The sequence below is a fragment of the Pseudomonas sp. FP1740 genome (assembly GCF_030687165.1).
In the GTDB taxonomy this organism is placed as follows: domain Bacteria; phylum Pseudomonadota; class Gammaproteobacteria; order Pseudomonadales; family Pseudomonadaceae; genus Aquipseudomonas.
In genome coordinates this window covers 5,291,653-5,348,893 of the sequence record NZ_CP117461.1, presented here as the reverse complement: position 1 = coordinate 5,348,893, position 57,241 = coordinate 5,291,653, and the positions used below count along the sequence as shown (strand labels likewise).

Genomic DNA, 57,241 nt, shown 5'->3' with positions numbered 1-57,241 from the left:
CGGCGTCTCGGCGATCATGCTGTTGTACGCGGCGGGCCTGTCGATCTGGGCCGCCGGCGCCTTTGGCTGCCTGACGGCGATGGCCGGGGCGGACGTGGCCATCGGACTTTACGAACGTTGGGCCGCCAAGCGGATTGGCGTTTGTGAAGTGCCACCGCGCGATCCGTCTCAGGATCATTGAGCCCTCAATCTTAAGGAGCGTTATCCACAGTGCATACCGCACTGACCCGCAAGGATGCGGGTTTACCACGGCCAGTACCGTTCACTCAAACCCGCCGCGGCGGGTTTTTTATTGCCCGGTGAGGAACCATGAAGATCACAGCCCTGATCACGCAGCTGCGTGCGCAATGCCCGACCCTGGCCAATCGTGTGGCCGCGGGCATCGACCTCGCCACCCTGCAAGCCAACAACCCGCTCGCCACGCCTTGCGCCTACGTCGTTCCCATCGCCGATGTGGCGAGCAAAAGCGTGGCGCAAAACCTGATGCTGCAACCGATCCGCGACCGCTTCGAAGTCACCCTGGTGCTCGACACCACGGACGCCGTTGCAGCGCTGGATCAACTGCACGACCTGCGCGCCGAACTGTGGCGCGCGCTGGTGGGGTTCAAGCCCGGCAGCGACTACAGCGCCACTGCCTACGACGGCGGCGAACTGGTTTCCATCAACAGCAGCCGCGTGCTCTATCGCCTGCGCTTTTTCACCGAATTCCAGCTCGGCCGCAATTTGCCGGGGCAACCGGCGCAGAGCTGGCACGAGCGTGAACTGGACGGCTTGTCGTCCTTTACCGGGGTCACCGTGCGGGTCGATGCGATCGACCCGGCCGACCCCAATCTGCAACGCCCAGGCCCCGACGGGCGCCTGGAACTGACTTTCTCTGGAGACGTAACCCCATGAGCAAACGCATCACCGTGCTGCCGGCCCCGGGCCGTGTCGTGCCGGACCCGGAAGCGGGCGATCTGTTGCCCCTCGAGGGCCGTGAAGTGTCGGACAACGCCTGGTGGCGTCGACGTCTGGCCGATGGCGATATCACTACCAAAGCCGTGAAAGCGGCGAAACCACAGGGAGCCAAATAATGGCGATCGGATTCAGCAACATCCCCGCGGACATTCGTGTTCCGCTGTTCTATGCCGAAATGGACAACTCGGCCGCCAATAGCGCGTCGTCGGCCATGCGCCGCCTGATCGTCGCTCAGGTCAACGACAACATCGCGCCGGCCGATGTCGGCAAACTGGTGTTGGTGTCCAGCGTGGCGCTGGCCAAAAGTATTGGCGGCCAGGGCTCGATGCTCGCCTCGATGTATGAAACCTGGCGCAAGACTGACCCGATCGGCGAGATCTGGTGCCTGCCGCTGCACAACACTGAAGGCAGCATTGCCAAAGGCGTGCTGACCCTGACCGGTGCGGCGACCCAAAGCGGCATGCTCAACCTGTACGTCGGCGGCGTTCGTGTTCAGGCGGCCATCGTCAACGGTGTCACCGCGGCGCAAGCGGCCACCGCCCTGGCCCTGAAAATCAACGCCAGCGCCGATCTGCCAGTCACTGCGGCGGCGGTCGAAGGCGTGGTCACCCTGAGCGCCAAATGGACTGGCGACAGCGGCAACGACATCAGCCTGCAATTCAATCGACTGGGCAAGAGCAACGGCGAAGAAACCCCGGCTGGCCTGACCTCGGCGATCACCGCCATGACCGGCGGCGCCGGTGTACCGGATCAGGTGGCCGCCGTGGCGGCGCTGGGCGATGAACCGTTCGAGTTCATCTGCATGCCGTGGTCGGATCTGTCTACGCTCAACACCTGGCAAGCGGTGATGGATGACAGCACCGGTCGTTGGTCCTGGGCCAAGCAATTGTTCGGTCACGTCTACAGCGCCAAACGCGGCACCGTCGGCACTCTGGTGGCGGCGGGGCAAGCGCGTAACGACCAGCACATGACCATCCAGGCGCTGGAACCGGGCGTACCGCAACCGTTCTGGGTGCAAGCTGCTGCATTGGCCGCGCGCACTTCGGTGTTCATCTCGGCCGACGCCAGCCGTCCGACCCAAAGCGGCAGCCTGCCAGGTCTCGACCCGGCTCCGGCGAGCGAGCGGTTCACCCTGACCGAGCGTCAGTCGCTGCTCAACTACGGCATCGCCACCGCGTATTACGAAGGCGGCTACGTGCGCATTCAGCGTTCGATCACCACCTATCAGAAGAACGCCTACGGCCAGGCAGACAACTCCTACCTGGACAGTGAAACCATGCACCAGTCGGCGTTCATCGTGCGTCGTCTGCAAAGCGTGATCACCAGCAAATACGGTCGCCACAAACTGGCCTCCGACGGCACCCGTTTCGGCGCCGGCCAGCCAATCGTTACCCCGAGCACCATTCGCGGTGAGCTGATCGCCCAGTACGCCAAGCTCGAACTGGAAGGCCATGTGGAAAACGCCGAGCTGTTCGCCGAACACCTGATCGTCGAGCGCGACACCCAGGACCCGAGCCGGGTCAACGTGTTGTTCCCGCCGGACTACATCAACGGCCTGCGCGTGTTCGCGCTGCTCAACCAGTTCCGTCTGCAGTACGACGACGCAGCCTGATCGCTGCCTTTGACTGTATGAATTCGGCCCACCGCGCGTGGGCTTTTTATTTGAAGGGAGAAACACCATGGGTCAACTGATTGCGGGCACCTGCTACGTCAAAGTGGATGGCGCTCAATTGACCATCAACGGCGGCTGCGAAGCACCATTGATGGCCGTAAAACGGGAAACCGTCGTGCCGGGCTTCTACAAGGAAACCGACATCGCACCGTCGTTCAAAGTGACGGCGCTGCACACCGCAGACTTCCCGCTCAAGCAACTGATCGCAGGCTCCGACATGACCGTCACCTGCGAATTCAGCAACGGCAAAGTCTACGTACTGGCTGGCGCCTATCTGGTGGAAGAGCCGGTATCCAAAGGCGATGACGCCACCATCGAACTGAAATTCGAAGGCATCAAGGGGACCTGGCAATGAGCAACGCCGTGAAGCTTCAAGTTGCGATCGAAGCCCACGGCGAGCCCTTGACCGAGCTCAACCTGCGCCGTCCGACGGTGCAGGAAGTGCGGGCGATCAAGGCGTTGCCGTACAAGATCGACAAGAGCGAAGAGGTCAGCCTCGACATGGACGTCGCGGCCAAATACATCGCCGTGTGCGCCGGCATCCCGCCGTCATCGGTCAACCAGCTGGATCTGGCTGACCTCAATACGCTGAGTTGGGCGGTCGCGAGTTTTTTCATGAGTGCGGCGTCGGAGCCATCACCGACCTGATCGCAGTCGCCTATGACCTGGCCTGGTTCTGGAAGGTTGACCCCGAACAGATGATGGCCAGGCCACTGGATGTGCTCCGCGAATCACTGGAGCACGCGCAACGGATCAATGCGATGCAGCAGGTGCAGTGATGGCAGACACAGAAACGAAAGAGAAAACCTCGGTGCTGCTCACGGGCATCGATGAACTGTCGCCCAAGCTCGGTGCCCTTCGGGCAAAAGTCGAGGGCTTCAAGAAAAATCTGGAGCAGACTGGCCTCGGCAAACTGGACATCAGCGGGTTGTTCAAGGGCGGTAGCGTGATCACGCCGTTCATGGATGCGATCAAGGCGTCCGACGCGTTCAAGGGCAAATTGACCGAGGTCAGCGAATCGGCCGAAGGCGTTGATTTACCGAAGGCGCCGGCAAGCGCTACGCAAAACATGAATGTGTTCAGTCGCTCGATGGAGCAGGTATCGATCGCGGCCAACACGGCCTTGCAGCCTGCTGTCGCGACCGTAACGGCAGGTCTTCAACCGTTGTTGGCTGGATTTGGCAGCCTGCTTGATGACAACCCGAAATTGGTCGAAGGGCTGGCGGCAGGTGCCATCGCATTTTCGGCAATGCAAACGGCCGTGACTGGCGCGACGCAAGTGTTCGATCTGATGAGCATGGTGCTCAAGACCAATCCAATCATGCTGATGGCCATGGGTATCGCCCTGGCGGCTGGTTTGATCATTGCCAACTGGGAACCGATTTCGACGTTTTTCGCCGGGCTCTGGCAAAAGGTTGTCGGTTATTGGGCGCCGATCAGCGGCATTTTCTCGGCAATTTTTGATCAAGTAAAAGCAGTCGTGAGTGCGGGATTCGATTTCCTTAAAGCGTGGTTTGCCTGGACGCCCTACGGAATGATCCTGAACAACTGGGGGGCCGTTGTCGGTTTGTTTGCGGCGATCTGGGATCTGCTCGTGGCACTGACTGTGCCGGTGAAGGAGAAACTGCGCAGCCTGTTCGACTGGGTGCCGCTGGACGCCATTGCCGCGGCTTGGGATCAGGTGCCTGCCATGTTCTCGGGCTACTGGGAGTCGATCAAGCTTGGAGCGCAGGCGTTCTTTTCCTACCTCAGCGGGCTGTTCACTTGGTCGCCCTTGGATGCACTGAGCGAAACATGGGCATCTGTGGTTCAGTTTTTCAGTGAAAAAGCGGAAAAGCTCCGGGCCATTCTGGCGCCCATCCAGGAGATGCTTGGCGGTAGCTTTGGTGGTTTTATCGCCCAAATTACCGGCAAGGTCGAAAGCTTCACCGAGGTGCAAAAGAAAACCAATGCTGAAGGCAAGGGGGAGTTTGCGCCGGCGGCGTTCATCAATGCCGCTTCCGAGCAGCCCTCAAACGCGCTGGCGACTCCCGGCAGTTTGCCGCTCAAGTCGTCGATGTTGCAGCCCGGTTCTCTGACTCAAAACTCCAACGCCTTGATCCAACAAAGCGCCGCCAACAATCGCACGCAACTCGAAGGCGGCCTGACGGTTCGCTTCGAAAACGCGCCGGCCGGGCTGCGCACCGATCAACCGCAAACCAATCAACCGGGGCTGGCGCTCAACTCGCGCATCGGCTACCGCTCACTTTCCCTGGGAGGCCTCCAATGAGTTGGCGTGACCGTTTGTTGCCGGCGTCCTTTCGCGGTGTCGGTTTCTGGGTCGATCAGGCGAAAACCCCGGTCGGTAAAAAGGGCCAGTTGCACGAATATCCGCAGCGGGACCTGCCGTTTTTCGAGAGCCTTGGCCAACAGGCGAAGATCCATGATCTGACGGCGTTCATCGTCGGCCCCGATTGCCTGGAGCAGCGCGACAAGCTGCTCAAGGCGCTGGAGCAGGGCAGTGGTGAACTGGTCCATCCATGGCTGGGGCGGCTACAGGTCAAGGTCGGCGAATGCGACATGACCCACACCCTCCAGGACGGCGGGTTGGTGACCTTTGCGCTGAAGTTTTACCCCGATGAACCACTGCCGTTTCCGACGGCCACGATCAGCACGCAGAAGGTGCTACTGGCCAAGGCCGACACCTTGCTGGGCTCGGCGGTGGCGCGTTTCGAACAGGCCATGACCCTGATCAAGGCCGCGCGAATCGGCATCGCCAATCTGCGCAACAGCCTGACCGGGGTGTATGACGTGATCAAGGAACAGCTCAAACCGTTGATCGAGCAATATCGGCAGATCACCGAGCTGGTCAAAGCGGTCAAGGAATTGCCCAAGGAAGTGGCGGCGGAATTCAAGGGCTTGCTCGGCGATATCAAATCGCTCAAGGACTTCGGGAAGGAGGGTTATCGTGGCGTGATTGCCGACGTGTCCCAACAGCTCGAAGCCATCCGCAAGGCCGATGCGCCAAAGCTCACCACCGGCAAGGACACCACGGCCGCAGCGCAAGCCATGGCCGATCTGGTGCAGGACACGCTGCTGGTCAAAGTGGCGCAATGGGTTGCCTCGATGCCGGTCGCGTCGACACCGGTGAAACTGTCGTCGACGCCATCGCTGGAGCAGCAGGCGAACCTGCCGGTCACCCGGCAGGAAGTGCCGGTCACCGACGATTTGAAAGCGCTGCAAAAGGCGCTGGTAGACGCGACCAACCCGATGCTGGACAAGGCCGGTCCCGCGCATTACCAGGCTATCGACGATGTGAAGCAGGCGTTGCTTGCGCATCTCAAGGCAGTGGCTTCGTCGGGTGTACGACAGGTCAGCAAGTCTTTTCAGGAAAGCCTTCCGGCGCTGGTCGTAGCGTACAAGCAATTTGCCGACGCAACGCGGGTCACCGAAGTGATTCAGCGCAACGGGATTGCCCATCCAGGGTACGCGCCGAACGATGTGAAAGTCTCCGGGAAGTGAACCATGAACGAGATGGATAACCGCGTCACATTGACGGTCGGCGGCCTGGAATACGGTGGCTGGAAAAGCGTGGAAATCACGGCGGATCTGGAGCGTCAGTTCCGCACCTTCAAGCTCAACATCACCTGGCAATGGCCGGGGCAGACCGTGGACAAGCGCATCCAGCCCGGTGACGCCTGTGAAGTGCGCATCGGCCAGGATCTGGTGCTGACCGGGTATGTGTTCAAGGCGCCGATCAGTTATGACGGGCGACAGATCAGCCTGAACATCGAAGGCAGTTCTTGTACTCAGGACCTGGTGGATTGCGCCGCGACCAACCGCCCGAACCAATGGCATGAGCAATCGCTGTTGAGCATCGTCGAAGCGCTGGCGATCACCTACAAGGTCTTTGTGGTCAGTGAAATTCCCGAGACCGCCCGGCTCAGCAGTCACACCATCGTGCCGGGGGAAACGGTGTTTCAATCCATCGACCGCTTGCTGACGTTATTCCGGGTGTTTTCTACCGATGATGCCCAGGGCCGGTTGGTGTTGGCCCGGCCTGGCAGTGGTGGCCGAGCCAGCGATGCGCTGGAGTTGGGCAAGAATATTCTGTCGGCCAACGCGCCGATGGATTACAGCCAGGTGTTTTCCGAATACCGGGTCATCGGTCAGCAAAAGGGCACGGACAAGAAGAGCGGGGCGGCGGTCAGTGAGGTTGAATCGGTGTCTGCCGACCTGAGCTACAAGCGTCGGCGGGTCACGGTGATTAACGAAGGCATGCAGATCAATCCCGATCTCGCCTTGCAACGGGCCAACTGGGAAAGCGCCACCCGCGTCGGCAAGGCCAAAACCACCACCTATCAGGTGCAGGGTTGGCGGCAATCCAACGGCGATCTGTGGCGTCATAACACGCTGGTGCGGGTCAAGGATCCGGTGCTGGGATTCGATGACGACATGCTGATTTCCAAGGTGACCTACTCGCTGTCGGCGCAAGGTTCGATCACCACCCTGCAAGTCGCACCGCCGCATACCTTCGATGCCAATCCCGAGCCCCCGAAGAAAACCTGATAGCCCCTTATAAGGTAGCCCCTTAAAAGGTCGCAGCCTTCGGCCTCGCCCCTCCAAGGAATTCAACATGAGCTTACTGACACGCCTCCTGGCGCGCGGCACTGTCGTGCTCGCCAACTCGGCCACCAAGCTTCAATCGCTGCAAATGCGCCTCACCGCCGGCGAAGTGAACGACGACATGGAGCACTTCGAACCCTACGGATTCACCAGCAACCCACTGGCTGGCGCCGAAGGAGTCGCTACATTTCTGGGCGGTGATCGCTCCCATGCCATCGTGTTGGTAGTCGCCGACCGCCGCTATCGCCTCCAGTCCCTGGCCGCGGGAGAAGTAGCGATCTACACCGACGAAGGCGACAAGATCCACTTCAAGCGCGGGCGGATCATCGACATCGAAACCGCCACCCTGAATATCCGCGCCAGCAGTGCAGTCAACTTCGACACACCCGTGATCAACCAGAGCGGAAAAATCGTTTCTACCGGCGATCAAGTTGCCGGCGGAATCAGCCAGATCAAACACGTGCACGTCGGCGTGCAAGCGGGCAACGGCCAGACCGGCGCACCGGCGGGAGGGCAGTGATGTTGATCAGCCAGAACCTCCACGCCGCACTGACCCGTGCAGTGCTGATCAGCCTGTTCACCTGGCGCCGCGCCGCCGATGACGATGCCCTCGACGACGAAGAGCGTTTCGGCTGGTGGGGCGACAGCTTTCCTACGGTGGCCGACGACCGCATCGGTTCGCGGTTGTGGCTGTTGCGCCGGGTCAAGCTGACCCGCCAGACCCAGATGGACGCCGAGTTCTATGCCCACGAAGCCCTGCAATGGCTGATCGACGACGGCCATTGCAGCGCCATCGACATCATCAGCGAACGCCTCGACGCCCAGCGCCTGAACCTGCGCACGGTCCTGACCCTGGCCGACGGCGAACGCCTGGACATCAACCCCGATAACAGTTGGCAGGTGATCTATGCCGTTTGAAACCCCTTCGCTGCCGGTGCTGATCAAGCGCACCCAAAGCGACCTGGCCAGCGATTCGCTGCGCCAGTCCGATGCGCAAGTGCTGGCCCGCACCCTCGGTGGCGCCGCCTATGGGCTGTATGGCTATCTGGACTGGATCGCCGAGCAGATCCTCCCGGACAAGGCCGATGAATCGACCCTGGAACGGATCGCCGCACTGCGTCTGAACCAGCCGCGCAAGTCCGCACAAGCGGCCAGCGGCAGCGTCAGCTTTACCGCCAGCGCCGGTGCCGTGCTGGACGTCGACACCCTGCTGCAATCGAGCGACGGTCGCACCTACAAAGTGACCGCCGCGCGCACCACCAGCAACGGCGTCAATAGCACCACCATCACCGCGCTCGAAGCCGGCAGCCTGGGCAACGCCGAGGCCGGCATGACGTTGATTCCGGTGCAGCCAATCCAGGGCATTGCCGGTAACAGCTTCACAGTCATGGCGCCGGGATTGATCGGCGGTATCGCGCGGGAAAGCCTGGAATCCCTGCGCTCTCGAGTCATCAGGTCCTACCGCATCATTCCCCATGGCGGCTCGGCGCAAGACTACGAAACCTGGGCGCTGGAATGCCCCGGCGTGACTCGCGCGTGGTGTCGCGGCAGCCTTTTGGGGCCGGGAACCGTCAGCCTGTACATCATGCGTGACGACGATCCGCAACCAATCCCGGACGCGGCACAACTGGCCGAAGTTCAGGCTTACATCGAACCGCTGCGACCGGTCATGGCTGAGCTGTATGTGTTGCCACCGATACAAGTGCCGGTTACGTACAGACTGACGCTCACCCCCGACACCACCGCTGTGCGGGCTGCTGTCGAAGCGCAACTGCGTGATTTGCACAACCGAGAAGCCGGTTTGGGCGACACCTTGCTGATCAGCCACATCCGCGAAGCCATCAGTAGTGCCACCGGTGAAAGCGATCACACACTGACCTCGCCCACAGCCAATGTCGACGCTGACGTTAATCAGTTGCTGACCTTTGGAGGTTGCGTATGGGGGGCATAAGAACTGCCGCGCAATACCACGCGCAACTGCGCAGCCTGTTGCCCAGCGGCCCGGCCTGGGATCCCGAACGGGTCCCGGAACTCGAAGAAGTGCTCGAAGGCGTCGCCCAGGAACTGGCTCGCCTCGACGCCCGCGCCGCCGACCTGCTCAATGAAATGGACCCGGCCGGTGTCAGCGAACTGGTGCCCGATTGGGAACGGGTGATGAACCTGCCCGACCCCTGCCTGGGTGCCACCCCGTTATTCGACGACCGTCGCCTGGCCGTGCGCCGCCGTCTGCTCGCCGTCGGCAGTCAGGCCGTCGGTTACTACGTCGAAATCGCCAAGAGCCAGGGTTACCCAAACGCCACCGTAACCGAGCACCGGGCTCCGCGTATGGGCTGTTCACGGTTTGGCCAAGCGCATTTCGGCACCTGGCAGGTGCAGTTCATGTGGACCCTCAACACTGGCGGACGCCTTTCACTGGGGCGCCGCTTTGGCGCCAGTTATTGGGGCGAACGCTTTGGCATGAATCCAGGCTCTGCCTTGGAATGCCTTATCCACCGCAGTGCACCGGCTCATACGCAAGTGCATATCAACTATGACTAAGGAGTAGAGAAATGGATTATCCAAAGAGCGTGGCCAGCGTCGGACTGGTCAACGGTAAGTTTGTCGATGAAAACCCGCTGACCGGCATGCCAGGGTCGTTGATCCCGGCCGCATGGGGCAATGCTGTTACGGAAGAGTTGTTGGGTGTCATCAAGGGGGCAGGGGTCGCTCCTGACGAAGTCGATTTTGGACAACTGCTGTTGGCTGTACGCAAGATCAATCAGGCAGGGTTGGTTGATTACGCATTGGATACTGGCACGGCCAACGCTTACAGTGCCAACTACAAGCCAGTGCTCCTCGAACTGGTCGATGGGCTGGTGCTGCGTTTTAAAGCGGTTCATGCCAACACCGGTGCTAGTACCTTCGCCCCGAACGGGATGGCGGCCAAGCCTATCGTAGGTGTTGACCATAACGCTGTTCAGGACGGAGAAATTACCGCGGGTGGCGATGTCTGGGTACAGTGGAACAGCTCGATTGCCGAGGGGGCGTGGGTGATGATCGCTAGCACGGGGATGATCAAGCAGACCGGCAGTGACATCGGTGACATCAAAACCGTAGCGACAGCAGAGCCACCCAAAGGCTGGCTCAAGTGCAACGGTGACATTGTCTCTCGTACACAATATGCAGCGCTGTTTGCGGCGATTGGTACGCGCTTCGGTGCTGGTAATGGCAATACAACCTTTGCCCTGCCGGATCTGCGCGGCGAATTCGTCCGTGGCTGGGATGATAGTCGTGGAATCGATTCCGCGCGGGAATTGGGTAGCGCGCAAGTTGGGCAAAACGCCTCGCATACTCACACGGCAACGACAGCAGCTGCGGGTACCCATACCCATGGCGCCTCGACAGGGGGGGCAGGTACCCACACCCATTCCGGTATTACAAATAACGCCGGGGATCACCAGCATGGCATTCTAGCCTCCGGTAACAACACATCTTACGGCCGCCAGGGCACGGGCAGCGGGCCGGGCGATTACGTCGCGCTGACCGCTGCAGCGGGCAACCATGCCCACGGTCTGGCGATCAACGCGGTGGGGGATCACGTCCATGCTGTTGCAGTAGCTGCCGTTGGCGATCATGCCCACACCGTTACCGTGGCAGCGGTCGGTGGTAATGAATCGCGTCCTCGAAACGTCGCATTGTTATATGTGATCAAGTACTGATCACAGCATCGATTTTGCGAGTTTCATCCATTAACCACAGGAGCGAGTGATGCGCTTCACCGATCAACAGTTGCGCAACATCTTCCCCAACGCCCGCTCCCAAGCGGGCGTTTTCATTGCTGCCCTCAACACCGCCATGTCCCACCGCAACATCAACACCCCGAAGCGCATCGCCGCCTTCCTCGCGCAAGTCGGCCATGAATCGGGGCAGTTGCAGTACGTACGCGAACTGGGCAGCACGCAATACCTGAGCAAATACGACACCGGCACCCTGGCCACCCGGTTGGGCAATACCCCGGAACCCGACGGCGACGGTCAAAAGTACCGTGGCCGAGGCCTGATCCAGGTCACCGGGCATAACAACTACCGTCAATGCAGTCTCGGCCTGTTTGGCGATGAACGTCTGCTGGCTCTGCCTGAATTGCTGGAGCAGCCTCAGTGGGCAGCCGAATCAGCGGCATGGTTTTGGGAACAAAACGGCCTGAATGAATTGGCCGATCGCGACCAGTTCAACAGCATCACCCGCCGTATCAACGGCGGGCTGAACGGGTTGCAGGATCGCCTGGAACTCTGGGCGCGGGCGAGGGCGGTGCTATGCCAGTCTTCGGTCTGAACGGCTGGCGATTGATCGGTCTGCTGGTGCTGGCCGGCTGTTCGGCGGCGCTGGCCTGGCAGTTTCAGGATTGGCGCTACGGCCGGCAACTGGCGGAACAGGCCAGGCTGCACGTCGAGACCCTTAATCAACTGACTTTGGCGACCGCCACCGAGCAACAGGCCGAACAAAACAGGCGTCTAGCCCTGGAGCAGCGACTGTCGGCCAGTGAACAAACCCATTATCGAGCGCTTAGCGATGCCGAACGTGATCAAGGTCGCCTGCGCGATCGTCTTGCCTCTGCTGATGTGCGCCTGTCAGTCCTCCTCGATGCCCATGACGCTGCCTCAACCTGTGCTGTGCCAGCCGCCTCCGGCGCCGGCGGCGTGGATCATGGCGCCCCGCGAGCCCGACTTGACCCGGCGCATGCTCAACGAATTATCGCCATCACCGACGCCGGTGACAGCGGATTGATTGCCTTGCAGGCCTGTCAGGCCTATGTCAGGGCTCTGGCTCACTAACATTTTGATCGATCCCGAACCTTGCAAGTGCGATTCGCTCGTGTACGGTAGGCCTCATTCCGCTCGATCAGGAGAGAGCCGTGAAAGAGATCACTCATCTGGCCGATCTACTCGGCAGACGCTTGCAGCTTCTCAATGCCCACGTCACTGCTGCCGAGTCCTGCACCGGCGGTGGGATCAGCGAGGCGATCACCCGCATTCCGGGGAGCTCGGCGTGGTTCGAGGCCGGTTATGTCACCTACTCAAACCGTCAGAAAACCCAGCAATTGAATGTCCCGGCCGAGTTGTTTTCAACCGTCGGGGCGGTCAGTCGCGAGGTGGTCGAGGCCATGGTCCGAGGCGCCCAGGAAAAAAGCCGGGCGCGTTTTGCCGTGGCGGTCAGCGGTGTGGCGGGGCCGGATGGCGGCTCGCCGAACAAGCCCGTGGGGACGGTGTGGCTGGCCTGGGGCGTCGGTGAGCAGGTATTCAGCGAGGTCCAGCACTTTGCCGGTAACCGCGACGAGGTCCGCCGACAAACGGTGAAGGCCGCGCTAGAGGGGCTGCTGCGGCATACCGCTGGAGAAATCTCAAATCAGGGGTAGGCGATCCTGAAACGCTGTGGAATAATACTGGCTACTTATACAGGTGTTGGCCGTCAGGCCTTATTGATTACGTGAGGACTTTAATGGACGACAACAAGAAGAAAGCCTTGGCTGCGGCCCTGGGTCAGATCGAACGTCAATTCGGCAAGGGTGCCGTAATGCGTATGGGCGATCAGGACCGTCAGGCGATCCCGGCCATTTCCACTGGCTCTCTGGGTCTGGACATCGCGCTCGGCATTGGCGGCCTGCCAAAAGGCCGTATCGTTGAAATCTACGGTCCTGAATCCTCCGGTAAAACCACCCTGACATTGTCGGTGATCGCCCAGGCTCAAAAAGCCGGCGCGACCTGCGCATTCGTCGACGCCGAACACGCTCTCGACCCTGAGTACGCCGGCAAACTGGGCGTCAATGTCGACGACCTGCTGGTTTCCCAGCCGGACACCGGCGAGCAGGCCCTGGAAATCACCGACATGCTGGTGCGTTCCAACGCTGTTGACGTGATCATCGTCGACTCCGTGGCCGCTCTGGTACCAAAGGCTGAAATCGAAGGCGAAATGGGCGACATGCACGTGGGCCTGCAAGCCCGTCTGATGTCCCAGGCGCTGCGTAAAATCACCGGTAACATCAAGAACGCCAACTGCCTGGTGATCTTCATCAACCAGATCCGCATGAAAATCGGCGTGATGTTCGGCAGCCCGGAAACCACCACCGGTGGTAACGCGCTGAAGTTCTACGCCTCGGTTCGTCTGGACATCCGTCGTACTGGCGCGGTGAAAGAAGGTGATGAAGTCGTCGGTAGTGAAACCCGCGTCAAAGTCGTGAAGAACAAGGTGGCTTCGCCGTTCCGTCAGGCCGAGTTCCAGATTCTTTACGGCAAGGGCATCTACCTCAACGGTGAGATGATCGACCTGGGTGTGCTGCACGGTTTCGTCGAGAAGTCCGGTGCCTGGTATGCCTACAACGGCACCAAGATCGGTCAGGGCAAGGCCAACTCGGCCAAGTTCCTGGCAGACAATCCGGAAATCGCCGCGACTCTCGAGAAGCAGCTGCGCGACAAGCTGCTGACCCCAGCACCGGACGTCAAGGCTTCGGCTGTCAGAGAGACCGAAGACGACCTGGCTGACGCTGATATCTGATCGATCCGATGACCGCCGTACTCGATACACTCGTCGCGGTGCGGCGAACCGCAATGGACCTGCTCGCGCGACGCGAGCACGGTCGAGTCGAGCTGACGCGTAAACTGCGTCAGCGCGGCGCCCCCCCTGAAATGATCGACACAGCACTCGACCGCTTGACGGAAGAGGGCTTGTTGTCCGAATCCCGTTACCTCGAAAGCTTCGTTTCCTACCGTGCCCGTTCCGGTTATGGCCCTTTGCGCATTCGCGAAGAGTTGAGCCAGCGTGGCCTGCAACGTACCGACATTGAGCTCGCCTTGCGCGAGAGTGGGATCGACTGGCAGGAGCAACTGGAAGACACCTGGCGGCGCAAATTTTCCGGGCATTTACCGATAGACGCCCGAGAACGTGCCAAACAGGGCAGGTTCCTGAGTTATCGGGGATATTCCATGGAAATGATCAGCCGCTTGTTCAGCGGCCGAGGGATGGACGATTGACTGAAACGGCTCGCTATTTCGATAGCGGGCCGTTTTTTTGCATCACGTTACCTTGGACGGTTCCCGTGTGCGCTGCTGCGCCTGGGGGCTGGACTGGGCCCAGTTTTCCGGCAGGTTGATGTAATCCACCAATTCTCGCAGACGGCCATGATCACGAGCGTTGAAGGTAAAGGACAAGCGCACCAGATGGCTGAACTGTGCTTCGTCGTGCTCCTCGCCACTGTAGGCATGCTGATGGAAATGATCGCTCAGGCACAGGTCGGCGAATGCCTCCTGCATGTGTTCAAGCGCCCGGTCGCTGAGCTTGTGGTTCATGCGAATCACGAACTGATGTTTGAGCCAGCGGCTTGAGTGGAAGTTGCTGTAGAACTGGTTGATCTGCTCCACGGCCTCTTCGGCGCTATAGACCAGGCTCAACAGCTTCATGTCGGTCGGCAGGATGTAGCGATTTTCCTCCAGTTGATGGTGAATGAAGTCCAGCGCGCCTTGCCAGAACGTGCCGCCTGGTGCATCCAGTAGCACCACGGGCACCAGCGGGCTTTTGCCGGTCTGGATCAGGGTCAGCACCTCCAGTGCTTCATCCAGCGTACCGAAACCGCCTGGGCACAGGACCAGCGCATCGGCTTCCTTGACGAAGAACAGCTTGCGGGTAAAGAAAAAGTGGAAGGGCAGCAGGTTGGCGGTGCCATTGACCGTGGGGTTGGCATGTTGCTCGAAGGGCAGGGTGATATTGAATCCCAGGCTGTGTTCCAGGCCGGCACCTTCATGGGCCGCCGCCATGATGCCGCCACCGGCACCGGTGATGACCATCAGGTCCGAGCGCGCCAAGGCGGCGCCCAGTTCTCGGGCCAGACCATATAGCGGGTGTTCTATCGGCGTGCGGGCCGAGCCGAAAACGGTAACTTTACGCCGTCCCTTGAACTGCTCCAGCACACGGAAAGCGTGCTCGAGTTCACGCAGGGTTTGCAGGGTGATCTTGGCATTCCAGCGGTTGTGATCTTCCTGGGCCATGCGCAGCACGGTCAGGATCATGTCGCGGTAAATCGGGATGTTGGGGCTGTTGGGTGAAACCAGGTTGAGTTGTTCTTCGACCTTGCTGGTGAGGTCGTGGCCGCTTTCTTGAAAATGACGGCTCAGTAGGTCATTCGGTTGGTAAGGCATTCAACTTCTCCTTCTGCACAGAACCCTCGGCCCGACAACACAATCGTCGGCGCCGCGACACCCCTTGTGTCGCTGTCTGCCCAAGCCCATGCCCGGGCGCTCTACTTGACTCGGTTGCAATCGAGCCATCCATACGGGCTCTGCTTATCCCTTGAATGAAAGAAACGTTCGCACAATAAGACACCGTAATGGGCAGCCCCTTTTCTGCCCTCAAAAAAACAACATGAACACTTTGAATTTAGACCCTCGCAACGATTTGCGCTGGCTTGATCATTGCGCCGCAAAGTCTTTCGTGGCAACCGCTTATTGACGATTTGCAAGGTGCTTTCACCGCTCGTCTGAACGCAAGCCGCATGTCCCGCGCTCTGATTTACTAAGTTACAGGCGTGACACGACAATTTTGCGTTAACGACAGGACGCAACATTCAAGCAATTCAGGGATTTATCGCGTGATCAACGGCGATCAATGCATGCAGGGAGGCGGGAAACCATGCCCAGAGTGACTCTGGAGATCGATGCGCAACTGTATCGATTGCTGAAAGCATCGGCCGAGACCCATCATTTGAGTCTCGAAGAAGAGTGCTGCCGACGTCTGGAGGGTGGGGAGCGACGTTCGCGTTATTTGCAGGCGCTGTTGGCAGAGCTGCGCGCCGAGGATGAACAGCGGCGCGCCAATGCCAGGTAATTACTTCTTCTTCGCGGGAGTCTCTTTCGGGCAGTCCGAGTCCTGGAAGCTGGCGGAGCCGACCGGACGGTTGGTCTTCACCTCGGTGAAGTCGTAACGCATGATCGCGCCCTTGGCCATCAGCTTGCGGAACCCTGGGTTTCTGCACACGGAGGCGCCAAGCTGGAAGTACACCGCTTTGGGATCGGCGCGCATTTTTTCGGCGTGGCTGCTTTGCACGCTCAAGTGGTTGATCAGCACTTTTCCTTCGGCGGTGTAGCCCTGATCAAGAATGTCTTCGTTGATCGCCCTTGGAGTGCCAACGCTGCTTTGTACGGCGACGTTTCGCAGCTCTCTGTTGAGATTCTGCTCACTCAAGGATGCAGCCTGAGCGCTAAAGGACGACGCCAGCAAAATGGCAGCGGTGGGAACGATAAGGCGCAGCATGAAACTCTCCTGGTTCAGTGACTGGTGGTTCGACCAGGCACATGACTGTGCGTTCAGTGGCGGCGAATTATAGGGGAGGAGGTCTGAGCGGTACAGGCTTGCACCGGCTGCTCTGATAAACTGCCGCGACTTTTTGCTCTTGCGAGTGTTTTTCGTGTCGATTTTCCATCCACTACGGTGCTGCCTGCGATGAACCCTGTCACCCCGCGCTTTGCCGCAAACGCCGTCGCCCGCTTGCGCGATCAGCGAGAGGAGGAGGGCATCAAGCCGATTCAGGCCCGTGGCTGGCGTGCACCGCGTTGCCGTGCCTGCCGCGTGATCGAGAGCCATTGTCTGTGCGCCTGGCGCCCGCAGGTCGAAACCCGCAGCGGCGTGTGCCTGATCATGACCAACAAAGAAGTGTTCAAGCCAAGCAACACCGGTTGGCTGATCGCTGATGTGGTGCGCGACAATCATGCATTCATCTGGTCTCGCACTGAAGTCGATGAACAACTGCTGGTGCTGTTGGCCGATCCGCAATGGCAACCGTACCTGGTGTTTCCGGGCGAATACGTCGAACCCGAGCGAGTTACCCACAGTGTCGCAGTCGATAGCACCAAGCGCCCGCTGTTCATTCTGCTGGACGCCACCTGGACCGAAGCCCGAAAGATCTTTCGCAAGAGCCCGTATTTTGATCGCTTGCCGATCTTGAGCCTGCTGCCCGAAAAACTGTCACGTTATCGACTGCGCCGTTCCACCCGTAGCGAACATTTATGCACCGCTGAAGTGGCTGCACTGTGTCTCGATCTGGCCGGTGATACCGAGGCCGCGTCAGCGCTGGACGCTTATTTTGACGTGTTCAGTCAGCATTATCTGGACGCGAAAAACCAGCTGGACATGAACCTCGCCACACCGGCCCACGCCGAGCTGATGCCGTTTGTTCATAACGACGTCCCCGCCATGTTCTGATTGTCGCCCATACTGCAAAGAACTGTACCGGTTATGTATCTTGACCACCCCGGTTTCGCTGGGCATGCTTGGCGCCGATTGGGGCGCGGCCATCGTTTGATACGCCGTATTTTTACGTGAATAGCCATGTGATTGGCGTTGAACGTGCCCTGTTGGTGCATCTGCGTGGCTGCACCTGGAGTTGTTTGAAAAACAGGATCATTTGAAAAATGGCCACATACGAAATCCTGATTGCCGATGACCACCCTCTTTTTCGTAGTGCCTTGCATCAAGCGTTGACCCTGGGCCTGGGCCCGGATGTCCGGCTGGTGGAAGTGGCGAGCATTGCCGAGCTGGAAAACCGTCTGACCGAAAAGGCCGATTGGGACCTGGTGTTGTTGGACCTGAACATGCCAGGGGCCTACGGTTTTTCCGGGCTGGTGCTGTTGCGTGGTCAGTACCCGCAGATTCCGGTGGTGATGGTGTCGGCGCAGGAAGAAGCGTCGATCATGGTGAAGTCCCGTGAATTCGGCGCCAGCGGTTTCATTCCCAAGTCCAGTGACTTGAGCGTCATTCAAAAAGCCGTACGCGCAGTGCTCGATGGTGATGTTTTCTGGCCGCCCCAGGCCTTCGAAGCCGTCAGCGTTTCCGACGAAGCCAAGGCGGCCAGTGAAGGCCTGGCCAGCCTGACGCCCCAGCAGTTCCGGGTGTTGACCATGGTCTGTGAAGGTTTGCTGAACAAACAGATCGCTTATGAATTGAGCGTTTCCGAAGCGACGATCAAGGCCCACGTCACGGCGATTTTCCGTAAGCTGAATGTACGCACCCGCACTCAGGCGGCGCTGCTCTTGCAACAACTTGAGTCAATTTCGAGCCACTAAGGCGTTACATGTTCACGCTTTTTTGACCTTGCTTGATCTAGCTTTCCCACTTCTTTTTGGTCAGTTGCTTACTCTATGTCACCTTTCAAAGGCCAGACCGGCCTAAAACGCATTCTTAACGCCTCCGGCTATTCCCTGGACGGTCTGCGCGCGGCCTTCACCGGCGAGGCGGCCTTCCGGCAACTGGTGTTGCTCAATGCCGTCCTGATTCCGCTGTCGTTCTTCCTGAATGTCAGCCGTGTCGAGCAGGCGCTGCTGATTGCAGTCTGCCTGTTGGCGTTGATCGTCGAATTGCTCAACTCGGCGGTGGAAGCGGCCATCGACCGCATTTCCCTGGAGTTGCACCCTCTGTCCAAGAACGCCAAGGACATGGGCAGTGCCGCTCAACTCGTGGCATTGAGCATGATCGCGCTGGTATGGGCGGTGATCCTGCTTTAAGCGATGGCAGGCAGAACGATCTCGTCGCTGCGCTGAACCCCGGCGGTGAAGGCGCGGCACAGTTCGAGGAACTCGCGCATCGCCGATGTCTGATATTTCTGTTTGTGCCAGATGAAATAGAACTGCCGCGCCAGGTCCAGATCCGGTGTTTCTACCGGCACCAGGCTGCCACGACGGAACGCATCGCGCAGCGCCAGGCGCGAAATGCAGCCAATCCCCAACCCTGACTCCACCGCGCGCTTGATCGCTTCGGTGTGTTCCAGTTCCAGGCGAATGTTCAGCGCGCTGCGGTGGTGACGCATGGCCTGGTCAAAGGTCAGCCGCGTGCCAGAGCCTTGTTCTCGGAGAATCCACGCCTCATGACTCAGCTCCTCCATGGTGGCAATACCGCGTTGAGCCAGCGGATGCTGGGGCGCGCAGAACACCACCAGTTCATCTTCGACCCAGCTCTGCACTTCGATGTCCGGATGGCTGCAGTCGCCTTCGATTAGACCCAGATCAATTTCATAGTGAGCCACCTGTTGCACGATGTTGGCGGTGTTCTGCACATGCAGCTTCACCTGGCTTTCCGGATGGCGCTGCATGAAGCTGCCGATCAGCAGGGTGGCCAGGTAATTGCCGATGGTCAGGGTCGCGCCGACCGCCAGGGAGCCGAAACCGGACTTGCCGTTAAGCAAGTCTTCGATTTCCTTGGCCTGATCAAGCAGGGCCACCGCTTGCGGCAACAGCTGCTTGCCGAGGGCGTTGAGGCTTAGCCGTTTGCCAGCGCGATCGAACAGCTGACAGCTGCACTGGCGCTCCAGCTCGGTGATCGAGGTGCTCGCCGCCGATTGCGAGAGGTTGAGCAGGCCCGCGGCACGGGATACGCTTTCCTGCTGGGCGACGGCGACGAATACTTGAAGTTGACGGAGAGTAAATCGCATATCGATATAACCGATAACCCTTATCTTAATAATCCATTTAACAGATATTGTCGCTGCCATTAGAATGCGATGCAATTGTGCACATCATTGGCGCAGGCAAAATCTCCAGGAGTCCCACGTACATGAGCAACATGAACCACGAGCGTGTCCTCAGTGTTCATCACTGGAACGACACTCTGTTCAGCTTCAAGTGCACCCGCGATCCGGGCCTGCGCTTCGAGAACGGTCAGTTCGTGATGATCGGCCTGCAACAGCCCAACGGCCGGCCGCTCATGCGCGCTTACTCGATTGCCAGCCCGAACTGGGAAGAGCATCTCGAGTTTTTCAGCATCAAAGTGCCTGATGGCCCGCTGACTTCCCAGTTGCAGCATTTGAAGGAAGGCGACGAGATCATCATCAGCAAGAAGCCTACCGGCACCCTGGTGCTGGATGACTTGAAGCCTGGCAAGCATTTGTACCTGCTCAGCACCGGTACCGGTCTGGCGCCGTTCATGAGCGTCATCCAGGACCCGGAAACCTACGAGCGTTTCGAAAAGGTGATCCTGTGCCACGGCGTGCGTTACGTCAACGAAGTCGCTTACCGCGAATTCATCACCGAGCACCTGCCGCAGAACGAGTTCTTCGGTGAGGCCCTGCGTGACAAGTTGATCTACTACCCGACCGTGACCCGCGAGCCGTTCGAAAACGAAGGCCGCCTGACCGACTTGATGCGCAGTGGCAAGCTGTTCAGCGACATCGGCCTGCCGCCGATCAACCCGCAGGACGACCGCGCCATGCTGTGCGGCAGCCCGAGCATGCTCGACGAGACCAGCGAAGTGTTGAACAGCTTCGGCCTGACCGTTTCGCCGCGGATGCGCGAGCCGGGTGATTACCTGATCGAGCGGGCGTTCGTCGAGAAGTAAGAACACCGCATCACTGAAAAGCCCCCATTGCCTGTGCAGGCAATGGGGGCTTTTTTATGCGGGACGCAATCGCCTAGGCGTTGGACACGGGGATGACTTCGAGAACGCGGATAAGCCCGGCTTCCGGGTAATGCCAGCGCACATCCAGATCCCAGAACTGCGCGCCGTATTCGCGCTCAGGCGTAGGAATCTGGTACGCCGGGCGTGGGTCTTGTGCCAGGCATTGCTCGATCAGCTCGACCAGGGGCTCGCCAAGCCGCTGAGCGTGGCCGTGGGCCTGTTGCAGGGCCGAGTCCGTCCACTGCACGGGAATCAGCAGCGGCGGGGCGCTGGCGATGCTGTTGGACGCCGTGTCGATGATGTCGGCGTAGGGCACGTAGGGTTTGATGTCGAGAACCGGGGTGCCGTCCAGCAAGTCGATGCCGGAGATCCACAGCCGATTGGCTTCGACCTTGTCCAGCTTGACCACCGACTGGCCGATGCCGTTGGGGCGATGCGTCGCGCGGGTGGCGAACACGCCCATGGATTTGTTACCGCCCAGACGCGGCGGGCGAACTTTGAGGCGTGGCTTTTCTTCCAGCGCTTGATGGAACAGGAACAACAGCCACACATGACTGACCTGCTCCAGCCCCTGCACCGCATCACCCTGATCGAACGGCGCCACCAGCTCCAGTACGCCCCGAGCGGCTGGGGCCAGTTGCGGTTGACGCGGAATGGCGAACTTCTCCTTGAAGCAGGAGCGCACGAAGCCGATGGGGGAAACGCTGTAGGTCATGGTCTGGGGTCAAAGCGATTTGAGGGTCAGCATGATAACCCACCCAAAGATCGTTCCCACGCTCTGCGTGGGAATGCCTCAATGGACGCTCTGCGTCCGCTCTTGGGACGCGGAGCGTCCCCGGTTGCATTCCCACGCAGAGCGTGGGAACGATCATCGGGAAGAGTTCAGAGACTAAACCCACCATCCAAAGGAATGACATTCCCGGTCATATACGCCCCGGCCGTACTCGCCAGGCTGATCGCCAGCGCCGCCATTTCTTCCTCCCGGCCCCAGCGCTTCATCGGAATCAACGCCGTGTCTTCGGCCAGCGCCTGTTCATCGTTGCCAATGTGCTGAGTCATCTTGCTCGGGAAGCGCCCTGGGGCAATCACGTTGACGTTGATGTGCTGGCTCACCAGTTCCCGCGCCAGAATCCGCGACAGTTGGTGCAGGGCGGCTTTGCTCGGGCCGTAGGCATACGCCTGTTCGCCGAAGGAAGAAATCCCGGCCACCGAACCGATATTGATGATCCGTGCCGGATTCGCCGGCGAACCGGCCTTGCGCAGCAACGGCAGACATTGCTGGATGCAGTTGAACACCGAGGTCACGTTGAGCTGCATGACTTTTTCCCAGCCCTTGACCGGGTAACTCTCCAGCGGCGCACCCCAGGTGGTGCCGGCGTTGTTTACCAGAATATCCAGCTGGTCGATCTGTTCGCTCAAGTGCGCAGCCAGCTGCTGAACGCCTTCTTCATGCGCCAGGTTGGCGGCCACGGCATGGCAAACCCCGAAAGCACTCAGTTCATCGGCTGTCTGCTGGCAGGCTTCGGCGTCCCGGGCGCATACGTACACGGTGGCGCCGGCCTCGACATAAGCCTTGGCGATCATTTTGCCGATACCGCGGGTGCCACCGGTCACCAGAGCGGTGCGGCCTTGCAGAGAGAAGTAGGGATGCATGGCGAGTCCTGAGAGCTGAGGGTCAATACACCCTAGTCTTCAGCTGCCGGAAGCGGAGCCACTATTTTTGCGCGGAATGAACATCTATATAGATTGGTCTGCGACCGCTCTTGCAGGAGCCGGCTTGCTGGCGATGGCGTTCTCAAGATCGCCATCGCCAGCAAGCCGGCTCCTACAGGGCGCGCGGCGCGATTTACTGCGGACGCACGCGCAGGGTCAGGCCCTTGAGGAAGTTGCGCAGCAACTGGTCGCCGCACGGGCGATAGTTGGTGTGGCCGAACTTGCGGAACAGCGCGCTCAGCTCAGGCTTGGACACCGGGAACTCGGCGGCCTTGAGGATGGCGTGCATGTCGTCTTCCTTCAGTTCGAAGGCGACGCGCAGTTTCTTCAGGATGATGTTGTTGGTGACCGGCACTTCGATCGGCTGCGGCGGACGGCTTTCGTCCTTGCCACGCTTGAAGATCACCAGACCGTCGAGGAAATGCGCCATGACTTCGTCCGGGCAACGTACGAAACCTTCCTCGTCTTCTTCTTTCTTGTCGAGGTACGTCACCAGGTCTTCCAGCGTGACGTCCATGCCGCCGAGCTTGATGATCTCGATGACTTTCTTGTCGCTGATGTCGAGCATGTAGCGCACGCTACGCAGTACGTCGTTATGAATCATGTGTGCAGTCCTGATATTTCGCTGTGGGCGCCGCATGAAGCTGCGGCGCCGAAATGTATGGCGGCGGGAAAAGCCTTAGAACTTCTCTTTGCCGGACAGGTAGCGCCATTGCCCCAACGGCACTTTGCCGATGGACACACCGCCGATGCGGATGCGGCGGATGGCGACGACCTTCAGGCCGACGGCCTGGCAGAACAGGGCAATCACACCCGGTTGCGGGTTTTTCATGGCAAAGCGCAGACGGTTTTCGTTCTGCCAGCTGGCCTTGACCGGCGGCAGTTCCTTGCCCTTGTACGTCAGGCCGTGGTTCAGGCGGTTGAGGCCGTGAGCCACCATGTCGCCTTCGACCTCGACCACATATTCCTGCTCGATCTTGCTGGCATCGGCGGTGAGTTTGCGCAGAATCTTCCAGTCCTGGGTGAACACCAGCAGACCGCTGGCGTTGGCCTGCAGGTCGGCGCTGGCGGTCAGGCGCAGGAAGTGGCCCTTGAGCGGACGTTTGCCGTAGCGGTGTTCTTCGCTCAGGGTCGCGGCGCTGAGGGTCGCCATGGCGCTGTCCGCGTCCATGCCCGCCGGGACGTTCATCAGGATGGTCACCGGCTCCGGCGCAGTGGCCTTGGCCTCTGGGTCGAGCTCGACTTTCTGGGTGTCCACCTTGAACTGCGGCTCGTCGATGACTTCACCGTCGACGGTGACCCAGCCGCCCTCGATGAACAGCTCAGCCTCCCGACGGGAGCAGCCGACGAGTTCGATGAGGCGTTTGGAGAGACGAATCGGGTCAGTCATGACAGGGCCGTAACAAAAAAGGGGTGGGCATTGTACCTGCTGGGCGCGGGTTAATCGCGAGTCCATTTGCCTCATGTGTTTTTATGTGGGAGCGGGCTTGCTCGCGAAGGCAGTAGTTCAGTCAATTTATCTGTTGAATGACACACCGCATTCGCGAGCAAGCCCGCTCCCACATTTGTCCCGCGTTGTGTCAGCCATGCTGTGAACGTTGCTGGTTTTGGCGCAAACGCATATGCAGCAACGGATAAGGCTGCCCCATGCCGTCATGCTCCGAACGACCAATCACCTCGAAGCCCTGCTTGAAGTAAAAACCCAGGGCCTGTGGGTTCTGCTCGTTGACGTCCAGCTCATCGGCGTTCAGGTGTTCCAGGGCATAGCGCAGTAATTGCTTGCCCAGGCCTTGGCCACGGTGATCCGGATCGATGAACAGCATTTCGATCTTGCCCGCCGCCACGCCGGCGAACCCGGTGATGCGCTGGCGCGAGTCTTTGGTGCAGATCAGCATGACGGCGTCGAGGTAGCGGGTCAGGACCAGGTTCTTCAGCAGTTCGATGTAGCTGTCGGGCAGAAAGTCATGGGTAGCGCGCACCGAGGCTTCCCACACGTGGGTGAGTTCTTCGTAGTCGCTCTGTTTCGGTGTGTAAATGACCGAATGTTGGCGCATGGCCGCTTGCTCCTTCTGTTAAGAGCCGTTCCCGTCAGGCTGCGAGTTTTTTCTCCCACAAAACGATAGACGTAAAAAAGCCCCGCATCTCGTCAAGAGAGCAGGGCTTTTCGTATTTTTTGCGTTTAGATCTGTTCAGCCCACAGGTCGTATTCGTCGGCGTCAGTCACTTTGCACCAGACCTTGTCGCCCGGCTTCAGGTTGCTGCCGTTGTCGATGAACACGTTGCCGTCGATTTCCGGGGCATCGAAGAAGCAGCGGCCGACCGCGCCTTGCTCGTCGACTTCGTCCACCAGTACTTCGATCTCACGGCCAATGCGCATTTGCAGGCGTGCCGAGCTGATGGCCTGCTGGTGCGCCATGAAGCGATCCCAGCGGTCTTGCTTGACGTCGTCCGGAACGATCTCCAGGTCCAGATCGTTGGCCGGTGCGCCTTCGACCGGCGAATACTGGAAGCAGCCGACGCGGTCCAGCTGGGCTTCGGTCAGCCAGTTCAGCAGGTACTGGAAGTCTTCTTCGGTTTCGCCGGGGAAGCCGACGATGAAGGTCGAACGGATGATCAGGTCCGGGCAGATTTCGCGCCAGTTCTTGATGCGGGCCAGGGTCTTGTCTTCGAAAGCCGGGCGTTTCATGGCTTTGAGGACTTTCGGGCTGGCGTGCTGGAACGGGATGTCCAGGTACGGCAGGATCTTGCCGGCGGCCATCAGCGGGATCAGCTCGTCGACGTGCGGGTATGGGTAAACGTAGTGCAGGCGCACCCAGACACCGAGGGTGCTCAGGGCTTCGCAGAGTTCGGTCATGCGGGTTTTCACCGGCGCGCCGTTCCAGAAACCGGTGCGGTATTTCACGTCGACGCCGTAGGCGCTGGTGTCCTGGGAAATCACCAGCAGCTCTTTGACGCCGGACTTGACCAGGCGCTGGGCCTCGTCAAGTACATCACCGACCGGGCGGCTGACCAGTTTGCCGCGCATCGACGGGATGATGCAGAAGCTGCAGCTGTGGTTGCAGCCTTCGGAAATCTTCAGGTAGGCGTAGTGGCGCGGGGTCAGTTTGATCCCTTGCGGCGGCACCAGGTCGATCAGCGGGTTGTGGTCCTGGCGCGGCGGCACGACGTCGTGCACGGCGTTGACCACTTGCTCGTACTGCTGCGGACCGGTCACGGCCAGCACACTCGGGTGCACGTTACGGATATTGCCTTCTTCGACGCCCATGCAGCCGGTCACGATGACCTTGCCGTTTTCCTTGATGGCTTCGCCGATCACTTCCAGGGACTCAGCCTTGGCCGAGTCGATGAAGCCGCAGGTATTGACCACCACGACGTCGGCGTCCTGATAAGTGGACACAACGTCATAGCCTTCCATGCGCAGCTGGGTAAGGATGCGCTCGGAGTCGACCAGTGCTTTCGGGCAACCCAGGGATACGAAGCCAACCTTTGGATTGGCCGGCGCAGGAGTGGTGGACATGTCTAACCTCGGTATTTGTGACGCCTCCAGCCGATGACGGCAAGGCGACAGACGGGCGCTATGTTGCACCCTCTGGTCAAAAAGTGCGCAATTCTAACGATGGGCGGCGCACTTGACCAGCTTTATGCAGGGAAATACGACGAGTGCTGCGCTATGCTTCGCGCCTTTACGCTTTACCGATTTTTTACAGTCAATAAATCGTCTGTAACAACAAGTAAAACAGTGCATGCTGCACCACAAATCATAGTGCTTCTTTGAAGAAGCCCGGATCTGAGTAGTAGGAGTGATGGATGGGGCAGGCAAGTAGTCAGGCGATAGCCGGCGGACATTCGGCGGCGAAGCCGATCAGCATGCTGGTTGCGGCGGTCGGAGTGGTTTATGGCGACATCGGCACGAGCCCGTTGTACACCCTAAAAGAAGTGTTTTCCGGTGGCTATGGCGTGCCCGTCAACCATGACGGCGTGCTGGGCATTCTGGCGCTGATCTTCTGGTCGCTGATCTGGGTCGTGTCGATCAAATACATGATGTTCGTGCTGCGTGCCGACAACCAGGGCGAAGGCGGGATCATGGCCTTGACCGCGCTGGCACGACGAGCGGCGGGGGGGCATGCAAAATTGCGCACGCTGCTGGTGGTCTGCGGGCTGATCGGCGCGGCGCTGTTCTACGGCGACAGCATGATCACCCCGGCGATTTCCGTGCTGTCGGCGATTGAAGGGCTGGGGTTGGCTTTCGAAGGCATCGACCATTGGGTGGTGCCACTGTCGCTGGTGGTGCTGGTGGCACTGTTTCTGATTCAGAGTCACGGCACGGCGCGGATCGGCATTCTGTTCGGGCCGATCATGGTCACCTGGTTTCTGGTGCTCGGCGCGCTGGGCGTGTATGGCATCAGCCAGCATCCGGAAGTGTTGCAAGCGATAAACCCGGCGTGGGGCGTACGCTTCTTCATGGACCACCCAGGCATGGGCGTTACGATTCTTGGCGCCGTGGTGCTGGCGTTGACCGGTGCCGAGGCGCTGTACGCGGACATGGGCCACTTCGGCCGCAAGCCGATCGCTCGGGCCTGGTTCATCCTGGTGCTGCCTGCACTGGTACTGAACTACTTCGGTCAGGGCGCATTGCTGCTCGGTGATCCGGAAGCCGCCCGCAACCCGTTCTATCTGCTGGCGCCAAGCTGGGCACTGATCCCGTTGGTCGCTTTGTCGACCATGGCCACGGTGATTGCCTCGCAAGCGGTCATCTCCGGTGCGTTCTCCCTGACCCGCCAGGCGATCCAGCTCGGCTACATTCCGCGCATGCGCATTCAGCACACCTCCAGTGCCGAGCAAGGGCAGATTTACATCGGCGCGGTGAACTGGGCGCTGATGGTCGGCGTGATCCTGCTGGTACTGGGCTTCGAGTCCTCCGGCGCCCTGGCCTCGGCCTACGGCGTGGCGGTGACCGGGACCATGCTGATGACCACGATTCTGGTGTCGGCGGTGATGCTGCTGCTGTGGAAGTGGCCACCGGTTCTTGCGGTCCCGGTGTTGCTCGGCTTCCTGTTGGTGGACGGTCTGTACTTCGCCGCCAACGTGCCAAAAATCGTTCAGGGTGGCGCGTTCCCGGTGATCGCCGGTATCGCACTGTTCGTCCTGATGACCACCTGGAAACGCGGCAAGCAACTGCTGGTCGATCGCCTGGACGAAGGCGGACTGCCGCTGCCGATCTTCATCAGCAGTATCCGCGTGCAACCGCCGCATCGGGTCCAGGGCACCGCTGTGTTCCTTACCGCTCGCCCGGATGCCGTGCCCCACGCGCTGTTGCACAACCTGCTGCATAACCAGGTGCTGCACGAGCAAGTGGTGTTGCTGACAGTGGTGTACGAAGACATCCCGCGCGTCCCGCCGCAACGACGTTTCGAGGTCGATTCCTACGGCGAAGGCTTCTTCCGGGTAATCCTGCACTTCGGTTTCACCGACGAGCCGGACGTGCCGCAAGCGCTGAAACTGTGTCATCTCGATGATCTGGACTTCAGCCCGATGCGCACCACGTACTTCCTCAGCCGCGAGACGGTCATCGCCTCCAAGCTCGAAGGCATGGCCCGTTGGCGCGAGGCGTTGTTCGCCTTCATGCTGAAGAACGCCAATGGCAACCTGCGTTTCTTCAATCTGCCGCTGAACCGGGTGATTGAACTGGGTACCCAGGTCGAGATGTAAGCCCCCATGAAAAAGCCCCCGTTACCATGAAGGTAGCGGGGGCTTTTTTGTGTCTGTTGTATCGTCCTGAATAAGGTTTACACCTGTTTCAGGACTAGACAAGCAATCGGTCACTCAGACCTGCGGGTCGCCCACGTGCAGGATCTTCATGCCGTTGGTACCGCCGGTGGTGTGGTAGCTGTCGCCCTTGGTCAGGATCACCCAGTCACCTTTCTGCACGACGCCACGCTTGACCAGCTCGTCGATGGCTTTCTGGCTGACTTCGTTCGGTGCCAGCGAGGCCGGGTCGAACGGAACGGTGTACACGCCACGGAACATCGCTGCGCGGGCCTGGGCTTCGCGGTGCGGGGTGAACGCGTAAATCGGCACCGACGAGCGGATACGCGACATGATCAGCGGGGTGTAGCCGCTTTCGGTCAGCGCTATGATCGCTTTCACGCCCGGGAAGTGGTTGGCGGTGTACATGGTTGCCAGCGCGATGCTCTCGTCGCAGCGCTCGAATTCCTTACCGATGCGGTGGCTGGAGGTCTTGCTGGTCGGGTGCTTTTCAGCGCCGATGCAGATGCGCGCCATGGCTTGCACCGCTTCCAGCGGGTACAGGCCAGCAGCACTTTCGGCCGAGAGCATCACGGCGTCGGTGTAGTCGAGCACGGCGTTGGCTACGTCGGACACTTCGGCGCGGGTCGGCATCGGGTTCTGGATCATCGACTCCATCATCTGGGTCGCGACGATCACGGCCTTGTTGTGGCGACGTGCGTGCAGAATGATTTTCTTCTGAATGCCCACCAGCTCGGCGTCGCCGATTTCCACGCCCAGGTCACCACGGGCAACCATCACCGCGTCGGAAGCCTTGATCAGGCCGTCGAGGGTTTCGTCGTCGGCCACGGCTTCGGCGCGTTCAATCTTCGCCACCAGCCAGGCAGTACCGCCGGCTTCGTCGCGCAGTTGACGGGCGTATTCCATGTCGGCAGCGTCACGCGGGAAGGACACCGCGAGGTAGTCGACTTCCATTTCGGCGGCGAGCTTGATGTCGGCCTTGTCTTTCTCGGTCAGGGCCGGCGCCGTCAGGCCACCACCGCGACGGTTGATGCCTTTATGGTCGGACAGCGGGCCGCCGATTGTCACGGTGCAATTCAGTTCGGTGGCGGTGGCGGTATCGACGCGCATCACCACGCGGCCGTCGTCGAGCAGCAGCTCGTCGCCCACGCCGCAGTCTTTCACCAGGTCCGGGTAGTCGATGCCGACCACTTGCTGGTTGCCTTCGGTCAGCGGATGGCTGGTGGAAAAGGTGAATTGATCACCGATCTTCAGCTCGATCCGCTTGTTGGCGAATTTGGCGATACGGATTTTCGGGCCTTGCAGGTCACCCAGCAGGGCGACGAAGCGGCCGTGCTTGGCAGCGAGGTCACGCACCAGCTTCGCGCGAGCCTTGTGCTCGTCGGGGGTGCCGTGGGAGAAGTTCAGGCGGGCGACGTCCAGGCCAGCCAGAATCAGCTGTTCGAGAACTTCCGGCGAGTTACTGGCCGGGCCAAGGGTAGCGACGATTTTGGTACGACGGACGGACATGCAAAGACTCCTGAGTTCAAGCGCTAGCAGAGGCTACTATGGTCTTTGGGTGTAGTCATTGTTCGTTTGCACTACTTATTGCTTTCTTTATTGAACGTGACAACTTTGCAGCACGCCATCCTGAAGATTTCCGACAACGGGTCGATACAGAGCGCAAGACAGGAGATCCCCCCATGCGATTCGTGCCCATTGCCGCCCTTGCCCTCAGCGTCCTCAGCGTCACGGGCTGCACCCGTTGGTCGATGGACCATCATTTGAACAATGCCTACAGCGCCTACGAACGCGGTAACTGCGAACAGGTGATGCTCGAACTGTCCAAGGTCGATCGTGAAAGTCGTTCCCGTCGCTACGTACAGCCGGAAGTGTCGATGATGCGTGGCCAGTGCCTGGAACGGCAGAAGCTGTTTATTGATGCGGCCCAGACCTACCAGTACATCATCGCGGCCTACCCGCAAAGCGAATACGCCTATCGCGCCCGCGCCCGTCTGGAAACCTTGCAGAGCCTGGGCCATTACCCGACGCGCAGCGCAGCGGCCGTGCGCCCGACGCAGTTCTGATGGCCGTTGTCATGCAACGGCTGGCCGCCCGGCGGTGGTGAGCTATAGTCGAATGGATCGGTCTTAGAGCCTTGCCTCTAAACCGAGGTGATACCTGTGATCGGCAGCAGTAAGCGTCAGCGTGGTAAGGACTGACGCACCAGGATCGGGGAGAGCGCGCCCAGGCTTATCAAGCAGCCGGCACGTTCCGAAGCATTAGTGCGGCCCTGCTTAAGGGCCTTGCTGGGCCATTTGCGCATGTTTACCGACCGCCGGATCGAGCGGCATCAACTGCCGTATTTTCTGAAAGTGTTCAACAGCGTCACCGACAAACCCATCGGCTTTCTGGGCAACTTGTCCAGCGACGGGCTGATGCTCATCAGCCAGTTGCCGATGATGGTGGGCGTCGATTTTGACCTGCGATTGAAAATCCCCGCCAGCGACGGCTGCCAGCAGGTCATTGACCTGAAGGCGTGTTGTCTATGGTGCCATGAAGACGCCACGCCCCACCATTACGACGCTGGGTTCAGCTTGCAACGGGCACCGCCGGAGTATGGGCAATTGGTGGAGGCGTTGAAGCAGTACTTCAGTTTTCAGCCGTTGCCTGCTTCGGCCTGAAGTTCTGTGGTGCCTGTACTGACGCCTTCGCGAGCAAACCCGCTCCCACAGGGTTATTCGGTGAACACAAAACCTGCGTTCAACTCGAAACCTGTGGGAGCGGGCTTGCCCGCGAAGACGTCAGCCCAGGCGCCAGCTATTTAAGCCCCGGCCACCTTGATCGCCTTCTCGTTATCCAGCGACCGCTCCACCAGCATCAACCCCAACTCACTCATCCGGTAAATCGCCATGGCCAGATGCCGCGGCTTGTCGTCCAGGCTTTCCGCCAGGTCGAGCAGCAGAATGCTGACCGTCGAAAAGGTTTCGTAGGTTTCGATGGTCAAGGCTTCGGGGTTGGCATCAGGGACAACGGCGAACATTTTCATGGCACGGTCCTGGGATGAGCGCGGCGGGGCGGTGTCGGGTTTGAGGTAGTGATCGAGGGCCTTTTCGGCGGCTTCGTGGAGCTTTCTTGAATCGAGGGTGGCGTAGGGGGAAACCGGGTCGGTTTCTGGGGGATTTGGTGTTGCTTTGAACATAAACGTAAATCCTCTAATGGGGCTGCCACCGTCTCGCGACTAAACGAGGGGGTGGCGGCTGTACGCAGGTTAGTCGACCGGGAGGATTACGAAAAAACCGGCGCGCCCGAGGGCGCCCTGCGCACAGCCACCATCGAGTGCGGGGATAGGGAATACCCGACTGGATGACGCTTATGCACCTTCCGCAATACCTACCCGGGCGACTAAACCCGATCGCTGATTGGCAGCGACGCGGATCAAGTTACGGGGCAAGGCCAAGGCGCACAAGCCGGCGGATTCTGGCGGATGTGTAGTCCGTTGCGCAAGGCGCTGTAGTCACTTGCCCAAGCCTTTGAAGGTCACGGTGAACGTGCAAGTGTGGGGCTGTACCGTTCGTCGAAACTGTCAGATTTTACAGGTAGGCAGCGCCCCGTTAGCGACGTAGAAAAGAGCATTGGTTTATTCAACGGTCGGCGGCGGCGAGGGCGGGATCATGTCAGAAGATGAAAGCAAGTTTAGCGATGTTGAAGGTATCGAGAATGATGAAGAGCATATCGAGGATGGGAATCACGATGTTTTCATGGAGAGGAGTCCCTTGCCTGTCATAGATAACAAGTCAACTTTTACTAGATTGATTACTGGAACGGGTGGTGGTTTTAGTTCTCTGACGATGATAAAGCCTAATACTGGTGAGATCTATAGTTATACTGTGTGGAAGGCCGAGAATAGGTGGTCGCTTCTTATACGTGAGAATGTTCTCCCCGGGCGATATACCATGCAAGTTGAGCAAGTCATCGAAAATGAGCCTGTCCGATATTCTGCCGAAAAAAACTTTCTATATCTGAGCTATCCGAAAATCACTAAGCCTAGAAATAATGAGGTCATCAAATCTAGTTCGGAAGTGGAAGTCAGTGGTAACTTTGGAGCGCCAAATCAAGTTATTGAGCTCAGGAATGAAGATAAAACCAAGCAACTTGGATCGACTGCTGTAGATCCCGACGGTAACTGGAGAATAAAGTTTAATGCCGAAGTCCAGTATCCCGGCGGTGGTTTGCAAACGCTCCATGTGCGGCACATCGAATCAGGTGACGAAGCATGGAGTACAATATCAATGTTTCTGCTCGCAAAACCGGTTATCACCGGCCCCGGTGGTGAACTTCAAGAATCACCATTCGCCCTCGCAGGAAATCGTGGTAATGCAAGTTCCATACTTAAAATATTAATAGATCCGTCCTTAGTTCAAGTGGGCGGAACTCACTCGCTGGGGGGGAGTTTATGGTCCGAATGGGCTACGGTGGAACCTGGAGAGGTGAAACTCGTCGTTGTCCAGGAACGAGCCGGGGTGGAATCGGAACGCAGCATACCTCGCCAATTCAAGATCCGACCTGCCCGAGTATCGAATATCTCCGCCACTGTGAACTCTCCTATGGTGGTCTTCAAGGGCGATGGATATCTGGGGGCTAGCGTAAAGTCCGAGATAGCAAACGTGAATCCCCATCCAACCCCCGTCTTCGTAGGGGCGAGCGGCTGGGAACTGCCGCCCGTTAAAATGGTTCCAAGTGGTGCTCCACAGGTTTGTTCCTTCCTTCAATCCTTTAGGGGGATTGAATCCTTGAATGTGAATCATCAGATTATGGTGCCTACCCCGGTCCCGACAGGCGCGTTGTTCTCTTTAAATGGCAATGTTCCGGTGTTTGATGGCACTTCTTATTACTGGCCGGGCTATGTGGCGACTGTTACGGTCTATATAAATGGGAGTGAATGGGAGTCGGCAACAGTATCAACTAATGCTACATGGAGAACCCCGGGAAGAAAGGAACTTGCCCCGGGCAGTCATACGCCACGGGTTCGGCTGTTGGTCAACCAACAATGGTCCGGCTATAGAGATCTTTCGCAGCTTATCGTCAAGCCTAAAGCGCCGGACGGCATTGAAGTTACCGCTGATGGTTTTGCCCCGAATATCAAAGGCAAGTGCTGGCCTTTGGCGACGCTTTCCCTTAAATACAGTGACGAAACCACACTCCACCCGATAAGCGGGACTGCGGGCGGAGCGTGGTCAACTCGCCGTACTAAACCGTTCACCCCGGGCAATCACACGTTCACCGTCACACAAACTTTTGGCGGACAAACGTCCCCGGCCACTGCAGAGATCAAATTCAATATCGCCACACCGAAACCCGTAATCAAATCCCCGTCGCCTAACAGCGAAGCGAACCTGCGACCAACCGTAATCGTCTCCAATGTTTACCTCGATGCTGTCATCAAAATCTATGACGCCCGGATTGCTGGCAAGGTGTTGGGTCAGCACACTGTGACCAAAGACGAAGCCGATAAAGGTGAGTGCTCAATCCTCTTGGCAGAGGAGTTTGCCATCGAGGGCAGTCAGACCATCAAGGTCGAGCAGGAATACAAAGGTCAGAAATCTGACCCAAGCGCTGATCTGAGTTTCAATGTGAGGCTGTCCAAGCCTTTGGTTGATCAGCCGCAAGCAACGAAGTCAATCGAGCGATTCGCCGAGTATTCCGGCACCGGTTGGCCCAAGTCGAATATTACCCTGACCCGGGTAGGCGTCCCGGGCTGGGTCAAAGAGGTAGAGGTCGATTCACTGGGCAACTGGAAGGTACGGGTTCTGGTGCATGAAGTCGGTCCCCAAACCTTGGCGATCACACAGCAATACAAAACCTTCACGCGCGCGGGTGATGACCGGCATTACGTCGTGCGGCCGAATGTTGCTGTGCTCGAGACACCTGCAAAGGATGAGCGCTTGGCATCGCTGCGGATGTTTTCGGGGCACGGATATCCCGGCGATACCGTCTCCGTGGTTAAAAAAGATAGCCCAACCGACATTTTCGGCACTGTCGAAGTATCGGATCAAGGCACTTGGTCCTTTCGCTCGGAATACACTTTTCCCATTGGACACGACCTTCAGGCGACCCTCAAGCAGGAGCGCGATGGATACTCCTCCGACCCCTCGTACCATACGGTTCATGTGCTCAGTGCGGGGCCGTCGATCTACGAACCCGCGTCAGGCGACTGGGGCGGGATCTACCCTTGGGTGTCCGGTCAGGATGAACCCGGAGCGAAAATCACAGTGGCCTCGGTATTCGACGCCCTAGAGGTGCTGGCGCCAGTGACTACTGTCGATGAGTCTGGCCGTTGGCGTGTGCAGCTCAACAAGGCACTGCCCGTCGGGCCTAACTGGGTACAGACACGGGCCAGTCGGCCACAGCCGGATGGCAAGGCGGATGTGCTTTCCGATTGGGTGCGTAGTGAGCGGTTTTTTGTAGAAAAAATGTCCGCAGACTTTGAATCCCCAAGGGTGACGTTACCGCTAAACAACGGCGAAGTGGGATTAGAACCTGTGCTGCGAGGTTTGGGCCTGCCAGGGGCGAGAATATCCATTGTCGCTGCCGGCCCTGATGCCATTTCAGCCACTGCTTGGGTTGACCGCTTCGGTCGCTGGACGGCTCGCTTCGATAAAGCGCTGCCGGTTGGTAACGGTAGGACGAGTTATTCCATTCACCAGTCGAGAGACGGGGTGTTGTCCAGCTACTTGTCGCCCAATCGCTCGTTCAAGGTGATCCAGGTCCCGGACGGTTTCCCGGCCCCTGTCATCGTCGGTCCTGAACCAGATGATGGCGTTGACCAGCGATTCTGGCTCCGCGGAACGGCCCTGCCCGGTGCACGTGTCAATGTGTACCGAAATGCGGGTGATCTGTTTGCCACCACCGAGGCGGATGCCGCCGGTCAATGGCAAGTCTGTAGCAATCGGGTTTTGTCTGTAGGGGACTTTATCTTCAAGGCCCGGCAAACGCGGGATGGCAAAGAATCCCAATGGAGTTCGACGATCACCGTGAAGGTCAGTGAAACCGTGTCCCGGCCCATGCCAGATACTCCCGAGAACCTCACCCAGATCACCCCGGTTACGAAGGTGTCCGGCCTCGGTTATCCCGGCGCGACGGTGACATTGCATCGGACCAATGATCCCAATACTTCCTGGGGGGCCGGTAAGGTAGACGAGGACGGATATTGGGACATCTTGACCGAGCCCTTGCCGTTAGGGCTATTCAAAATGACCGGTAAACAGGTCATCGACGGCAAACCGCAGAGTGACTGGATGCTGGAGCGCAGTTTCTACGTGGTTGACGCGGGCTAGTCCGGCTCTCGCAGATCGCCTCTCATATTTCCGACAATTGGTCGCGTCTACTGTCATTTCTGACAGTAGACGTTTGTCAGTAGATGCCGCTGAATACGGCTTATGGTTCACGGATTACCCCCGCACCGGACTCGTCGCAGCGGGGCTTTCAAGGAGTGTCACTGATGACGCACGAAATCCCTCGCCCCACGTTACAACTGGTCAACGGTTTGTTCACCCAGGAACGCAGCGCGGAACTGGGAAAATTGCAGGCGTTTATCCGTCAGGGCGGCAACGTTTTCGACCTGGTTGAACGCAGCGCCGGCCAGTTGTGCGCTGAGTTTGAACTTACGGTGCAAGAGGCCAGCCAATTGCTCAAATGCAGTTACAGCCTGGCGTTCAAACTGATCCGTGAGTACCGCGAACACCAGATGACCCGAAGCACCGGAAATGTGGTGGACACCCGCACCGGTCTGCAGGCGCTGGTTGATACCCCAAGGTTCGACGAGTTATTCGAGGTGGACACGGCCAAAAGTACGCCAGCCAATGCCATTGGCTCCACCGTTTCCCCGGTGGCCTACTTGATGTCGATCATTTCCTGGGCACAGCAGCTTGAGAGGACAGGCGATAACGACACAACAATCAGGCTGTTCGACCGCCGTCCAGACTTGCTTGAGCTGTTGATCGACGAAGCCGCCGTCAACAGTGAAGTCCCGATGCTGACTGTTGTTAACACGGTTCTGTCTTTCCATCTGGACAAAAACAAGCAGCGTGATGACGATGTCGATTCGTTGCTGCGCTCTACACGTTACCCCCATGAGCTGCCCTATGACCGTGCCTGGCGCAGCATAGATTACGCCGCCAGATCCAGAGACCCGACGTTGTCACTGGGCGCAATCGTTCGTGCAACGGACGGGGACTTTCCATACTTCATACGATCGTCTGCCAGCGGTAAACTCTCTGACACTGCCCTGCGCCTGGCCTTGGGGCTGGCACCGGGACAGCAGGCTCTGCTGCTCGAATCGGTATACCCGTTAAGTAAAACTCAGCAATCGCAGGATATTTCCTGGGTCAACCCGCGTTCACGCGAGGTGGTACCGCTGACGAAACTCCTTCCCGAGGCGTTTTACCAAGCCAACTTCGATTGCGATAACTACCGATACCTTTTGCCGCTAAAAAACTTCCTGCAAAAAACCCGACTCAAACGTGAGGGCGTCGAGCGACTGCTGTCGATCGGGGCGTTTGCCCCGAGGTTGTCACCCAATGCGCCCGCCGAGCGCAAGGGACTGAATCCGGATCTACCGATAGACGATAACAACCCCGTGCAGCCCACGACACCGAAAGATTTCGGCTCGGTGTTTATCAACGAGGGAATGGAGCCGCCGATAGGGCTGGAGCGCGCGACGGAAGGGGAGAACAAGGGGCAGTTTACGCTGACCAATATTGATGAGAAGAACCAGCGTCGCTTCGACCGTATCAACCGCATGGTTCGCCTTAACCAATGGCTTGAGCTCAACCCTCATGAAACTGATCAATTGGTCATCGCGGCCATAATGCCAGAGGTTCGTCAGCGCCAGAGCGCAAGTATCGAGATATCCGAGAACACGCTGCGGGCCTTGGGGTTGTTTCAAGAGTTACGCACCCATTACGGAATCAGTGCTGAAGATGGTGCCGCCATTCTGAATGTCATTTCGGCGTATGAACATGGTAATACGTTGTCCCATTTTGACCGTGTCTTCAACGCCCAATCGCTGTTCCAGACGCCTTTGCAAGTTGACGACGTTGAATTCTCGGTGTTTCCGGTCAACGCCGAAGACCAGCGCACGGCAGATCATCTGTGCTCGGCGCTGGGCATTGACTTCGACACCTATCTCTACATAGCCGTGCAGATTGCGGCGGCTCATAGCCCGACCCTTGAAAAGCCTGACCCGACCCTTGAAAGGCCTGACCTGACCCTCAAACGCAGTCTCTCGGTCTTTTCCAGTTTTTATCGGTTGGTTCGTTTTCCAAGGTTACTGGGAATCAGCCCGCTTGAAGGCATGGCGCTGCTCACATTGCTGGATTCGCGAAATAATGGCTGGCTTGCCCGGTTGGCTGGGCCTACGCATATCGCCATGTACCAGTCCGACGAGCAGAGCGATGTACTGAGCATCCTTCATGCCGGTATGTCGCTGGTGCAATGGTGCCAGCGTAATGAACTGTCGCCCAAATGGCTCATTCATCACGTCAGCGACCCTATTGTTCCGGTGGTGGCAGGCGACCCGGAATTGGAGTTGCTGATGCAATTGAGTGCGCAATTGCAACCGGTACGCATGACCGAGGTGATGTTGCTGGACGCCAGTGTACCGCCTGATTCTTCCGGACTTGGATGGATGAAACAGCTGGAAACGGTAGTGGATGGCGAGGGGCTGATCATCGGTATCAGTGATCGGTCGGATGCCGACTATATGCAGTGGGTTCGCGCCGAAATCACGGTCATTGTCGATGGCCTTATTGAATTGGTAACAGATCGGCCCTGGATTATCGAAGCGATTTTGACCGTGGTGCTGCGCGCCCGGGCCGGGCAACGTGCACTGGTGCAGGAAAGTTTTGCCGTGTATTTGCAACTGCCCTCTGATCTGGCGTTGCCAGTGATCGTATGGTCGGGCGGCTATGTCTATCAGTTGCTGAGCCAGGCGCTTAAAGCCATTGCCCGGCCGGAGGCAATGGCGATCCGTCTGCTGGGTTGGTCAAAGGCAGATCCGTCGGAGCAAGACTCCGAGCAGCGCGAGTTTTTGCGATTACTCGTGGAGTTGCAGCGGCGTAGTGAGGTGGCAAGGGAGCTCAAGCTCAGTTCGGCAATGCTCATCTCGTATCTGGAAAACTCAAGTTGGTTTGGTATCGAGGATGTGAGGGAGCTCTCACTGACAACGGTGTTTTACCTGACGTTGTATGGCCGTGCGGTCAAGCTGGCTAAACAGCCCGCCCAAAAGCTTCTCGATTACCTTAAGCAGGTGAATCAGGAACTGGGTGAAATTTCCGAGGATGAAGAAGCCTTGGTGCGTGATGCCGCAGCCGCTCTGCTGGCAGGTTTTTTTGGCTGCGGGATCAAGGAAGTCCTGGCTTGCGCCATTCACGCCAATCCACCCGGGGAGGATGATACGCGAGCACCACTACCGCTGATCCGCAACCTCAAGCAATTGGCGTTGTTGCTGCGCATGCTGGAAACCCGTGACCAGACGGGCCTGGATTTCGATGCGCTGTTGATGCTGGGCAAACTGACACCCGTAGACAGTGATGCTACCTACCGGGCTGCCGCACAACGCGCCCTGGAAAGCCTGTCCGAAACCTCGATCGCCAGTTCGGGTGAGGAGGCAAGCGAGCTCGGGCAAAGCCTTAATGTGGTGTGCGAGGTGGATCGCGAAAAACTGGTGGCCAACGTGCCGAATCACGCCACGTTTACCCTCACCCTGCGCGATTACACCGGCAAGCTGTTGAAGTATGTGCAGGTGAGATGGTCGCACACCGGTGAAGGCGTGCTCATGGATCCGCTGACCCGTACCGACCAGAACGGTAAAGTCAAGGCCCGATTGTTGGCGGGCAGCAAGATGGGTATTGCCCATGTCTCTTACCGCTTGTCATTGCGTGAGGAAGTTGCTGCAGCTTCGGTGTTGATTGATTGTGACGATAAGCTCAGAGCACTGACCTCCAGCATGAGCGTTGAACCCAAGCGCAATCTGCTGGCCGGGGAGAAAGAGTTCGCCACCCTGAAGGTCCGGTTCATCGATGACTATGGCAACGTGGCCAGGGGTAAGCAGATCAATTGGACCACTACTCTGGGCACCCTCAGACCTAATCCAAATTTCACTGACCAGACCGGTCTCGCTACCGTCCTGCTCAACAGTGACCTGGAGGGGCCGGCGATTGTGACAGCGCGGTATGTCGAGGGCGGGGAGGGAGCACAGTTCGACCCGGTCAATTTTGTCGACGAGCCGCAGATCAAGGCGCTGATGGCCACAACGCAAGCGGTTGTCGGTCAGACGTTGACGATCATGTGTGAATTGATCGGGTTGAATGGCAAGCCATTACCCGGCCAGGAAGTAACGTTTAGCGCCGGGGACGAAAGGACCAAAAAGTCCATCACTGATGCTGATGGCAAGGCGTATTGGGACGTTCCTGAACTGGCTGAGGGGTTGTTGCAGGTCACCGCCGTGGTCGGTACGGCCGGGCAGAATCAAACCCTGGAACTTTGGGTCGCGGCGCAAGTATTGATCTCGGATTTTGCCGAGAAATGGCTAGTGCCGGTTGCCGATTCCACGGAGGCGAGCGAGATCTGGATCAAACTCAGTGACAAGCTTGATTCCGGCCAACCCATTGCCCTCTATCCCGTCGACTGGAGTCTGGAGCGACTTTTGCCGGCTCCGAAACATAAAACTGCGATCACAATCCCGACTGACCAGACCGGCCGATCCACCTTCATGTTCATGCCAGGGGTTGTCGGCAAGTACAAGCTTACGGCGGAGGTTCAATGGGGAGTTGACTTTAATGGGGTTAAGGAGTTTGAACTCAATGTATTGCCGGCGTTTGAGTGGAAAGTAGACCTGATCAGTAACCCCGACCAGCCCGACAAAATCACGACTCCGGTGGTGCCCGGCACAGGTGAATTGGAGTTGTCCGCCGACGTTAACTACAGACTCGAGATTTCGCCCATCAGTGAGCCGCTGAAGGGGGGCGAAGCCATCCTCGGATGGACACAGGCTGAAGGCAGCAGTGCGGCGACAGTGGGACTGGCCTTCACCCCAAGATTGGCCCAGCCCACCGTTTTTCCTGACGGTGACGTGCCTTTGACATGGGAAATTGCCTGCGACGCCCGCAATGATCGGACGTTCGGCCTGGTGCTCTCCTGTCCGCTGGTTAACAGGCCCTTGGTCTTGAAGGGCAAGGTGCTTAAAAAACTGCCCGCTAGCCATGTACCCATGACATCGCAAGCACGATGACCGGCACCCAGGTGCCCGGTTACGGCAGTCGCCCCCATCACGACAGGAGTTGAATCATGGCAACGCTTTTTGTCAACACGCTGGAAGCAGAACTAGCCAAAGCCCAAGCGGCTCTGGCGCGCAATACACGCCTGATCAAGTATCCCGAAGGTGTGGCGCCGCAATCAAATGAGGACTTGCAAGAGTACCTGGGTATTGACCCACAGAGTTCCGCCGACGTTCGCACCACTCAGGTTGCGCAGGCGACTGCCACTGTGCAGGACTACATCAACCGCATTTACAACGGTATGGAGCCGGGCTATGACAGATCATTTGACCCGGAACAGTTGGAGTACTGGCAGAACGTCGAGGGGGTGTCGAGCCGGTGGTATGCCAACCAGATGATCAAGGACTATCCGGAGAACTACATCGATCCAGCGCTTCGGATCAAGCGCACCCGGCTGTTCCGAACTTTTGAAGACAACCTGAACCAGACGCGCCTGACCGAAGATTCGGTGCACGCCTGCATCAAAGAGTACTTGCGCGGTTTTCAGGAAATCAGCGACCTGGAAGTTATCAGTGGTTACGTTGACAGTGACCAGTTCAAGCGGGCCACTTATTACTTCATCAGTAAGGAAAGAATCGAGCCCTTTCGCCACTTCTGGCGTAAGGCCGACATCGACCTTTCGCAACCTCAGGATTTTGTGAACCCCACGGCCTGGAGCGAGTGGGAACTAATCAACATTCCTCCGTCCGATCGAATGCTCGATATCCGGCCGGTGTTCTGGGGGGGGCGGCTATTCGTGGTCTGGGCCGACTGGCGTAAACCCCTGAGGGATCAGGCCAATGCAGTCGTCAGCGATGGCGTTTTGAAGATTCAGGCGTCCTATCTGACTCTGAATGGAGAATGGTCCGTACCGTTTGTGCTCAACGAGGTGCCTCGTGCCGAGCCGTTCGATGAGAAGGGCGGTCGGTTGGTGGCCGTGGTATTCGCTGAGTTGGACGCCAGGGAAAACAAGCTGGCGGTTTACTTTACCAATCGCGCCTCCGCAACGCTGATCGATGAACCGCTACTCGATATTTACGACACCCGCGATACGCTGATGCGCAAACGGACGGTTGAAGAACAAGCGCTCCTGGAAATGGCGACAAGTCGCTTCAAAGACCCTTTGACCTTGCAATACAAAATCATGCCGGGGGATCGACCCTCGACTTCGATTGAGCGCATAGTCGGCGACAGTGGTGAAGAGGTGGGCGATTTCAATGATTCCCTGGGGTTGGAGGCGGTCCTTTCCCGGGAACTGGTTGGCGGTGTTTCCAAGGAGGTTTTGCGGGTCAGGGGAACTTGCAGTTACATAGCGGCGCCGATGACCAACGCTCGCTTCACACTGACGTTTACCGCTAATGCAGAACCGGGCGATCCGGAGGATCAAGTGACAGACCTGGCGCTGGACGGTAATGCGCGCACGGAATGGATGGTCATCGTTCGCGATCCGTTTCCCATTGATGCCGGTATACCCTTCCGCTTTGCTATTGCAAAGCCCGAAGGCACGAGCCTTAGGCCAAGTGCTAACGTTTACGCAGTTGAAAAACATCAAGACAGACCCATCTACCAAATCCCCAAACTGCGCAACAGTGCAGGCAACGCGGCGCAGTTTCTGGATTTCAACGATTCTGTTAGCGGGCAAAGTTTTCAATACACGCGGCTGAATACCGTGATTGGCCCGCAATTAATTGCGCGAGCTGAAATTTCGGTAGACAGCGTGCTGAGCTGGTCGACGCAACACCTCCCGGAACCGGGCTGGCCGGGTACAAAACCAGAAGGTAACGGACCGTTTGAAGGCAGTAACGGTTTGTACATGTGGGAGCTGTTCTTTCATGTTGTTCATCTGGTGGTGTCCCGCTTGCGAAGCGAGGGTCGATTCGGCGAAGCCCAGCGCTGGATTAATTACATTTTCGATCCGGCGCTCAAGGCACAAACGTTCGATGAAACAGACCGTGATGTACCCGAGGCCCCCAAGTACTGGCGCTGTCGACCCCTGATGGACAAAGGTGATATCGCCCATGAGCTGGCCAAGCCCAATGACCCGGATGGGATTGCCTATGGCACGCCCAAACACTATCGGATTGCCATATTCATGGAGTATGTGCGCACGTTGGTTGAGTGGGGCGACTGGCTGTATCGGCAATTGAACCGGGATGACCTTGCCGCCGCGCAATTGCATTACCTGCGCGCACAGGCACTGATGGGCGAGGAGCCTGAGTTCGGCACGGCCAGTGACTGGGTTCCCCAACCGATCAAGGAGCTGCAGGTCAGGATGAGCGAGCGTGAAACGCTGCGCCAGTTCGAGCGACAGTACGTACTTGAACCCGGTGAATGGCCGCGAGGCTCGACATCCCGGCCCTATCTGGCGGCGCTCGGTGTCGAGGGTTTTCGCACGCCCATCAACCAGAAATTGCTGGACACCTATGAGGGCATCCGTCAACGACTGTTCAACTTGCGGCATGAGCTGACGATTGATGGTAAACCGCTTGCTCTACCACGCTACAGCCCGGCGGCCGATCCGCGGCAATTGTTGTTAGCCCAGGCGCCGGGGGCTGCCGGCCTTACGCGGCGCATGGGGGCACAACTGGTGGTCCCACCGTATCGCTTCAAGGTCATGCTCGACCTGGCCCTGAGTGCGCTGGAAACCCACTCCCGTTTTGGTGAGTTGTTACGCCAGCATCTGGACAAACGTGATAGTGGCCGGCAGGAGGAGCTGCACCAGTTGCAATTAAATGAATTGGGCAACTTTGCCATTACGATGCAAACAGAAACCATCAATCAGCTGATCGAGGCCAGGACGGCTCTGGTGCGCAGCAGGGCGGTGGCGCTGGCGCGGGTCGAACATTTTGAGCAGTTGTCCAAGGAGAATGTCTCGGCGGGCGAGTATCGGGTGATGGATCAAATCCAGGACGCGAATACTGCTGCATCCGGATCGAGTGCGGCGATGGCCGTTGCTGCGGCACTGGATGCTTTCCCCAACGTGTATGGCACATCAACCGGGGGCATGCAGTTCAGCGCGTTTCCGCGATCACTGGGGATGATGACTCAAATCATGTCCGACGGCATGCGGATGAACGCTGAGCGCCTGTCCAGATCCGAAGAATACCGTCGCCGTCAGCAGGACTGGAATCTCAACAGCAAGCAGGGCCGCCTCGAGCTGGAGGCGTATGACCAACAACTGGCGGCCCAGGATCACGCGATCAAGGCCGCGCAGGCGAGCCTGAGACACACTGAAACCGTCAATGCTCATATACAAGCGATGTACGCCTTCTTGAAGCAGGAACGCGACATCTCCGTGGACTTCAGTGGCTGGATGGTCGGCCAGATGAAGAACCTGTATTTCCCGGCCCATGATGCTGTGGTCTCGCTTTGCCAGACAGCTGAAACCTGCATGCGCTACGAAACCGGTGACTACGAGAGCAACCCGTTCATCCGCTCCGACGTCTGGCAGGAGAAATACCATGGATTGACGGCTTCCGAGTTCTTGAAGCTTGATCTGTTACTCATGTTGGCCGAATACCATAAACGACATGAGCGCCGGCTGGAGCTGGTCAAGACGATTTCTCTCAAGCACTTGTTCGACAACCAGGATCTCTATGGCGAGCAGAAACATGACAGTTGGAATACAGCGTTGTCGGCTCTCATTGAGGGGGGGAGCCTGGCCTTCACCCTTGCGCAAAGGCTATTCGACCACGACTTTCCGGGGCATTTCTGCAGACAAATCCTGTCAGTCAGCATTTCGCTGCCTGTAACAAGGGGCCCGTATCAGGATATGCAGGCCATCCTGTTGCAGACCGGCAGTCACACGTTGACTCAGGCCAGAGAGGCATCGTTGGAGTTCATGTACGGCGTCGTGGGCGCCAGCGCCGGTCCGGATATCAAGGTCAATGTGCGCTCCAGTCAGCAGATCGGTATATCCAGTGGCCTTAATGATACGGGCATGGTCGAGATGAACTTCAACAACGACCGCTACTTCCCCTTTGAATGCACTGGCGCGATATCGACTTGGATATTGAGATTCCCTCGACCTACGAGGCCATCGCAGCGGGAATTGTTGCTGTCCTTGACGGACGTCATTGTGAAGGTCAGCTACATGGCCAAGGACGCAGGGAGTGAGAGTGATTATGCCAAGTTGGCTCAAAAGATGGTCGAACCACCGGCCAATCCTTGAAAAAGCTTCCGGCGCGCCAGGACGACAGGTGAAGTACTGATGGCGCTCCCCCCAATGATCAAAAGGATCAAATCATGCGTAAGCGGGATGAAAGAAAAGGTGCAGACCTGATCGAAGAGGGCACATTCGAAAAACCACTTGGCGGTTCCTGGAAAAGAGGGGAGGCGCCTCACGATAAAGCGGTGATCGGCAGACCTTCATACGAGGGGAAGGAGATCAGCACCGGAAGGATGCAGAACGATGCCTGGCTCGAGCAGGTATTTACACTGCCGAAGCCCCGAGGTGCGGATGCCAGGTATCACCTGACCTTCGACTACCAGACCACAAAACGGGACAGCTGGTATCAGATAGCACGCGATGGCGTCTGGGGAGATCAAACGCCGCTTAGGTGGGATGGTAGTCGTGAGGAACCGACCCCCCTGGACTTCGAACCCACTCCAGGGGCTCAGGACCTCGCGCCAACCGTTGATGATGCGCAACTGGGCATTCGTTTCGGTTACCCGGCTACTTCCGATATGGATGCCGGTACGCTGGATGTCACTAATGTCAGCGTTCGGCTTTATCTCGGGACGTTGGCGCTTCGTGGGCTGAAGATCGATGATCAGGAGTTTGACGGTGAGCCTTTTCTTTACCTGTGCAAGGGCGCCGCAGGGCCAGACGCTCATGAGTTCAAGTTGTTGGTTGCCGAAGGCAACGTATGGAACGGTACAGAAGTCTCCCTGCAGAAAGAAGTGACCGCCCCACCGCCGTCGGATTTGATACTCCGCCCCGGGCTGGGTGAGTTGCAGATGATTGAAGACGTCTGGTTGCTGGATGTCTTCGATTATTTGGCAAACGACGACTTCAAGTTGCTGGTCGAAAGCAAGTGGGATGCAGAACCCCATGAGGTCCTTTTTTCCATCGGTGATCACCGGGTCGTGGTCGCCGCTGAATTTGCTCCTGCGTTCGACCCGATCGTGAACGAGCAAAGCGTAGAGATCGGGGTGAAGGTCGCTTCCTACTACACCCATCAGCTTCTTGCCGAGCGTGAGATGACGTTCGATGGCGAATCAGCCGTTACAGATGCCAACGGCGAGGCTTTCTTTGATTACTCACCGAAAAACGCTGGCCTCCAGCAAATCGAAGTACTGATTGACAGCCTCTATCTTGTGAGCGGCAAGTATCGGCATTTAATGGATGTCAAAGTACTCAGCAGTAACCCCTGGAATGACGCGCAGATTTCTCTTGGGGGGGGCAATGCGTTTCCCCTGGGAGAGAAAAAAGGCTATCCGCATCGTGGCGAGCATGAATACAAAATTCGGGTAACGGCACCTGCAGGCAGCGGGTTGCTCGATTACCCGGTGAGGCTGTTCTGGGAGGGTATGTCCGCCGAGGACCTTCAGGTGACCGTAGATCCACCGTTGACACGCTATGTGCCTTGGGTAAATGGCGCCGTGGAGTGGACCGTCAACTGCGTTGACGCGTTGGACGGTGAGTGCCACATCGGGCTGCAAGCGGAGCGACTTCGTGATCACTCCGAACTGAACACGTTGTCATTGGCCTACAACAAGTTTGAAGTGGGTGAGCGTCGGGAGGCTAACAGGTCGCCGGTGCTTGATGAGGGGGAAAGTGTGCGTGTGAAGCTGCAGATACTGGCAGCCGGTTCAACTGAAGGTGCGAGGAACGTTGAGGTTGTTTGGGACACACCGTTCGGCAAAATCATCTCCCGTACGGGCCTCGAGGGCTGGGTGGAGCTGACTTACAAACCTGAAACGGAAGGCTCCGAGAAATTGATTGCGCGGGTCAAGAATCGTGATGATGACGATGAAGCGCAGATCGAGGAGTCGTTCAGTTTCACAGCGATCCGGAGTAATTCCTGGAATGAGCATGTCGAGCTGGTGCTGGAGCCGGATAACCGGCTCTCCTCCGAGGGCCCTCTGGACTTTTACTGCCTGCGTGGGAGCACTCTGACGCTGCGCATGAAACCCAAACCGGGAAGTCAATTGCTGGGTAAAAGGGTGGGGCTGCGTTGGCGAGGGACAAATCCCGGGTTGGGGCTGTCATTTTCTCCTCCCCTGGGTCAGACCTCTATTCTGGAAGAGGAAGGATTGGCATGGACGATGACTGCAGACCGTGGTGGCAGCGGTTGGTTGGAGCTTGATTTTTTCACTGACCCCGACATTCTCCTTCAGCCTTGGGAGCTGTCCGGGCGATTGATCGCACCGTATATCCTGGATGAGGGGGTGGCCGAGTTCGACTCAATGCTGATAACACAAGGGACGTCCTTTCCGAGTATGGGCGCCGTACACGCATTTCGGTTCATGCCCAATCCCCATGCGGCATTGTCAGGCCTGCACCTGCAACTGATCTTTCTTTCTGGTGAGATAGATCCTCGAACCCTTGGCATCAAATTTCGCGCGGATTTAGGCGAAGACGTAGCCATTGCCTTGCAGGGTACTGAATGGTTGATGGATTGCGTCGATTGTGAGAACTCAGCCGCGTTTCGACTGGATCTGGCATTAATAGTGGGAACGGAAAATTTTAATCTCGGATTTATGATGGCGTTGGGGCACAACCGTTTGAAATTCACAGACGCCCGCGAGGCCACGATTCATCCTGTCATCGAGCTGGATGAGGCCGCGTATGTTTCGCACCGCGTGTGCTCGCACTACACGGGGGAGCCGGTGGGCGGGGTTCCGATCACTTATCGATACCGGGGGGACGAGCACGTGGTCCTCAGCAGAGCAGACGGCTGGGCACCTTATGCGTGCCAGCCAAGGGACCTTGAAGATAACGTCGTCGAAGCCAGCCTGCTCAACCGCTACGACTACACCCACGAGAAGGTTGAAAGCAACTTGACTGTGCTGGAATCTGATCCTTGGGTTAATGTGATTATTCGGGCAACAGAGGATGCTGATCAGGGCAAGCTTGGGGAGAAATCCTTGTTTCCTCGCCGTGGTTCTTCCGCCGAATATTTGATTGCACCAAGTACCATAAACCATCCGGTGCTTGAACAAGACGTCCGATTAGGGTGTACGGGAACTCCGCTAAGGGAGATGGGATCCACCCCTCAATTTACCGTTGGCGCTCCCCGGAAAATGCCAATGGGCGGGCTGTCGTACCAGTTTTCATTCGGTAACGTGAAAGACGGCAGTTTTGGCTTGTTTGTAGCAGCCCACAACCTGCTCAAATTGTCACCGGTGAACCCGATGTCATTGGGCAATTACTCCAATGAAGAGGTGGACAAGGGTTAAAGTACCCCGGCCTTCTTCCACCCCAAATACCGTGTCACCAACTCGGCCCCCAACTCTTGGGGCCGAGCATCCACCACCGGCACTCCATGAGCACTCAACCGCTCATGGAGCTGCGCCCGGTCATTCAAATAATCCACCGTCCCACAATAGGTCAGCGCCTCTGGCAAGGTTTGCACCGGCGTTTGCCGCAGGCTGTCGAGCAAGTCTTCGCGCAGGCTCGCCACTAGCACCCGATGCAGTTTGCTCAGGCGTTTGACGGCGGTCAGCAGTTCTTCATCGTCTTCATCCCGCAGGTTAGTCACCAGCACCACCAGTGCCCGGCGTTTTTGTCGGGCCAGTAGTTGCGTGACGGCGGCCTGGTAGTCGGCCGGGCGTTGGGTGCTGTCGAGGTCGTAGACACTGTTGAGCAACACGTTGAGCTGGCCTGTGCCCTTGACCGGGGCAAGGTAGTGCGGATGGTTGCTGGCGAAGGTGCTCAAGCCCACCGCGTCGCCCTGGCGCAACGCGATGTAGCTGAGCAACAGGCAGGCATTGAGAGCGTGATCGAAATGCGCGAGTTCACCGTCCTGGCTGCGCATGCGGCGGCCGCAGTCGAGCATGAAGATGATTTGCTGGTCGCGCTCGTCCTGGTACTCGCGGGCGATGGGGGTGCGTTGGCGGGCGGTGGCTTTCCAGTCGATCTGGCGCAGACTGTCGCCTTCGCGGAATTCGCGCAGTTGATGGAATTCCAGGCCCAGGCCGCGACGTTGGCGCTGGCGTACGCCGAGTTGGCTGAGCCAATTGTCCACCGCCAGCAACTGGCCGCCGTAGAGGCGGGCGAAGTCGGGGTAGACGCGGGTGGTGTCGGGTATGTTGAGCAGGCGTTTGTCGGACCACAACCCCATGGGGCTCGGCAGGTTGATTTCGCAGTATTCGAAGCTGAAATGGCCGCGCATGAGCGGGCGCAGGCGGTAGCTGATCTGGCTCTGTTGGCCGGGTTGCAGTTCGACCGACAGGGGCAGGTTTTCGAAGCTCAGGCCGTCGGGTACGTGGTCGAAGATCTGAGTGTTCAGTGGTTGGGTAAAATCATGCTCGACCTCCAATCGCACGTCGCTCCATCGACCGAGCGCCAGGCTGCCGGGCATTTGTCGCTGGAGGCGCGGTGAGGGCAAACGCTTGAGGCGAATGGCGTCGAGTATCGCCAGGGTCAGCAGCGCCAGCAGCAATCCCCAGTTGATCGACAACAGGGTTGATGGAACGTCGAACTCCAAAGGCCGCAAGGTGCCCAGCACGATGCCAATGGCGAGCAGGATGGCAAGCCAGATCAGCAGTAGGCGCGAGGGTTTCACAGGCGTGGCGCCGGCACTTGGTCGAGCAGTTGCTTGAGCACCTGATCGACGTCCAGCCCTTCGATGTCCAGCTCCGGGGCAATCCGCACGCGGTGACGCAGTACCGCCAGGGCGCAACCTTTGATGTCGTCGGGAATCACGAACTCGCCCCCGCGCAACAAGGCGCGGGCCCGGGCGCAACGTGCCAGGGCGATGGAGGCGCGAGGCCCGGCGCCGAGGGTCAAACCCGGCCAGGTGCGGGTGGTGCGGGCCAGGCGCACGGCGTAATCGAGCACCTGATCGTCCAGCGGCAGATCACTGGCAATGCGCTGCAAGGCCAGTACGTCCTTGGCTTGCAACACGGTGCGCAGCGGTTGTACATCGAGCATGTCGGCGCGGGTCGAGCGGCTGACCTGACGCACCATGTCCAATTCCTGATCGGCCTCGGGGTAGTCCATGCGCACCTTGAGCATGAAGCGGTCGAGTTCGGCTTCGGGTAACGGGTAAGTGCCTTCCTGTTCGATCGGGTTTTGCGTGGCCAGCACCATGAACGGTTGGGCGATGGGCAGGGCGCGGCCTTCGAGGGTGACCTGGCGTTCCTGCATGGCTTCGAGCAACGCGGCCTGGGTTTTTGCCGGGGCGCGGTTGATTTCATCGGCCAGCAGCAGGTTGGTGAACAACGGGCCTTTGCGCAGTTTGAATTGCTCGGTTTGCAGGTCGTACACCGCGTGCCCGGTGACGTCGCTGGGCATCAGGTCCGGGGTGAACTGGATGCGGGCGTATTCGCCACCGAAGCAACGGGCGAGGGCGCGCACCAGCAACGTCTTGCCCAACCCCGGCACGCCTTCGAGCAGCACATGGCCGCCGGCGATCAGGGCGGTGAGCACATCGTCGATCACGGTGTTCTGGCCAATCACCGCTTTTTGCAGTTCTGTTCTTATCGCCTGGGCCAACTGGCTGGCGCGCTGGCGCTGCTGGGCGGCGTGGGTCTGGGTGCCGGGCTCGATCTGTTCACTCATAAGGCGTTCCTCAAGGTTTGCAGGTGGGCGACCTGACGGCTGAATTCAGCGCTGGACAGCCGCTGTTTCGGTCGCGGGCTCATGGCCTGGCTGATGGCGCGTGTGGGGTGGCCGGTCAGGCGTGCGAGCACCAGCCATTGTTCGGCGACGCCGAGTTGTTCAAAACCGGGATGACGGTGGCGGACACGACGCAGGATGTCTTGCTGCAAGGCGTGCAACAGGCTGTGCTGACCGCTGCGGCGCAGCATGAAATCGGCGCTGGCGCGCAGGTGTTCCTGAAGATGCCGACGCGCCCTTGGGGCCGGCTCCAGCAACGGGCCGCTGCGCACGCCAACGTGCCAGAAACCCAAAGCGATCAAGGCGATCAGGGCCACCAGGGCTTGGGGAAAGTAACGCCACAACAAGGTCAGCAGACTGTCGTGCTCGGTATTGAACAGCAGGGTCACATCGGTGTCGGCCGTCAGGTACCACAGCAGCCAGGCGTTGTCGTACTGGTTGATGGCCGGGGTTTTCCAGAGGTCGGCGTCGGTGACCACGGTGATCGAACCCAGCCCGTGGCTCAGCTGCATCATATGCGTGGCCTTGCCACTGTTGGCCCAGGCCTGGGCGAGGTTTTTCGGGTCGTCGAGGTGGAACGCGGTATCGAAGCTGAAGTAGGCCGGCGCCTCTTCGTTTTCCAGATAGAGCTTGGTCAGTTTGGGGTAGGGATCATCGCGCAGATCGGGAGGCGAGTCCTTGAGGTCTTTGCTCAGGAACTGGTGCAACTGCACCCGGTCGAGCAGCAGGTCATTGCTTTGGCCGGTCTTTTCATCCCACAGGGCTTCGGCGACGAATAACAGGCGCCCACCGGCCCGGGTCCAGTTCAACACCTGATCCACCTGGCGCGGCGACATGTTGGACCGGTCGCCGAGCAACAACAGGCTGTGCTGACGCGGTTCGAGGGTCGGCAGGATGTCGAGGCTGTTGGCGTGGCTGACGGTCAGGCCCTGTTTGCGCAGAAAGTGCTCGGCGGCCAGGTAGGGATTGGCCTGGGCTTCAGGGGACGGGCCGTGTTCGATTTGTACCTGATAGGGCGTGGCCTTGAAATACAGGTAAACACTCAGCGCACCCAAGAGCACGACGATGAACCCGCCGACTGCCAGCCATGCCCTGCGGTTCAACGGACCGCTCCGGGGCCGAACAATGCGCGCCAGCCGTCACACAGTTCCTGTTGCAAATGCGCCGGTGGCAGGCGATGCCCGTAGGCCATGTTCTGCCAGTGTGCGGTCAGGTTTTTACTGAAGGCCAGCAACGCCGGTTGCTTCAATTGTTCAACGCGCTGAAGCACTTCGCCTTCGGTGTCGGCGGGCTTGAGCGTCATGTTGAAGTCGTTCAACAAGTGACTGAGTAGGGCGCGATAGAGCAAACCGAGGGCTTCACGCGGGTTGGTTTGCCAGAGGCTTTCGGCGCTGGCCGCGATATCGGCGGGCAGGGTTTCGCGGTTGAGGTCCAGGCCGAACGCCTGCTGCGGCAATGGTCGCGTCACTTTTCGGTTGAGCGCTGGCCGGCGGCTGACGAACGCCTGCAACCAGTCGCGGTAACGCCAGATCAACAGGCCAATGGCGCCGATCACCGCGCCCCACAGCAACACCTCGATCAGGTTGGCCAATGCGCCGAAACGTTGGCTGTTGAGCAAACTGAACAGCGCTTTCAGCCAGGCGGGTGTTTGACCACCGTGCGCGGTATCGTCGGCGGGCTTGTCTTCGCCGAACCGATAGCGGGTCACCGTTTCCTTGTTCTTGAACGGTGGCTGATCGAGGATGGCCTTGATGCTGTCTCGGGATGCCTGACTGGTCAGCGGTTGCTCCAACAGACGCGGGCTGTCCGGTGACATGCCCGGTTCGGCGGCCCAGACGCTTTGCCCCGTCGGCACCAGCACACACGCCGCCAGCAGCAGCGTGATGACTGCGCTGCTCAGGCGTTGGCGCAAGCGGCGGAACACCAGTTCGATGTCCCAGGCTTCCAGCCGTGTGCGCCGGTTCAGGTAAAGGCTGAAACCACAGGCGACATAAATCGGTTCCCAGACCACCAGCACCAGGGCGTAAAAAGCATTGGTCAGGTGTTCCAGCCAGCGCCAGTCTTGTGTGGCGGCGGCAATCAAGGTCTGCCAGCCCCAGTCGAGTTCGACCTGCAGCGGCAAGAGCATGTAGAACAGCACCATCAGGCCGATCCACAACGCGGTTTCCAGGTGCACGCCGATGATCGTCAGCCATTGCGCGGCACCGGCATTGCGCTGCAACAGCACGCGTAAACGCTGTTGTCGTGCTTCGCCCTCCAGCCCTTCGAGTTGCACCACCGGCATCAGAAAGCTGCGGCTCAGGCTCAGGCGGCGCCAGGTCAGGCTGGCCAGCAGTTGCGGCGGGAGCAGGCGCGGCCATTGGCGCAGGGCCTGTTTCAGCGTGGGTGTTTCGCCGAACATGGCTTTGGACAGGATGTACAGCGGCAGCCGATCGAATGCCGGTTTGAGCCACCAGAACAGGAACAGGGCGAGGGAGGGCGAATCCCACAGCATCAGGCTGAGCAAGGTAAAAATCGGTAGGGTCACGATCGCCCAACTGGTCATCAACAGGCGTCGATGGCGCTGACTCAGCAGCACCCCCAGGTCCATGGCTTCCCAGTTTGTGCGTGGGCGAATCACCGCAGTGGCGTCACTCAGGCGCATGGCGGGTCCGTCCGGCAAACAGCAGATAAGTCGCAACCAACACCCAGAGCGCTGCGCCGACCAGGTATTTGGTCAGCGGCGTGACTCCGGTCCGCGACGACCAGTAGGCTTCTATAAACGCGGCAATCAACAAAAACAGCATGACCCCGCAAATCAGCAACACGCTCTTGCTCGCCGCCACTCGCAGGGCTTCGGCGCGGGGCAAACGTCCCGGCGCGATCAACGCCCAGCCCAGTTGCAGGCCGGCGGCACCGGCCAGGGCAATGGCGCTCAGTTCGAAGGCGCCGTGCCCGATCACGAATGACCAGAAGGTTTGCCCGTAGCCGATGTGCGTCAGGTGCCCGGCCACCGCACCGATCATCAAGCCGTTGAAGAACAGGAAAAACGCGCTGCCCAGGCCAAACAGCAAACCGCTGGCGAAGGTCTGAAACGCGATGCCGATGTTGTGCATGATGTAGTAACCGAACATCTCCCAGTCTTCACTGGCCGCCCGTTCTGCCAAGCGCCCCAGATGACCGGCGACAGGGTCGTACATGCTTTGCATCTCACTGACCTGCTCGGCCGGGATCAGGTTGTAGACCAGTTCCGGGAACAGATACACCAGCAGCCCGATGCCAATCAGGCTGCCAAAAAAAATCAGGCTGGCGGCAAGCACGAAGCGCCATTGTTCGCGCACCAGTCGCGGGAAGTCGGCAAGGATGAAGCTCAGTACGTTGGCCCTCAGCCAACTGCGATGCCGATAAAGCTGTTGATGCCCGCGCAGCACCTGTTGCTGTAACGAGTCGACCAAAAAGCTGCTGTAACCACGCTCCTGAGCCAGGGCCAGGTGTTGGCAGAGTCGTCGATAATCGCTGGGGAAGCTGGCGACTCGCGAGGTTTCCTTGCCGCGTTCCAGCCGTTCGAGCATGAGTGCAAACTGCTCCCATTCGGTCTTGTGGCGGCTTTCGAATAGGCTTTGCTTCATGTCGGGCCCAACAGTCCGCGGGCGATGCCGTTGAGTTCGGCCACGGCCTGCGGCGCTGAAACGTGCAGCGGTTGCGCGAGTATCGAGGCGAGTTCGCTTGCCCGCGCCTCGGAGAGTTCACCCTGGCGCTCGGCAAACCCGAGGATGGCGCGTTGCTCGGTCAGCGTCAGCGCGAAAGCGGCACGGCGCGGCGGGGCATCGGGTAACTGCGGTCGGGTGAGCGGTTGTTCGCGGTAGATCACCAGCGTGCCGGCGGCCAGATCGCCGAGGCGTTTGAAGGTGGGATGTTGCAGGCAACTGATCGCCCCGAGGAAATAGCCAAACGGCAACATGTCGACAAATCGCAACAGGTTACGCAGCAAGGACGCCGACCAGCCGATGGGGGTGCCATCGTCGTGCACCACGCGCAACCCCATCCATTGCTTGCCCGGCGAGCGCCCCTGATTGAGCACCTCGAACAGCACCATGTACCACCAGCTCACCACGAACAGCAAAATCGAGCCAAGCCCCGCGCCAAGTTTGCCGAGGAACGCCAGCACCATGAACAGCAGGCCCAGGATCAACCCGCGCAGGCCCAGGTCGATGGTGAACGCCAGCGCACGGACCATCAACCCGGCCGGGCGCAGTGGCAAGTCGATGCCTTCGGGCGTTTCGACCTGATACCGCGTGTCCAGTGGCGGGGCCAGCGTTGCTTTCCGTGGCAGTGCTGTGGTCTCGAGCATGGGCAACCTTGCTGTGGCCGGTTTGCGATTCGATGTCCGTTCGATGCTAGCAGCCTCTCGGGGGGAAACGACATAACTATGTATTGCACGGTATGCGGCCGGAGGTGATTGAATGACAACATTTCTGGTCGAGGCAGCCTGTGTGCGCCTAGACTTCGCCGGTCTTCTGTTCAGGAACAACCCGTGACCTCGATCTTCTGGTACGACTACGAAACCACTGGCATCAACCCCCGTTGCGACCGTCCGTTGCAAGTGGCGGGGATTCGCACCGACTTTGATCTCAATGAAATAGACGAGCCGGTCAATCTCTACTGCCAGCCCAGTGACGACATCCTGCCGCATCCGGCAGCCTGCGCGATCACCGGTATCACGCCTGGCCTTCTGGCCGAGCAAGGTTTGAGCGAAGCCGATTTCATGACACGGGTTCATGCCCAGCTCGCCCTGCCCGGCACTTGTGGGGCGGGGTACAACACGCTGCGTTTCGACGACGAGATGACCCGTTACAGCCTGTATCGAAACTTTTTCGACCCCTACGCACGGGAGTGGCAGGGCGGCAACAGCCGCTGGGACCTGATCGACATCGTACGCGCGGCTTATGCGTTGCGTCCCGATGGCTTCGTCTGGCCTACGGATGACGAAGGGCGGGTGACGCTCAAGCTCGAACGCCTGACCGCCGCCAACGGCATCGATCACGGGAATGCCCACGAGGCACTGTCGGATGTTCGCGCGACCATCGCCCTGGCGCGTCTGATTCGTGAAAAACAGCCGAAGTTGTATGACTGGCTGTTTCAGTTGCGCAGCAAACAAAAGGCGATGGACCAGATTCGGCTGTTGCAGCCGATGGTGCACATTTCCGGACGCTTTTCGGCAGCCCGCCATTATGTCGGCGTGGTACTGCCACTGGCCTGGCATCCACGCAATCGCAACGCGTTGATTGTCTGTGATCTGCACCTGGACCCTCAGGGGCTGCTCGATCTGGATGCCGAAACCTTGCGTCAGCGGCTTTATACCCGCCGTGACGATCTGGCCGAAGGCGAACTGCCGGTACCGCTCAAGCTCATCCATATCAATAAATGCCCGGTGGTGGCGCCGTTGTCGGTACTTCGTCCCGAAGATCAGCAACGTTTGGGGCTGGACATGGCGCTCTATCAGGAACGGGCGCTGCGGCTAAGTGCCGCACAACAACTTTGGCAAGATAAAGTCTCGGGAATTTATGCCCGCGAGGATTTCGCCGCGAGCCTGGACCCCGAGCAACAGTTATACGACGGTTTTATCGGCGATCGGGATCGGCGTCTATGTGAGCAAGTCAGAGCCGCCGACCCTGCGCAATTAGCACAAGAGCAGTGGCCTTTCGATGATGAACGTTTGCCCGAATTATTGTTTCGTTATCGCGCACGCAACTTTCCCGATACGTTGAGCCTGGAAGAGCAAGAACGCTGGCGAATATTTTGTCAGCAGCGTTTGTCCGTGCCGGAGTGGGGCGCTCCCAATACGCTGGAAAGTTTTCTGACAGCTGCCGCCCAATTGACGATTAGTCCTACATCGTTTCAGCAAGAGGTTCTGGATGAATGGCAGATTCATGTCCAGGCATTACGCAAGCGTTTGAATATTTGAAAACGAAAATGACTTGCGATTGAATTCCGGGCATAAAAAAACGCCAGCATTTGCTGGCGTTCTTTTGGTCGCGGATCAGTCTGCGACGTGCTTGCGGCTTAGCCCAGCAGGGTCGCCCAGCCTTCAACCACATCACCGCCCCACTTGGCTTTCCACTCTTTCAGAGTTTTGTGGTTGCCACCTTTGGTTTCGATGACTTCGCCGTTGTGCGGGTTTTTGTATTGTTTAACTTTGCGAGCACGCTTGGTGCCAGTAGTTTTTACTGCGCCGCCACGTGGAGCCTTGGTTTTGGACTCTGGATCCAATAGGGCAATGATGTCACGCAGGGATTTGGAGTATTCGCCCATCAGGGTGCGCAATTTGCCTTCGAATTCCAGCTCGGTTTGCAGTTTGTCGTCTTGGGACAGGTTCTTCAAACGCGCTTGCAGCTCTTTGATAGCTTCTTCGGTGGCGCGATATTCGTTGATCAAGGACATGAGGACTACCTTATGTTGGCGCTGGATGACAGGGTGACAGTGCGACAATAATAGTCAGGGTGTTTCATCAAGTAAACATTTAACCGAAGTTTTACTTAAATTAGTTACGGTGAATAGGACACTCATTGGAGAGGCAGTTAAATAGCGTCACAAATATTCACAGTTAACCTCTTGAAGGCTGGCTACAAGAGCACCATGCACTGGCGTATGGCACCGCCGGAACCTGTGCCGATGACCGCAATCCGCAGCCGCGCGTCATCAATACTGCAGTTTTGCTGCGCAATCGCTAGAATGGCGGCCTTTGCGAAGTTCTGGAGTTTCCCCCTCATGCGCACTTTTCGGCTGGTGATTGCTTGCCCGGACCGCGTCGGTATCGTTGCTAAAGTCAGTAACTTTCTGGCGTCACATAACGGCTGGATCACTGAAGCGAGCCATCACTCGGACAATCTCAGTGGCTGGTTCTTCATGCGTCACGAAATTCGTGCCGATTCGCTGCCTTTCGGTATCGAAGCCTTTCGCGAAGCGTTTGCACCGATTGCCCAAGAGTTCTCGATGGACTGGCGCATCACCGACACCGAGCAGAAGAAGCGCGTGGTGTTGATGGCCAGCCGTGAGTCC

At 58.7% G+C, this 57,241-nt stretch carries 50 protein-coding genes and 1 pseudogene (2 of these 51 running past the window's edge); 33 read left to right on the top strand and 18 right to left on the bottom strand.

From position 1 onward, the window contains the following. The 19 genes and pseudogenes from PSH69_RS23950 to recX form a co-directional block, all read left to right on the top strand. Positions 1–181, top strand: partial view of a phage holin family protein gene (locus PSH69_RS23950; RefSeq protein WP_019581003.1) — the 3' portion only. 167 nt of this gene lie to the left of the window's left edge; only the last 181 of its 348 coding nucleotides appear in the window; its start codon lies off the left edge, out of view; the stop codon is at positions 179–181. Between the two features lie 128 nt (positions 182–309). Then, positions 310–894, top strand: coding sequence for a hypothetical protein (locus PSH69_RS23945; RefSeq protein WP_305410025.1), 585 nt, complete (start codon positions 310–312; stop codon positions 892–894). After that, positions 891–1,073 carry a DUF2635 domain-containing protein gene (locus tag PSH69_RS23940; protein WP_305410024.1) on the top strand — a complete coding sequence of 61 codons (183 nt, stop codon included), beginning with the start codon at positions 891–893 and terminating at the stop codon, positions 1,071–1,073. Before PSH69_RS23945 ends, PSH69_RS23940 begins: the two co-directional genes overlap by 4 nt. After that, the gene (locus tag PSH69_RS23935) at positions 1,073–2,569 is read left to right on the top strand and encodes a phage tail sheath subtilisin-like domain-containing protein (protein WP_305410023.1); all 1,497 of its coding nucleotides are present in this window, start codon (positions 1,073–1,075) and stop codon (positions 2,567–2,569) included. The genes PSH69_RS23940 and PSH69_RS23935 overlap by 1 nt, the downstream gene beginning before the upstream one ends. Before the next feature lie 67 nt (positions 2,570–2,636). Continuing rightward, positions 2,637–2,984, top strand: coding sequence for a phage tail tube protein (locus PSH69_RS23930; protein ID WP_018926973.1), 348 nt, complete (start codon positions 2,637–2,639; stop codon positions 2,982–2,984). Beyond that, positions 2,981–3,277, top strand: a complete 297-nt coding sequence (locus PSH69_RS23925; RefSeq protein ID WP_018926972.1) for a phage tail assembly protein — start codon at positions 2,981–2,983, stop codon at positions 3,275–3,277. Before PSH69_RS23930 ends, PSH69_RS23925 begins: the two co-directional genes overlap by 4 nt. A 130-nt stretch (positions 3,278–3,407) precedes the next feature. After that, positions 3,408–4,908 (top strand): annotated as a pseudogene (locus tag PSH69_RS23920) (phage tail protein). Beyond that, positions 4,895–6,130: a DNA circularization protein gene (locus tag PSH69_RS23915; RefSeq protein ID WP_305410021.1), complete on the top strand. Its 1,236-nt coding sequence runs from the start codon at positions 4,895–4,897 to the stop codon at positions 6,128–6,130. Before PSH69_RS23920 ends, PSH69_RS23915 begins: the two are co-directional and overlap by 14 nt. 3 nt (positions 6,131–6,133) lie before the next feature. Beyond that, the gene (locus PSH69_RS23910; protein ID WP_019580999.1) at positions 6,134–7,177 is read left to right on the top strand and encodes a phage baseplate assembly protein; all 1,044 of its coding nucleotides are present in this window, start codon (positions 6,134–6,136) and stop codon (positions 7,175–7,177) included. Positions 7,178–7,244: 67 nt separating this feature from the next. Beyond that, positions 7,245–7,754: a phage baseplate assembly protein V gene (locus tag PSH69_RS23905; RefSeq protein ID WP_305410020.1), complete on the top strand. Its 510-nt coding sequence runs from the start codon at positions 7,245–7,247 to the stop codon at positions 7,752–7,754. Then, positions 7,754–8,152 carry a phage GP46 family protein gene (locus PSH69_RS23900; RefSeq protein WP_305410019.1) on the top strand — a complete coding sequence of 133 codons (399 nt, stop codon included), beginning with the start codon at positions 7,754–7,756 and terminating at the stop codon, positions 8,150–8,152. Before PSH69_RS23905 ends, PSH69_RS23900 begins: the two co-directional genes overlap by 1 nt. After that, positions 8,142–9,185: a baseplate J/gp47 family protein gene (locus tag PSH69_RS23895; RefSeq protein WP_305410018.1), complete on the top strand. Its 1,044-nt coding sequence runs from the start codon at positions 8,142–8,144 to the stop codon at positions 9,183–9,185. The genes PSH69_RS23900 and PSH69_RS23895 overlap by 11 nt, the downstream gene beginning before the upstream one ends. Beyond that, positions 9,173–9,772 (top strand): YmfQ family protein, encoded by a 600-nt coding sequence (locus PSH69_RS23890; RefSeq protein WP_305410017.1) that lies wholly within the window; start codon positions 9,173–9,175, stop codon positions 9,770–9,772. The genes PSH69_RS23895 and PSH69_RS23890 overlap by 13 nt, the downstream gene beginning before the upstream one ends. Before the next feature lie 11 nt (positions 9,773–9,783). Then, on the top strand, positions 9,784–10,932 hold the full coding sequence (locus PSH69_RS23885; protein ID WP_305410016.1) for a phage tail protein: 1,149 nt from the start codon (positions 9,784–9,786) through the stop codon (positions 10,930–10,932). 49 nt (positions 10,933–10,981) lie between these two features. Beyond that, on the top strand, positions 10,982–11,545 hold the full coding sequence (locus PSH69_RS23880) for a glycoside hydrolase family 19 protein (RefSeq protein WP_305410015.1): 564 nt from the start codon (positions 10,982–10,984) through the stop codon (positions 11,543–11,545). Next, complete coding sequence (locus PSH69_RS23875) at positions 11,527–12,045, top strand: lysis system i-spanin subunit Rz (RefSeq protein WP_305410014.1); 519 nt, start codon at positions 11,527–11,529, stop codon at positions 12,043–12,045. The genes PSH69_RS23880 and PSH69_RS23875 overlap by 19 nt, the downstream gene beginning before the upstream one ends. Positions 12,046–12,125: 80 nt before the next feature. Continuing rightward, complete coding sequence (locus PSH69_RS23870) at positions 12,126–12,626, top strand: CinA family protein (protein ID WP_019647843.1); 501 nt, start codon at positions 12,126–12,128, stop codon at positions 12,624–12,626. An 83-nt stretch (positions 12,627–12,709) separates the two neighbouring features. Then, positions 12,710–13,762, top strand: coding sequence for a recombinase RecA (gene recA, locus PSH69_RS23865; protein ID WP_007940559.1), 1,053 nt, complete (start codon positions 12,710–12,712; stop codon positions 13,760–13,762). A gap of 8 nt (positions 13,763–13,770) precedes the next feature. Next, positions 13,771–14,238: a recombination regulator RecX gene (gene recX / locus PSH69_RS23860; protein ID WP_026286484.1), complete on the top strand. Its 468-nt coding sequence runs from the start codon at positions 13,771–13,773 to the stop codon at positions 14,236–14,238. Between the two features lie 42 nt (positions 14,239–14,280). On the opposite strand, the gene PSH69_RS23855 is transcribed toward recX, so the two are convergent. After that, positions 14,281–15,399: a TIGR00730 family Rossman fold protein gene (locus tag PSH69_RS23855; protein WP_305410013.1), complete on the bottom strand. Its 1,119-nt coding sequence runs from the start codon at positions 15,397–15,399 to the stop codon at positions 14,281–14,283. A 490-nt stretch (positions 15,400–15,889) separates the two neighbouring features. On the opposite strand from PSH69_RS23855, the gene PSH69_RS23850 reads away from it, so the two are divergent. Continuing rightward, positions 15,890–16,084 carry a hypothetical protein gene (locus tag PSH69_RS23850; RefSeq protein ID WP_018926957.1) on the top strand — a complete coding sequence of 65 codons (195 nt, stop codon included), beginning with the start codon at positions 15,890–15,892 and terminating at the stop codon, positions 16,082–16,084. Here the strand turns inward: PSH69_RS23850 and PSH69_RS23845 are convergent, their stop codons facing one another. Continuing rightward, positions 16,085–16,510, bottom strand: a complete 426-nt coding sequence (locus tag PSH69_RS23845; protein WP_018926956.1) for a PA3611 family quorum-sensing-regulated virulence factor — start codon at positions 16,508–16,510, stop codon at positions 16,085–16,087. It lies immediately after the preceding gene. Between the two features lie 189 nt (positions 16,511–16,699). Between PSH69_RS23845 and PSH69_RS23840 the strand changes: the two genes are divergently transcribed. From PSH69_RS23840 to PSH69_RS23830, 3 genes are all read left to right on the top strand, one after another. Then, on the top strand, positions 16,700–17,458 hold the full coding sequence (locus tag PSH69_RS23840; RefSeq protein WP_305410012.1) for a tRNA-uridine aminocarboxypropyltransferase: 759 nt from the start codon (positions 16,700–16,702) through the stop codon (positions 17,456–17,458). A gap of 209 nt (positions 17,459–17,667) precedes the next feature. Next, on the top strand, positions 17,668–18,318 hold the full coding sequence (gene erdR / locus PSH69_RS23835; protein WP_019647846.1) for a response regulator transcription factor ErdR: 651 nt from the start codon (positions 17,668–17,670) through the stop codon (positions 18,316–18,318). A 75-nt stretch (positions 18,319–18,393) separates the two neighbouring features. Further along, positions 18,394–18,756, top strand: a complete 363-nt coding sequence (locus PSH69_RS23830; RefSeq protein ID WP_105340328.1) for a diacylglycerol kinase — start codon at positions 18,394–18,396, stop codon at positions 18,754–18,756. Here PSH69_RS23830 and PSH69_RS23825 read toward each other — a convergent pair. Next, positions 18,753–19,679: a LysR family transcriptional regulator gene (locus PSH69_RS23825; RefSeq protein ID WP_018926952.1), complete on the bottom strand. Its 927-nt coding sequence runs from the start codon at positions 19,677–19,679 to the stop codon at positions 18,753–18,755. The genes PSH69_RS23830 and PSH69_RS23825 overlap by 4 nt on opposite strands. Positions 19,680–19,801: 122 nt before the next feature. Here PSH69_RS23825 and fpr point away from each other — a divergent pair, with 122 nt between their 5' ends. Next, positions 19,802–20,581, top strand: a complete 780-nt coding sequence (gene fpr / locus PSH69_RS23820; protein WP_002554680.1) for a ferredoxin-NADP reductase — start codon at positions 19,802–19,804, stop codon at positions 20,579–20,581. Between the two features lie 73 nt (positions 20,582–20,654). On the opposite strand, the gene tsaA is transcribed toward fpr, so the two are convergent. From tsaA to rimO, 6 genes are all read right to left on the bottom strand, one after another. Continuing rightward, positions 20,655–21,356 (bottom strand): tRNA (N6-threonylcarbamoyladenosine(37)-N6)-methyltransferase TrmO, encoded by a 702-nt coding sequence (gene tsaA, locus PSH69_RS23815; RefSeq protein ID WP_305410011.1) that lies wholly within the window; start codon positions 21,354–21,356, stop codon positions 20,655–20,657. A gap of 167 nt (positions 21,357–21,523) precedes the next feature. After that, a complete protein-coding gene (locus PSH69_RS23810) occupies positions 21,524–22,294 on the bottom strand; it encodes an SDR family oxidoreductase (RefSeq protein WP_305410010.1) in 771 nt (256 codons plus the stop codon). Between the two features lie 193 nt (positions 22,295–22,487). Further along, positions 22,488–22,958 (bottom strand): DUF1456 family protein, encoded by a 471-nt coding sequence (locus tag PSH69_RS23805; RefSeq protein WP_018926949.1) that lies wholly within the window; start codon positions 22,956–22,958, stop codon positions 22,488–22,490. A gap of 75 nt (positions 22,959–23,033) precedes the next feature. Further along, positions 23,034–23,744, bottom strand: a complete 711-nt coding sequence (locus PSH69_RS23800) for an rRNA pseudouridine synthase (RefSeq protein ID WP_019580978.1) — start codon at positions 23,742–23,744, stop codon at positions 23,034–23,036. 190 nt (positions 23,745–23,934) lie between these two features. Then, positions 23,935–24,408: an acetyltransferase gene (locus tag PSH69_RS23795; protein ID WP_305410009.1), complete on the bottom strand. Its 474-nt coding sequence runs from the start codon at positions 24,406–24,408 to the stop codon at positions 23,935–23,937. Positions 24,409–24,533: 125 nt separating this feature from the next. Further along, a complete protein-coding gene (gene rimO / locus PSH69_RS23790) occupies positions 24,534–25,871 on the bottom strand; it encodes a 30S ribosomal protein S12 methylthiotransferase RimO (protein WP_018926946.1) in 1,338 nt (445 codons plus the stop codon). A 290-nt stretch (positions 25,872–26,161) separates the two neighbouring features. Between rimO and PSH69_RS23785 the strand changes: the two genes are divergently transcribed. Beyond that, positions 26,162–28,063 carry a potassium transporter Kup gene (locus PSH69_RS23785; protein WP_305410008.1) on the top strand — a complete coding sequence of 634 codons (1,902 nt, stop codon included), beginning with the start codon at positions 26,162–26,164 and terminating at the stop codon, positions 28,061–28,063. A 114-nt stretch (positions 28,064–28,177) separates the two neighbouring features. Here PSH69_RS23785 and pyk read toward each other — a convergent pair whose 3' ends face one another. After that, positions 28,178–29,629, bottom strand: coding sequence for a pyruvate kinase (gene pyk / locus PSH69_RS23780; protein ID WP_018926537.1), 1,452 nt, complete (start codon positions 29,627–29,629; stop codon positions 28,178–28,180). Positions 29,630–29,802: 173 nt separating this feature from the next. On the opposite strand from pyk, the gene PSH69_RS23775 reads away from it, so the two are divergent. Together PSH69_RS23775 and PSH69_RS23770 are read left to right on the top strand one after the other, a co-directional pair. Beyond that, positions 29,803–30,186, top strand: coding sequence for a tol-pal system YbgF family protein (locus PSH69_RS23775; protein ID WP_305410007.1), 384 nt, complete (start codon positions 29,803–29,805; stop codon positions 30,184–30,186). A 237-nt stretch (positions 30,187–30,423) separates the two neighbouring features. Then, entirely contained in the window at positions 30,424–30,783 is a 360-nt protein-coding gene (locus PSH69_RS23770) for a PilZ domain-containing protein (protein WP_305410006.1), read from the top strand. Positions 30,784–30,923: 140 nt separating this feature from the next. Here the strand turns inward: PSH69_RS23770 and PSH69_RS23765 are convergent, their stop codons facing one another. Then, the gene (locus PSH69_RS23765) at positions 30,924–31,301 is read right to left on the bottom strand and encodes a DUF6124 family protein (protein WP_018926534.1); all 378 of its coding nucleotides are present in this window, start codon (positions 31,299–31,301) and stop codon (positions 30,924–30,926) included. A gap of 472 nt (positions 31,302–31,773) precedes the next feature. On the opposite strand from PSH69_RS23765, the gene PSH69_RS23760 reads away from it, so the two are divergent. From PSH69_RS23760 to PSH69_RS23745, 4 genes are all read left to right on the top strand, one after another. Then, positions 31,774–35,436, top strand: coding sequence for a carboxypeptidase-like regulatory domain-containing protein (locus PSH69_RS23760; RefSeq protein WP_305410005.1), 3,663 nt, complete (start codon positions 31,774–31,776; stop codon positions 35,434–35,436). Between the two features lie 164 nt (positions 35,437–35,600). Next, positions 35,601–40,391, top strand: a complete 4,791-nt coding sequence (locus PSH69_RS23755) for a Tc toxin subunit A (protein ID WP_305410004.1) — start codon at positions 35,601–35,603, stop codon at positions 40,389–40,391. 56 nt (positions 40,392–40,447) lie between these two features. Further along, complete coding sequence (locus PSH69_RS23750) at positions 40,448–44,587, top strand: neuraminidase-like domain-containing protein (protein ID WP_305410003.1); 4,140 nt, start codon at positions 40,448–40,450, stop codon at positions 44,585–44,587. 74 nt (positions 44,588–44,661) lie between these two features. Beyond that, positions 44,662–47,820 (top strand): hypothetical protein, encoded by a 3,159-nt coding sequence (locus PSH69_RS23745; RefSeq protein ID WP_305410002.1) that lies wholly within the window; start codon positions 44,662–44,664, stop codon positions 47,818–47,820. On the opposite strand, the gene PSH69_RS23740 is transcribed toward PSH69_RS23745, so the two are convergent. From PSH69_RS23740 to PSH69_RS23715, 6 genes are read right to left on the bottom strand one after another with little or no spacing between them, the layout of a single operon-like run. Then, the gene (locus PSH69_RS23740) at positions 47,817–49,148 is read right to left on the bottom strand and encodes a DUF58 domain-containing protein (RefSeq protein WP_305410001.1); all 1,332 of its coding nucleotides are present in this window, start codon (positions 49,146–49,148) and stop codon (positions 47,817–47,819) included. The genes PSH69_RS23745 and PSH69_RS23740 overlap by 4 nt on opposite strands. After that, positions 49,145–50,146 carry a MoxR family ATPase gene (locus tag PSH69_RS23735; protein WP_018926531.1) on the bottom strand — a complete coding sequence of 334 codons (1,002 nt, stop codon included), beginning with the start codon at positions 50,144–50,146 and terminating at the stop codon, positions 49,145–49,147. Before PSH69_RS23735 ends, PSH69_RS23740 begins: the two co-directional genes overlap by 4 nt. Further along, entirely contained in the window at positions 50,143–51,306 is a 1,164-nt protein-coding gene (locus PSH69_RS23730) for a DUF4350 domain-containing protein (RefSeq protein ID WP_305410000.1), read from the bottom strand. The genes PSH69_RS23735 and PSH69_RS23730 overlap by 4 nt, the downstream gene beginning before the upstream one ends. Beyond that, positions 51,303–52,847, bottom strand: coding sequence for a DUF4129 domain-containing protein (locus PSH69_RS23725; protein WP_305409999.1), 1,545 nt, complete (start codon positions 52,845–52,847; stop codon positions 51,303–51,305). The genes PSH69_RS23730 and PSH69_RS23725 overlap by 4 nt, the downstream gene beginning before the upstream one ends. Then, entirely contained in the window at positions 52,834–53,811 is a 978-nt protein-coding gene (locus PSH69_RS23720; RefSeq protein ID WP_305409998.1) for a stage II sporulation protein M, read from the bottom strand. The genes PSH69_RS23725 and PSH69_RS23720 overlap by 14 nt, the downstream gene beginning before the upstream one ends. Beyond that, a complete protein-coding gene (locus tag PSH69_RS23715) occupies positions 53,808–54,533 on the bottom strand; it encodes an RDD family protein (protein ID WP_019651415.1) in 726 nt (241 codons plus the stop codon). The genes PSH69_RS23720 and PSH69_RS23715 overlap by 4 nt, the downstream gene beginning before the upstream one ends. Before the next feature lie 183 nt (positions 54,534–54,716). On the opposite strand from PSH69_RS23715, the gene sbcB reads away from it, so the two are divergent. Then, the gene (gene sbcB / locus PSH69_RS23710; RefSeq protein WP_305412865.1) at positions 54,717–56,147 is read left to right on the top strand and encodes an exodeoxyribonuclease I; all 1,431 of its coding nucleotides are present in this window, start codon (positions 54,717–54,719) and stop codon (positions 56,145–56,147) included. A gap of 98 nt (positions 56,148–56,245) precedes the next feature. On the opposite strand, the gene mvaT is transcribed toward sbcB, so the two are convergent. Next, a complete protein-coding gene (gene mvaT / locus PSH69_RS23705) occupies positions 56,246–56,623 on the bottom strand; it encodes a histone-like nucleoid-structuring protein MvaT (RefSeq protein ID WP_007933316.1) in 378 nt (125 codons plus the stop codon). A 327-nt stretch (positions 56,624–56,950) separates the two neighbouring features. On the opposite strand from mvaT, the gene purU reads away from it, so the two are divergent. Continuing rightward, positions 56,951–57,241 carry the beginning of a formyltetrahydrofolate deformylase gene (gene purU, locus PSH69_RS23700; protein ID WP_305409997.1) on the top strand. It continues 558 nt past the right edge of the window, so only the first 291 of its 849 coding nucleotides appear in the window; it begins with the start codon at positions 56,951–56,953; the stop codon falls past the right edge of the window.

What these genes read in the sequence shown, in the direction of transcription:
- PSH69_RS23785 (WP_305410008.1), top strand. Translation starts at nt 26,162, where the DNA reads ATGGGGCAGGCAAGTAGTCAGGCGATAGCCGGCGGACATTCGGCGGCG.
- PSH69_RS23770 (WP_305410006.1), top strand. Translation starts at nt 30,424, where the DNA reads ATGTTTACCGACCGCCGGATCGAGCGGCATCAACTGCCGTATTTTCTG.
- recA (WP_007940559.1), top strand. Translation starts at nt 12,710, where the DNA reads ATGGACGACAACAAGAAGAAAGCCTTGGCTGCGGCCCTGGGTCAGATC.
- recX (WP_026286484.1), top strand. Translation starts at nt 13,771, where the DNA reads ATGACCGCCGTACTCGATACACTCGTCGCGGTGCGGCGAACCGCAATG.
- PSH69_RS23880 (WP_305410015.1), top strand. Translation starts at nt 10,982, where the DNA reads ATGCGCTTCACCGATCAACAGTTGCGCAACATCTTCCCCAACGCCCGC.
- PSH69_RS23900 (WP_305410019.1), top strand. Translation starts at nt 7,754, where the DNA reads ATGTTGATCAGCCAGAACCTCCACGCCGCACTGACCCGTGCAGTGCTG.
- PSH69_RS23735 (WP_018926531.1), bottom strand. Translation starts at nt 50,146, where the DNA reads ATGAGTGAACAGATCGAGCCCGGCACCCAGACCCACGCCGCCCAGCAG.
- PSH69_RS23750 (WP_305410003.1), top strand. Translation starts at nt 40,448, where the DNA reads ATGGCAACGCTTTTTGTCAACACGCTGGAAGCAGAACTAGCCAAAGCC.
- PSH69_RS23930 (WP_018926973.1), top strand. Translation starts at nt 2,637, where the DNA reads ATGGGTCAACTGATTGCGGGCACCTGCTACGTCAAAGTGGATGGCGCT.
- PSH69_RS23915 (WP_305410021.1), top strand. Translation starts at nt 4,895, where the DNA reads ATGAGTTGGCGTGACCGTTTGTTGCCGGCGTCCTTTCGCGGTGTCGGT.
- PSH69_RS23935 (WP_305410023.1), top strand. Translation starts at nt 1,073, where the DNA reads ATGGCGATCGGATTCAGCAACATCCCCGCGGACATTCGTGTTCCGCTG.
- PSH69_RS23845 (WP_018926956.1), bottom strand. Translation starts at nt 16,510, where the DNA reads ATGCTGCGCCTTATCGTTCCCACCGCTGCCATTTTGCTGGCGTCGTCC.
- PSH69_RS23895 (WP_305410018.1), top strand. Translation starts at nt 8,142, where the DNA reads ATGCCGTTTGAAACCCCTTCGCTGCCGGTGCTGATCAAGCGCACCCAA.
- PSH69_RS23715 (WP_019651415.1), bottom strand. Translation starts at nt 54,533, where the DNA reads ATGCTCGAGACCACAGCACTGCCACGGAAAGCAACGCTGGCCCCGCCA.
- PSH69_RS23720 (WP_305409998.1), bottom strand. Translation starts at nt 53,811, where the DNA reads ATGAAGCAAAGCCTATTCGAAAGCCGCCACAAGACCGAATGGGAGCAG.
- PSH69_RS23725 (WP_305409999.1), bottom strand. Translation starts at nt 52,847, where the DNA reads ATGCGCCTGAGTGACGCCACTGCGGTGATTCGCCCACGCACAAACTGG.
- PSH69_RS23755 (WP_305410004.1), top strand. Translation starts at nt 35,601, where the DNA reads ATGACGCACGAAATCCCTCGCCCCACGTTACAACTGGTCAACGGTTTG.
- mvaT (WP_007933316.1), bottom strand. Translation starts at nt 56,623, where the DNA reads ATGTCCTTGATCAACGAATATCGCGCCACCGAAGAAGCTATCAAAGAG.
- PSH69_RS23800 (WP_019580978.1), bottom strand. Translation starts at nt 23,744, where the DNA reads ATGACTGACCCGATTCGTCTCTCCAAACGCCTCATCGAACTCGTCGGC.
- PSH69_RS23855 (WP_305410013.1), bottom strand. Translation starts at nt 15,399, where the DNA reads ATGCCTTACCAACCGAATGACCTACTGAGCCGTCATTTTCAAGAAAGC.
- pyk (WP_018926537.1), bottom strand. Translation starts at nt 29,629, where the DNA reads ATGTCCGTCCGTCGTACCAAAATCGTCGCTACCCTTGGCCCGGCCAGT.
- PSH69_RS23840 (WP_305410012.1), top strand. Translation starts at nt 16,700, where the DNA reads ATGAACCCTGTCACCCCGCGCTTTGCCGCAAACGCCGTCGCCCGCTTG.
- PSH69_RS23805 (WP_018926949.1), bottom strand. Translation starts at nt 22,958, where the DNA reads ATGATTCATAACGACGTACTGCGTAGCGTGCGCTACATGCTCGACATC.
- PSH69_RS23765 (WP_018926534.1), bottom strand. Translation starts at nt 31,301, where the DNA reads ATGTTCAAAGCAACACCAAATCCCCCAGAAACCGACCCGGTTTCCCCC.
- PSH69_RS23775 (WP_305410007.1), top strand. Translation starts at nt 29,803, where the DNA reads ATGCGATTCGTGCCCATTGCCGCCCTTGCCCTCAGCGTCCTCAGCGTC.
- PSH69_RS23830 (WP_105340328.1), top strand. Translation starts at nt 18,394, where the DNA reads ATGTCACCTTTCAAAGGCCAGACCGGCCTAAAACGCATTCTTAACGCC.
- PSH69_RS23945 (WP_305410025.1), top strand. Translation starts at nt 310, where the DNA reads ATGAAGATCACAGCCCTGATCACGCAGCTGCGTGCGCAATGCCCGACC.
- PSH69_RS23810 (WP_305410010.1), bottom strand. Translation starts at nt 22,294, where the DNA reads ATGCATCCCTACTTCTCTCTGCAAGGCCGCACCGCTCTGGTGACCGGT.
- PSH69_RS23795 (WP_305410009.1), bottom strand. Translation starts at nt 24,408, where the DNA reads ATGCGCCAACATTCGGTCATTTACACACCGAAACAGAGCGACTACGAA.
- PSH69_RS23745 (WP_305410002.1), top strand. Translation starts at nt 44,662, where the DNA reads ATGCGTAAGCGGGATGAAAGAAAAGGTGCAGACCTGATCGAAGAGGGC.
- PSH69_RS23850 (WP_018926957.1), top strand. Translation starts at nt 15,890, where the DNA reads ATGCCCAGAGTGACTCTGGAGATCGATGCGCAACTGTATCGATTGCTG.
- PSH69_RS23890 (WP_305410017.1), top strand. Translation starts at nt 9,173, where the DNA reads ATGGGGGGCATAAGAACTGCCGCGCAATACCACGCGCAACTGCGCAGC.
- PSH69_RS23905 (WP_305410020.1), top strand. Translation starts at nt 7,245, where the DNA reads ATGAGCTTACTGACACGCCTCCTGGCGCGCGGCACTGTCGTGCTCGCC.
- PSH69_RS23910 (WP_019580999.1), top strand. Translation starts at nt 6,134, where the DNA reads ATGAACGAGATGGATAACCGCGTCACATTGACGGTCGGCGGCCTGGAA.
- PSH69_RS23940 (WP_305410024.1), top strand. Translation starts at nt 891, where the DNA reads ATGAGCAAACGCATCACCGTGCTGCCGGCCCCGGGCCGTGTCGTGCCG.
- fpr (WP_002554680.1), top strand. Translation starts at nt 19,802, where the DNA reads ATGAGCAACATGAACCACGAGCGTGTCCTCAGTGTTCATCACTGGAAC.
- PSH69_RS23925 (WP_018926972.1), top strand. Translation starts at nt 2,981, where the DNA reads ATGAGCAACGCCGTGAAGCTTCAAGTTGCGATCGAAGCCCACGGCGAG.
- rimO (WP_018926946.1), bottom strand. Translation starts at nt 25,871, where the DNA reads ATGTCCACCACTCCTGCGCCGGCCAATCCAAAGGTTGGCTTCGTATCC.
- PSH69_RS23825 (WP_018926952.1), bottom strand. Translation starts at nt 19,679, where the DNA reads ATGCGATTTACTCTCCGTCAACTTCAAGTATTCGTCGCCGTCGCCCAG.
- tsaA (WP_305410011.1), bottom strand. Translation starts at nt 21,356, where the DNA reads ATGACCTACAGCGTTTCCCCCATCGGCTTCGTGCGCTCCTGCTTCAAG.
- PSH69_RS23885 (WP_305410016.1), top strand. Translation starts at nt 9,784, where the DNA reads ATGGATTATCCAAAGAGCGTGGCCAGCGTCGGACTGGTCAACGGTAAG.
- PSH69_RS23875 (WP_305410014.1), top strand. Translation starts at nt 11,527, where the DNA reads ATGCCAGTCTTCGGTCTGAACGGCTGGCGATTGATCGGTCTGCTGGTG.
- erdR (WP_019647846.1), top strand. Translation starts at nt 17,668, where the DNA reads ATGGCCACATACGAAATCCTGATTGCCGATGACCACCCTCTTTTTCGT.
- PSH69_RS23760 (WP_305410005.1), top strand. Translation starts at nt 31,774, where the DNA reads ATGTCAGAAGATGAAAGCAAGTTTAGCGATGTTGAAGGTATCGAGAAT.